The sequence below is a fragment of the Segatella copri genome (genome assembly GCF_019127135.1).
Taxonomy (GTDB): Bacteria; Bacteroidota; Bacteroidia; order Bacteroidales; family Bacteroidaceae; genus Prevotella.
Genome location: NZ_JAHOEA010000008.1, coordinates 1 through 57,671 on the forward strand (window position 1 = coordinate 1; position 57,671 = coordinate 57,671).

The 57,671-nt window shown below is 45.4% G+C and carries 50 protein-coding genes, 1 tRNA gene and 1 riboswitch (1 of these 52 running past the window's edge); of the genes, 24 read left to right on the forward strand and 27 right to left on the reverse strand.

Annotated features, from left to right (window positions below; all coding sequences use genetic code 11):
* The first annotated feature begins 131 nt into the window (after positions 1-131).
* On the forward strand, positions 132-2,246 hold the full coding sequence (locus tag KSW37_RS03490; protein WP_217313334.1) for an outer membrane beta-barrel family protein: 2,115 nt from the start codon (positions 132-134) through the stop codon (positions 2,244-2,246).
* Between the two features lie 185 nt (positions 2,247-2,431).
* Positions 2,432-3,442: an alpha/beta hydrolase gene (locus KSW37_RS03495; protein ID WP_254881132.1), complete on the forward strand. Its 1,011-nt coding sequence runs from the start codon at positions 2,432-2,434 to the stop codon at positions 3,440-3,442.
* 13 nt (positions 3,443-3,455) lie between these two features.
* Here KSW37_RS03495 and KSW37_RS03500 read toward each other — a convergent pair whose 3' ends face one another.
* Positions 3,456-5,021: an ATP-binding protein gene (locus tag KSW37_RS03500; RefSeq protein WP_217313336.1), complete on the reverse strand. Its 1,566-nt coding sequence runs from the start codon at positions 5,019-5,021 to the stop codon at positions 3,456-3,458.
* An 80-nt stretch (positions 5,022-5,101) separates the two neighbouring features.
* Entirely contained in the window at positions 5,102-6,412 is a 1,311-nt protein-coding gene (locus tag KSW37_RS03505) for an NAD(P)/FAD-dependent oxidoreductase (RefSeq protein ID WP_217313337.1), read from the reverse strand.
* A 142-nt stretch (positions 6,413-6,554) separates the two neighbouring features.
* Between KSW37_RS03505 and KSW37_RS03510 the strand changes: the two genes are divergently transcribed.
* A complete protein-coding gene (locus tag KSW37_RS03510) occupies positions 6,555-6,953 on the forward strand; it encodes an FKBP-type peptidyl-prolyl cis-trans isomerase (RefSeq protein WP_022121977.1) in 399 nt (132 codons plus the stop codon).
* 51 nt (positions 6,954-7,004) lie between these two features.
* On the opposite strand, the gene KSW37_RS03515 is transcribed toward KSW37_RS03510, so the two are convergent.
* Positions 7,005-9,197: an outer membrane beta-barrel protein gene (locus KSW37_RS03515; protein WP_217313338.1), complete on the reverse strand. Its 2,193-nt coding sequence runs from the start codon at positions 9,195-9,197 to the stop codon at positions 7,005-7,007.
* Between the two features lie 160 nt (positions 9,198-9,357).
* Between KSW37_RS03515 and KSW37_RS03520 the strand changes: the two genes are divergently transcribed.
* Both KSW37_RS03520 and KSW37_RS03525 read left to right on the forward strand, forming a co-directional pair.
* Entirely contained in the window at positions 9,358-10,776 is a 1,419-nt protein-coding gene (locus KSW37_RS03520; RefSeq protein ID WP_217313339.1) for a sensor histidine kinase, read from the forward strand.
* 34 nt (positions 10,777-10,810) lie between these two features.
* Complete coding sequence (locus KSW37_RS03525) at positions 10,811-11,497, forward strand: response regulator transcription factor (RefSeq protein WP_118201233.1); 687 nt, start codon at positions 10,811-10,813, stop codon at positions 11,495-11,497.
* Here KSW37_RS03525 and KSW37_RS03530 read toward each other — a convergent pair.
* From KSW37_RS03530 to KSW37_RS03550, 5 genes are all read right to left on the reverse strand, one after another.
* Positions 11,481-11,903, reverse strand: a complete 423-nt coding sequence (locus tag KSW37_RS03530) for a hypothetical protein (protein WP_217313340.1) — start codon at positions 11,901-11,903, stop codon at positions 11,481-11,483. The genes KSW37_RS03525 and KSW37_RS03530 overlap by 17 nt on opposite strands.
* Before the next feature lie 17 nt (positions 11,904-11,920).
* Positions 11,921-12,811, reverse strand: a complete 891-nt coding sequence (locus KSW37_RS03535; protein WP_217313341.1) for a hypothetical protein — start codon at positions 12,809-12,811, stop codon at positions 11,921-11,923.
* A 140-nt stretch (positions 12,812-12,951) separates the two neighbouring features.
* On the reverse strand, positions 12,952-13,857 hold the full coding sequence (locus tag KSW37_RS03540; RefSeq protein ID WP_217313342.1) for a Ppx/GppA phosphatase family protein: 906 nt from the start codon (positions 13,855-13,857) through the stop codon (positions 12,952-12,954).
* A 15-nt stretch (positions 13,858-13,872) separates the two neighbouring features.
* The gene (locus KSW37_RS03545; RefSeq protein ID WP_217313343.1) at positions 13,873-15,897 is read right to left on the reverse strand and encodes an RNA degradosome polyphosphate kinase; all 2,025 of its coding nucleotides are present in this window, start codon (positions 15,895-15,897) and stop codon (positions 13,873-13,875) included.
* Positions 15,898-15,919: 22 nt separating this feature from the next.
* Positions 15,920-16,657 carry a leucine-rich repeat domain-containing protein gene (locus KSW37_RS03550; protein WP_217313344.1) on the reverse strand — a complete coding sequence of 246 codons (738 nt, stop codon included), beginning with the start codon at positions 16,655-16,657 and terminating at the stop codon, positions 15,920-15,922.
* Between the two features lie 315 nt (positions 16,658-16,972).
* On the opposite strand from KSW37_RS03550, the gene KSW37_RS03555 reads away from it, so the two are divergent.
* A complete protein-coding gene (locus tag KSW37_RS03555; RefSeq protein ID WP_217313345.1) occupies positions 16,973-18,034 on the forward strand; it encodes a porin in 1,062 nt (353 codons plus the stop codon).
* Positions 18,035-18,124: 90 nt separating this feature from the next.
* Here KSW37_RS03555 and hisB read toward each other — a convergent pair whose 3' ends face one another.
* The 3 genes from hisB to KSW37_RS03570 all read right to left on the reverse strand — a co-directional run bounded on the left by hisB (position 18,125) and on the right by KSW37_RS03570 (position 20,727).
* Positions 18,125-19,201 carry a bifunctional histidinol-phosphatase/imidazoleglycerol-phosphate dehydratase HisB gene (hisB, locus tag KSW37_RS03560; protein ID WP_217313346.1) on the reverse strand — a complete coding sequence of 359 codons (1,077 nt, stop codon included), beginning with the start codon at positions 19,199-19,201 and terminating at the stop codon, positions 18,125-18,127.
* A 26-nt stretch (positions 19,202-19,227) separates the two neighbouring features.
* Positions 19,228-19,905 carry a DUF975 family protein gene (locus tag KSW37_RS03565; RefSeq protein ID WP_118201227.1) on the reverse strand — a complete coding sequence of 226 codons (678 nt, stop codon included), beginning with the start codon at positions 19,903-19,905 and terminating at the stop codon, positions 19,228-19,230.
* A gap of 72 nt (positions 19,906-19,977) precedes the next feature.
* Entirely contained in the window at positions 19,978-20,727 is a 750-nt protein-coding gene (locus KSW37_RS03570; RefSeq protein WP_118152365.1) for an RNA methyltransferase, read from the reverse strand.
* Positions 20,728-20,917: 190 nt separating this feature from the next.
* Between KSW37_RS03570 and KSW37_RS03575 the strand changes: the two genes are divergently transcribed.
* Entirely contained in the window at positions 20,918-23,032 is a 2,115-nt protein-coding gene (locus KSW37_RS03575) for a BamA/TamA family outer membrane protein (protein ID WP_254368546.1), read from the forward strand.
* Between the two features lie 189 nt (positions 23,033-23,221).
* Here the strand turns inward: KSW37_RS03575 and KSW37_RS03580 are convergent, their stop codons facing one another.
* A complete protein-coding gene (locus tag KSW37_RS03580) occupies positions 23,222-23,677 on the reverse strand; it encodes a hypothetical protein (RefSeq protein WP_217313347.1) in 456 nt (151 codons plus the stop codon).
* Positions 23,678-23,790: 113 nt separating this feature from the next.
* Here KSW37_RS03580 and KSW37_RS03585 point away from each other — a divergent pair, with 113 nt between their 5' ends.
* On the forward strand, positions 23,791-24,594 hold the full coding sequence (locus KSW37_RS03585) for an MBL fold metallo-hydrolase (RefSeq protein WP_118152359.1): 804 nt from the start codon (positions 23,791-23,793) through the stop codon (positions 24,592-24,594).
* Positions 24,595-24,883: 289 nt separating this feature from the next.
* On the opposite strand, the gene KSW37_RS03590 is transcribed toward KSW37_RS03585, so the two are convergent.
* The 3 genes from KSW37_RS03590 to KSW37_RS03595 all read right to left on the reverse strand — a co-directional run bounded on the left by KSW37_RS03590 (position 24,884) and on the right by KSW37_RS03595 (position 27,194).
* On the reverse strand, positions 24,884-25,252 hold the full coding sequence (locus KSW37_RS03590) for a DMT family protein (RefSeq protein ID WP_040553814.1): 369 nt from the start codon (positions 25,250-25,252) through the stop codon (positions 24,884-24,886).
* A 307-nt stretch (positions 25,253-25,559) separates the two neighbouring features.
* Positions 25,560-25,787, reverse strand: coding sequence for a PD-(D/E)XK nuclease domain-containing protein (locus KSW37_RS15950; protein ID WP_254368542.1), 228 nt, complete (start codon positions 25,785-25,787; stop codon positions 25,560-25,562).
* A gap of 9 nt (positions 25,788-25,796) precedes the next feature.
* Entirely contained in the window at positions 25,797-27,194 is a 1,398-nt protein-coding gene (locus KSW37_RS03595; RefSeq protein WP_254368543.1) for an ATP-binding protein, read from the reverse strand.
* Positions 27,195-27,427: 233 nt separating this feature from the next.
* Here KSW37_RS03595 and KSW37_RS03600 point away from each other — a divergent pair, with 233 nt between their 5' ends.
* From KSW37_RS03600 to KSW37_RS03615, 4 genes are all read left to right on the forward strand, one after another.
* Complete coding sequence (locus tag KSW37_RS03600) at positions 27,428-29,665, forward strand: patatin-like phospholipase family protein (RefSeq protein ID WP_217313348.1); 2,238 nt, start codon at positions 27,428-27,430, stop codon at positions 29,663-29,665.
* A 152-nt stretch (positions 29,666-29,817) separates the two neighbouring features.
* Positions 29,818-31,122, forward strand: a complete 1,305-nt coding sequence (locus tag KSW37_RS03605; RefSeq protein WP_217313349.1) for a S28 family serine protease — start codon at positions 29,818-29,820, stop codon at positions 31,120-31,122.
* A gap of 128 nt (positions 31,123-31,250) precedes the next feature.
* A tRNA-Lys gene (locus KSW37_RS03610) sits at positions 31,251-31,323 on the forward strand.
* Positions 31,324-31,497: 174 nt separating this feature from the next.
* The gene (locus tag KSW37_RS03615) at positions 31,498-32,853 is read left to right on the forward strand and encodes an MATE family efflux transporter (RefSeq protein WP_217313350.1); all 1,356 of its coding nucleotides are present in this window, start codon (positions 31,498-31,500) and stop codon (positions 32,851-32,853) included.
* Between the two features lie 11 nt (positions 32,854-32,864).
* Here the strand turns inward: KSW37_RS03615 and KSW37_RS03620 are convergent, their stop codons facing one another.
* The 3 genes from KSW37_RS03620 to KSW37_RS03635 all read right to left on the reverse strand — a co-directional run bounded on the left by KSW37_RS03620 (position 32,865) and on the right by KSW37_RS03635 (position 35,773).
* Positions 32,865-33,029 (reverse strand): helix-turn-helix domain-containing protein, encoded by a 165-nt coding sequence (locus tag KSW37_RS03620; protein WP_217313351.1) that lies wholly within the window; start codon positions 33,027-33,029, stop codon positions 32,865-32,867.
* 504 nt (positions 33,030-33,533) lie between these two features.
* Positions 33,534-34,658 carry an HNH endonuclease family protein gene (locus tag KSW37_RS03630; RefSeq protein WP_254368544.1) on the reverse strand — a complete coding sequence of 375 codons (1,125 nt, stop codon included), beginning with the start codon at positions 34,656-34,658 and terminating at the stop codon, positions 33,534-33,536.
* On the reverse strand, positions 34,655-35,773 hold the full coding sequence (locus tag KSW37_RS03635; protein ID WP_217313352.1) for an adenine-specific methyltransferase EcoRI family protein: 1,119 nt from the start codon (positions 35,771-35,773) through the stop codon (positions 34,655-34,657). Before KSW37_RS03635 ends, KSW37_RS03630 begins: the two co-directional genes overlap by 4 nt.
* 581 nt (positions 35,774-36,354) lie before the next feature.
* Between KSW37_RS03635 and KSW37_RS03640 the strand changes: the two genes are divergently transcribed.
* The 6 genes from KSW37_RS03640 to KSW37_RS03665 all read left to right on the forward strand — a co-directional run bounded on the left by KSW37_RS03640 (position 36,355) and on the right by KSW37_RS03665 (position 41,283).
* Positions 36,355-37,242: a hypothetical protein gene (locus KSW37_RS03640; protein WP_217313353.1), complete on the forward strand. Its 888-nt coding sequence runs from the start codon at positions 36,355-36,357 to the stop codon at positions 37,240-37,242.
* A gap of 484 nt (positions 37,243-37,726) precedes the next feature.
* The gene (locus tag KSW37_RS03645; RefSeq protein ID WP_217313354.1) at positions 37,727-37,879 is read left to right on the forward strand and encodes a cytochrome c-type biogenesis protein CcmH; all 153 of its coding nucleotides are present in this window, start codon (positions 37,727-37,729) and stop codon (positions 37,877-37,879) included.
* The gene (locus KSW37_RS03650) at positions 37,872-38,912 is read left to right on the forward strand and encodes an AAA family ATPase (RefSeq protein ID WP_217313355.1); all 1,041 of its coding nucleotides are present in this window, start codon (positions 37,872-37,874) and stop codon (positions 38,910-38,912) included. The genes KSW37_RS03645 and KSW37_RS03650 overlap by 8 nt, the downstream gene beginning before the upstream one ends.
* A 253-nt stretch (positions 38,913-39,165) precedes the next feature.
* Complete coding sequence (locus KSW37_RS03655) at positions 39,166-40,221, forward strand: DUF6371 domain-containing protein (RefSeq protein ID WP_217313356.1); 1,056 nt, start codon at positions 39,166-39,168, stop codon at positions 40,219-40,221.
* Between the two features lie 91 nt (positions 40,222-40,312).
* The gene (locus tag KSW37_RS03660) at positions 40,313-40,537 is read left to right on the forward strand and encodes a DUF4248 domain-containing protein (protein ID WP_234699075.1); all 225 of its coding nucleotides are present in this window, start codon (positions 40,313-40,315) and stop codon (positions 40,535-40,537) included.
* 200 nt (positions 40,538-40,737) lie between these two features.
* Complete coding sequence (locus KSW37_RS03665) at positions 40,738-41,283, forward strand: DNA-binding protein (protein WP_217313357.1); 546 nt, start codon at positions 40,738-40,740, stop codon at positions 41,281-41,283.
* 73 nt (positions 41,284-41,356) lie between these two features.
* Here the strand turns inward: KSW37_RS03665 and thiH are convergent, their stop codons facing one another.
* The 8 genes from thiH to KSW37_RS03705 form a co-directional block, all read right to left on the reverse strand.
* Entirely contained in the window at positions 41,357-42,505 is a 1,149-nt protein-coding gene (gene thiH, locus KSW37_RS03670) for a 2-iminoacetate synthase ThiH (protein ID WP_217313358.1), read from the reverse strand.
* Positions 42,506-42,509: 4 nt separating this feature from the next.
* The gene (thiC, locus tag KSW37_RS03675; protein ID WP_022121899.1) at positions 42,510-44,204 is read right to left on the reverse strand and encodes a phosphomethylpyrimidine synthase ThiC; all 1,695 of its coding nucleotides are present in this window, start codon (positions 44,202-44,204) and stop codon (positions 42,510-42,512) included.
* A 105-nt stretch (positions 44,205-44,309) separates the two neighbouring features.
* Complete coding sequence (locus KSW37_RS03680) at positions 44,310-45,083, reverse strand: thiazole synthase (protein WP_217313359.1); 774 nt, start codon at positions 45,081-45,083, stop codon at positions 44,310-44,312.
* Between the two features lie 87 nt (positions 45,084-45,170).
* Positions 45,171-45,368 (reverse strand): sulfur carrier protein ThiS, encoded by a 198-nt coding sequence (thiS, locus tag KSW37_RS03685; RefSeq protein WP_217313360.1) that lies wholly within the window; start codon positions 45,366-45,368, stop codon positions 45,171-45,173.
* Between the two features lie 124 nt (positions 45,369-45,492).
* A riboswitch (TPP riboswitch) is annotated at positions 45,493-45,587 on the reverse strand.
* Positions 45,588-45,669: 82 nt separating this feature from the next.
* A complete protein-coding gene (locus KSW37_RS03690) occupies positions 45,670-46,095 on the reverse strand; it encodes a Fur family transcriptional regulator (RefSeq protein WP_006848696.1) in 426 nt (141 codons plus the stop codon).
* A 705-nt stretch (positions 46,096-46,800) separates the two neighbouring features.
* Entirely contained in the window at positions 46,801-47,811 is a 1,011-nt protein-coding gene (locus KSW37_RS03695) for a GYF domain-containing protein (protein ID WP_217313361.1), read from the reverse strand.
* Positions 47,812-47,876: 65 nt separating this feature from the next.
* Positions 47,877-49,160, reverse strand: coding sequence for a clostripain-related cysteine peptidase (locus KSW37_RS03700; protein WP_217313362.1), 1,284 nt, complete (start codon positions 49,158-49,160; stop codon positions 47,877-47,879).
* 88 nt (positions 49,161-49,248) lie between these two features.
* Complete coding sequence (locus tag KSW37_RS03705; RefSeq protein WP_217313363.1) at positions 49,249-51,930, reverse strand: valine--tRNA ligase; 2,682 nt, start codon at positions 51,928-51,930, stop codon at positions 49,249-49,251.
* A 107-nt stretch (positions 51,931-52,037) separates the two neighbouring features.
* Here KSW37_RS03705 and KSW37_RS03710 point away from each other — a divergent pair, with 107 nt between their 5' ends.
* From KSW37_RS03710 to KSW37_RS03735, 6 genes are all read left to right on the forward strand, one after another.
* Positions 52,038-52,274, forward strand: a complete 237-nt coding sequence (locus tag KSW37_RS03710) for a hypothetical protein (RefSeq protein ID WP_217313364.1) — start codon at positions 52,038-52,040, stop codon at positions 52,272-52,274.
* A 127-nt stretch (positions 52,275-52,401) separates the two neighbouring features.
* Positions 52,402-53,334 carry a nucleoside triphosphate pyrophosphohydrolase gene (mazG, locus tag KSW37_RS03715; protein ID WP_217313365.1) on the forward strand — a complete coding sequence of 311 codons (933 nt, stop codon included), beginning with the start codon at positions 52,402-52,404 and terminating at the stop codon, positions 53,332-53,334.
* Between the two features lie 56 nt (positions 53,335-53,390).
* Positions 53,391-53,951 carry a lipocalin family protein gene (locus KSW37_RS03720; RefSeq protein ID WP_217313366.1) on the forward strand — a complete coding sequence of 187 codons (561 nt, stop codon included), beginning with the start codon at positions 53,391-53,393 and terminating at the stop codon, positions 53,949-53,951.
* A gap of 37 nt (positions 53,952-53,988) precedes the next feature.
* Complete coding sequence (locus KSW37_RS03725) at positions 53,989-54,906, forward strand: ribonuclease Z (protein WP_217313367.1); 918 nt, start codon at positions 53,989-53,991, stop codon at positions 54,904-54,906.
* Positions 54,907-54,997: 91 nt separating this feature from the next.
* Positions 54,998-55,591, forward strand: a complete 594-nt coding sequence (locus KSW37_RS03730; RefSeq protein ID WP_217313368.1) for an RNA polymerase sigma factor — start codon at positions 54,998-55,000, stop codon at positions 55,589-55,591.
* Entirely contained in the window at positions 55,584-56,942 is a 1,359-nt protein-coding gene (locus KSW37_RS03735; RefSeq protein ID WP_217313369.1) for a hypothetical protein, read from the forward strand. The genes KSW37_RS03730 and KSW37_RS03735 overlap by 8 nt, the downstream gene beginning before the upstream one ends.
* 125 nt (positions 56,943-57,067) lie before the next feature.
* Here the strand turns inward: KSW37_RS03735 and KSW37_RS03740 are convergent, their stop codons facing one another.
* A protein-coding gene (locus KSW37_RS03740) for a bifunctional dihydroorotate dehydrogenase B NAD binding subunit/NADPH-dependent glutamate synthase (protein WP_217313370.1) crosses the window boundary here: on the reverse strand, positions 57,068-57,671 show its 3' portion. Its footprint extends 1,742 nt past the window's final position; 604 of the gene's 2,346 nt are visible here — the last part of the coding sequence; its start codon lies beyond the right edge, outside the window; it ends in the stop codon at positions 57,068-57,070.

Sequence of the window (57,671 nt, forward strand, 5' to 3'; positions counted from 1 at the left end):
ATATGTATATTTATAAACAAGCAAGTTGATATTTATTCACTTGCGAAACTTCAGTTAATAAGAATATAAACAGCTCTTTGTTAAGAGTGGAATAGAGTTTTATAAAACAAAAGATATAGGAACGGATGAAAATGTTAGATTTTAAGGTAAAAAGATTTGTTGGTATTATATTTCATTTGATTTTAGCTCAAATCTGTTTGGCTCAGACTGGTATCGCTAACCAAAATTTTGGAAAGGATACTCTGCAATTAAGGGAGGTTGTTGTTAGAGCAACCCGCCCTTTGGCAAAGTTGAACAGCGAAGGCTTTGTGACAGAAGTCAAAGGTACCGTTTTGGAAGAACTTGGTTTTGCAAAAGATGTTATGGGTATGTTGCCTGGTGTACTGAATAATAATGGTTCCATTGAAGTTTTTGGCAGGGGAAAACCAGTCTTCTATATCAATGGACGTATTGTCCGCAATAATATAGAAGTTGAGCAATTGAAGGCTAACCAAATAGATAAGATAACAGTTATAACGAATCCAAGTTCACGTTATGCTTCAACCGTAGGTTCCATCATAAAGATAACAACCATTAAAAAGGTTGGGGATGGTTTCTCCTTTGATAACATTGCTACTTTTGGTTGTCGTAATTATATGTATGGCAAAGACAATTTGGACTTGAACTATAGAATTGACAATTTGGATGTTTTTGGAACGTTGGGATTTGAGAAAGGCAAGGATACGAACTCTAGCAAAAATGTTCAGAATTCATGGCTCTCGTCACATCATCAGCAGAATACGACTATGAAATCGACACAGCACTCAAACTTGATTGATGGTAAATGGGGATTTGATTTTTCCTCGTCTCCAAAACTCTCATTTGGCGCATTTTACCAAGTGTCTTATGCTCCAACAAAGACCAATTCGAGCATTATGTCATCATTATATTCTGATGATGTAATTGAAAGTGAGACTTCTGCATACAAGGATATCAAATTAAGAGATTTGGAACATTTGTTAGATGGATATTGCCATGGGGTTTGGGGAAAATGGAATTTGGAAATGACTTTTGATTTAATGTGGAAAAAAACACATGAAAATCAAAACGTTATAGAGCAGACTGGCATCAATCAGGATTTCGGAATAAAAGATGTTGGGCATGCTAGGTTAATGGCAACGGAATTATATGCGTCACACCCATTTCTTAAAGGTAATTTTAGCTTTGGAGTAGATTTCACCAATAGTAGCCGTGAGGAAAATTCAGAAAGTGAAAATAGCATTATGGCTGGCGAGAACAATAAAATACAGGAGCAGAATATGGCATATTACGTTGAGACTATGCAGCATCTAGGCAATGTAATATTCCGTATCGGTGGCAGGTATGAGCATGTGAACAGTGAATATTTTATAGGGGGCAGAAAAAATCACGAACAGTCACATGTTTATGATAAGTTTTTCCCGACTGCTTCATTGTCTCTGCCCATTGGAAAAACTATGGTGCAGCTGAGCTATTCTAAACAATGCTATCGTCCATTGTACTCTCAGTTGAGCAACACGGTTCACTATGTTAATAAATATCTCTATCAAAGTGGAAATCCGTATTTGCAACCATCCTATAGCGACAACATCTCTTTGAATTTGAGGTATCGCTGGCTGGCATTAACTGCTAATTATAAAAAGGTGCAAAACCAAATAATAACATCATATACATATTATGATGATGCGAAGACTATTGCTTTGCTCAAAAAGGAAAATTCTAGAAACAGTCTGTCTAACTTACAGATAATGGCTTCTTTTATGCCCGGATTCCTTTGGAAATGCTATTATCCTGTATTGGCATGTGGTGTTGTCTCGCAATTTTACAAGATTGATTACAGAGGAAATATAAAGCACGTGGACAATCCTTTGGTTGTAGTTAAGTTCAATAATATTTTCAAATTCCATAACAACTATATGGCGACAGTAAATTATAGTTGGCGTAGTGAGGGAAATAGTGAGAATATTAAGATGGGGAGTGTTGGACAGATAAATCTTTCTTTGGCTAAGGATTTATCTGAAAAATGGAATGTCAAGTTGTCTGCAAATGACATCTTTAATACTGCCCGCAAAAATACTTTTACCATTTTCAGCGGAATGAATGATGTCTATCTTGAAAAGGCTGCGTCTGTAAGGGCAGTGGAATGTATCGTAAGATATAAGTTTAATACAGTTAAAACAAAATATAAAGGTAAAGGGGCAGGGAAAAAGGAAATGGATAGATTGTAACTGTTTAAACTCTATCCTTTCTGGGATATGCTTATCGATTGTTTGTCGTAGTTCATATACCCTTATAAATGCAGCTTTATGCTTCAATTTAACAGGATTTTTCCCTCCGTTTCTTTGCCATTTCCATCTTTTTCCTTAATTTTGCAGCGGAAACTCTATAATAGATATTTTTAATAGCAATAAGAATGAAGATGAAACAGGAAAAGATAAGAAAGATAGGCATCGCTTCGGCTTTGGGCTTGGTGGTGCTCGTGATGCTGGGACTGTATGGCGCCAGCAACTATATGCTCAATTATTCGCTCAACTATCCGAAGGAGGAGAGAATGACAGCTGAGCATTGGAAGAATAGGATGAAGAATGAGTGTCCCTGGATGATTGGCTGGATGGACTCTGTGTATCAGCACCATTGTGTGAAGGATACCTTTGTCGTGATGCCGTCTGGCTACAAGGCCCATGCCATCTATCTCTATGCACCGAAAACTACGGAAAAGACTGCCGTGGTGGTGCATGGCTATCAGGTGCGCTCCGAGGGAATGCTGCACATCGCCTATCTCTATAATCACGATATGGGGTATAATGTGCTCCTGCCAGATCTGTATGGACATGGAGAGAGCGAGGGCAACCATATCCAGATGGGATGGAAGGATAGATGGGATGTGATCAGGTGGTCGGAAATCGCCAATGAGATTTTTAGAGTGAAGGGTGAAGGACAGAGAGTGAAGGGGGATGACCGAAGAGTGAAGAATACCCGTCAGGTGATTCACGGCATTTCGATGGGTGCGGCAACCACGATGGCAGTATCGGGAGAGAAGACTCCCGATTACGTGAAGTGCTTTGTGGAGGACTGCGGCTATACAAGCGTGTGGGATGAGTTTTCCGCTCAGCTCAAAGACCAGTTTGGCTTGCCTTCCTTCCCGCTGATGAATACCACTTCCGCCCTTTGCCAGCATCGCTACGGCTGGTCGTTTGCCGAGGCTCAGCAGATAGAGCAGGTTCGCAAGAGTACCAAACCGATGCTCTTTATCCATGGCGATAAGGATGCCTTCGTGCCCTACGCCATGCTTCATCCGCTTTATGAGGCAAAGACGAAGGGCCGTAAAGCCATCTTCATCGCCAAAGGCTCCGTTCATGCTATGGCATATCGCGACCATCACGAGGAATATACCCGCATCGTGAAAGATTTTGTTTCGAAGTGAGATATCTGTAAAGTTATGCTTTTTCGATAATCCAATCTTTGATGCTACCCGTAGTGCTGTCAAAGTTGATGCCTACCTTTGTGATAGGTTTGCCACAGAGGGCAAAGCGCTTGTGGTAGTTCTTCAGATTCATCTGGCGCATGGCAGCCTGGGCACTCTTGTTGAGCTTTAGCTCAATGAGATAGAGGTCGGTCTGGGTAAGCAGAACCATATCCACTCTTCCTCTTGGTGTATGTACTTCCACATCCAGAACAAATCCCGTGAGCAGGGTGAAGATGATGTAGAGCATCTGCTGATAATGTCCCTCGTGATTGGTTACATGGCAATACGGAATGGTTTCGAAGTAATCCTGCAGAAGCTGCAGAGCCCCATCCATATCTTGCTTGCGGATAAGGGATGCCATCTTGGCGATGGTAACGCCGCCTTGCTGGGCACTCTTGCCATCCACATAGTTGGGCAGGAGATTGTCAAACAGTCCTACTCTTATTTCCTTGTTCGGGATGTCGAGGGTATAGAGCTGTGTATCCTTGTCGTAATCCTTGATGGTGACGTATCCGCTCTGATAGAGTAGTGGGGTAATGGTCTTCATCTTTTCCGTCGGGGCATCGAAGGCTGATTCCAGTGCTTCTGTAGGAGCTATCTCGTTGGGCAGTACCTCAAACTTATTCAGCATATTGATGAGATAGGTAGGGGTACCCGAACAGAACCAATAGGAGCCGAATTCTTTTTCTGCAAAGCAATTGAGCAGACTGTAAGGATTGAAGACATCCGGTGATACCTTGGCAAAATGATAGCCATCGTAGTGTTCCTTCAGTTTGGCGATGGTTGCCTCTCTTGTCAAATCCTGTGATTTCGCAAGCATATCAATATCTTCCTGCATTTGGGTAAGCAGTTCTTCCTGGGTGATGCCGCAGATGCCTGCATAATCTTTGTCCATAGAGATGAGGGTGATATTGTTCAATTCGCTGAAGATGCTTACCTGCGAGAACTTGGTGATGCCGGTAAGGAAGACGAAACGGAGTTTTGCTTCGCAGAATTTCAGAGGACTGAAGAAGTTGCGCATGATGTTTCGCAGAGTATCCAGTTGCTCCTGTTCGTGTGCCACGTCAAGCATGGGCGCATCATATTCGTCGATGAGTACAACCACCTGTTTCCTTGTTTTCTCGTATGCCGTATAGATGAGTTCTGTCAGTCTGTTGTTGGCATCAATCTGCGGTTGGGTGATACCCCATTTTTTCTCTTCCATTTCCAGGATGAAACCGAGGTATCTCTCCAGTTGGTCCTTTTCCATGTGCTTGCCTCCGCTTAGGTCAAAATGCAGCACTGGATATTCTGTCCATTCCTTCTCCAGCTTTTCGATGGCAAGTCCTTTGAACAAGTCTCTCTTTCCCTCAAAATAGTTTTTGAAGGTGGAGACCAATAACGACTTTCCGAAACGGCGTGGTCGGCTCAAGAAGAAATATTTACCGTTGGTGTGAGCCATGCGGTAGATGTATTCCGTCTTGTCGATATACAGTTTGTCTTCTTCTCGAATTCGTTCGAAAGTCTGTATGCCTAAAGGATATAGTTTTGTTGCCATAATCTTTCTTTTTTTTAAATCTTACTGCAAAAGTACAATAATTATTTGATATGGCAAGTTTTTTGGGAGAAAAGTTTTATTTATTCTCCTATGTGTTGTCCCACCACATATCCCGTGGTCCAGGCGGCCTGCAGATTGAAGCCGCCGGTGATGGCATCGATGTCGAGCACTTCGCCGGCAAAGAAGAGGTGAGGGCACACCTTGCTCTCCAGGGTATGCAGGTCGATGTTGCTGAGGCTGATGCCGCCGCAGGTAACAAACTCTTCTTTGAAGGCTCCCTTGCCGTTTACCTGATAGAGGTCGTTGGTGAGGGTTTCTATCAGCAGGTTGCAACCCTTCTTTCCCATTTCGCTCCATTTCTTTTCGGGTGCATATCCCATCTTCTGAATCAGGAAGAGCCAGAGGCGGGATGGCAGATTGTAGGGGCGGATGCTTGCCAGCTGCTTCTGCGGGTTGGCGATGATGATGCCCTGGATGTTCTCTTCCACCAGCGAGCGGTTGCTCTCGTGTACCCAGTTTACGGAAATCTTAATCTGATAGTTGTTCTCGTGCAGATAGCGGGCTGCATGGGATGAGAGCTTCAGCACGGCAGGACCGCTCATGCCCCAATGGGTGATGAGGAGCGGACCCTCTGCCTTCAGTTTAGTGCCCGGAATGCTGGTATATACAGGCTCTACCACCGTGCCCATCAGGTTCTTGAAAGCCTTGTCGGCGATGGTGAAGGTGAAGAGCGATGGGATAGGCAGCTCTATCGCATGTCCCAAGTCTGAGAGATGCTTGAAGTTCTCTATTTTCGGATGACCGCCCGTGGTGATGGCTACCCGGTGGAAGGCAATCTGCCTGATTTCAGAAAAGGGATGAGAGGCAGAAGATGCTTTCTGAAAAGAGGCAGAAGATGCACCCGATAGATTTCCCTTTTCTTTTGAAATCTTGAAATCCAGGAGCAGGCGCTCATCCTCCAGTTCGGTGATGGCGGTGAGCTGATGATTGCATTGTATCTTCACGCCCAGTCGCTTGGCGGTATTCACCAGACAGTCGATGATGCTGTGCGAATCCTGAGATTGCGGAAACACGCACTGGTCTTCCTGCGTAACCAGTGGCACGCCGTTCTCCTCAAACCAGTTGAAGGCATGCTGGTAGTCAAATCTCTTGAAGAGTCGCTTCATCAGTTTATGTCCGCGGGGGTACGCCTGTTTCAGGTCGGAAATCTCCTCAAAGGAATTGGTAAGATTGCATCTTCCTCCTCCCGTAAATTCCACCTTGGCGAGAACCTTCGAATTCTTCTCGAAAATCGTGATGTCGGCGTGAGGGAAGTTGCGCTTGGTCTCTATCGCCGCAAAGAATCCTGCAGCACCCCCACCAATAATTGCAATATGTAGTGTCTGTGGCATATCGTATTTTGGGTTGATTAGGGTGCAAAGGTACTGCTTTTCTTTGATAAAAGAAGAAAAGTTCCCCTTTTTCTTTTGCAGATACGATAGATTTTTGTAACTTTGCGCAAAAATCATAGTATATCAAGTATCAAATAGATTTATGGCAAAAAGAGAATATGTTGAGGCCAACAAGCGTTGGCTGGAGGAAAAGGCAAAGGAGGAGGGCGTTATGGCGCTGCCTCGTGGTATATATTATAAGGTGTTGAAGCAAGGCGACCCGAAGGGAGCACAGCCTAGCCGACGCAGCATCGTGACGGCCCATTACACCGGTTGGACCATCAACGGCAAGAAGTTTGATTCCAGCCGTGGCGGTACGCCGTTCGCTATGCGATTGAGCGACCTGATAGATGGCTGGATTGTTGCCATGCAGCAGATGCACGTGGGCGACCAGTGGGAACTTTACATCCCTGCCGAGATGGGCTACGGCAAGTTCTCGCAGCCGGGCATCCCAGGCGGTTCTACCCTGATATTCGAAGTAGAACTGCTGGGAGTGGGATAACCCGGATACTTGAAATTATAAAGATCATTAAGATAAGAGAGTCTTGTCCGGCTATAGTCGGTTCAATTCATCTTCCGCACTGTTCATGCCGTTGTATCTTCCCTTGCGCTTGTTGAATTTCCAGGTTACGGTCAACTTGTAGCTCCATAGCTTGTAATCCTCAGTCTGGGAGAAGTCAACGGCATGCTCGTGGGTTCGCTCCTTGAAGAGCTGCTGATGGAAGAGGTCGTTGGCACTGAAGGCAACCTGTAATCTGCCGTCCATCCACGATTTGTTGGCACCAAGACTCCAGTTCTGAGTGGGGCTGAACTTCGTTTTGCCCACTTGTCCTCCGTTGTCAAAACTGTAGGAGAGCGACAGCTGATAGTCGTTTGGTAGCGTGAAGTAATTGTCAAACGATGCATTCCAAGTTGCTCCGTTGTAACTGATTAGCTCTCCATGATCATTTACGGAGAAGCGCTGGTAAGTGATGCTTGCATGGGCATTCGGACGCCAGCAGCCGAAGACGTGCCCCCAGTTGAGATAGGCCATGTATTTCTGCATCTTGTTGAAGTTCATGAATGTACTCACGTATCTTACGGGCTTGTCTTCCGGCACTTCATGCACGTACATGATGGAGTGGTCGATACGGGTATATCTCAGCATTCCCATGAAATCTTTCCATTGCACCGAGTAGGTCAGACGATAGGTGTTGACAGGCTGCAGCTTCGGATTACTAATCTGATACTGAAAGCGCGAGATATAGTAGATGTTCCCACTGAGCTGACTGAAAGAAGGTCGGGCGGTGGTAGTGCGGAAGCTGAGCGAGTGATGCCACGATGGTTCTTTGAGAGTGATACCGAATGATGGAAACCACTGGTCGTAATGACGCTCCATATTGTCGGGAGATTTCTCCGACAGATTGGTGTATCGGGAGGTGAGATGCTCGTATCGGATGCCTGCCCACCAGCTCCATCTGCCAGCTTCACCTTGATATTGCAGGTAAGCTGCCGTCTTGGTATCGTGGTTTTTGTATTCCGTAGTTCCAAGCATATCGGCAGAACTTTCGGTTCTACCCTTGCCTTCCATCAGGCTCCATTCGCCACCATAGTTGATGGAATGTTTGTCTGAGAAGAGTTGTTTGACTTCGAATCTTCCACTATAGATATCGTAGTTGGAATTAGAGCGGTTGAGGGTTTCCTGCATCTCGCTACCTTCTTTCTCCGTGATAGGCTGTCTGTCAGAATCCTTGTTCCTTGCATAGTCCAGATAGATCTGTGATGAGAAATGCTTCGACCATTTAGCCAGATGGAAGAGGTTGAAGTGGTGACTGCGCTGGTGTCCCCATTGCTGGCTCTCCGCATCGAAATACTTCATCTTGCCATCCGCATCAGAAAGTTTCATCTCGCTGTTTGTATCTTCTCCTGCTGGGTTAGGATAGCGATAGTACTGCTGCTGTTTCTCGCTTCTGCCACCATTCAGCCAAAGCCCTTCCCATTGTATTCCCACTTCGTGCTGCTTGCTGAGCAACCAGTCGAAGTTGAGTTCCGTAGTGTTATAATTTGCCTTGTTCTTGCCATGGCGGTCGGTTCCGAAGAGATATTCGCCATCTTTGGCTCTTACGAGCGCTTCCTGTGGCTGATGCACATTGTATCGGTTGTCTGTGTAACCGTAAAATCCTGTGAGCGAAATCTTCTTCGTTACCCAACCCAGGGTCAATTCCTCGTGGTTGGTGTTCACCTCGCTCAACTTATCATACACCTGCATCTTGCCGAATATACCCTCGTCTGTTCTTCTCGTCAGGATTCTCAGTACGGCTCCCGTCGTTGCATCATATTTTGCACCAGGAGTGGTAATGAGTTCTATTTCATCTATCAGCTTCACATCGAGATGAGAGAGTTCGGCAGAGGTAGCCTTCTTGTCGTTGAGATAGATGGTGGGTGCTCCCAGTCCGTTTACTTCCAGAGTTCCATCGGAGGTTTGTTTCATGCCGGGTATGTGCTTCAATACATCTTCCAGCGTTGGCTCCTTTGCCAAAGGAGTATTGCGGACACGGGTAACCAGGGCATCGTTTCTCATCTTGTACATCGGGCGATGACCTGTTACGGTTACGGCTTGAATCTCGGCCTCCTTATCAGCTTTGATTGAATCTTTTTCAGTCTGTACCGAGTCAGTGGAAACTCCGGATGCTGGGAATTTCGCATTTTGTGCAGTTGCACAGGTGGCGGTGGCTAGCATCGCGCATAAAACTGTTTCTTTCTTCATTTTCTTCCTTGTTTTTGTTTTCGTTTGCAAAGGAACAGCTTTTCGGGCTCAAAATCGCAAATAATCATTACTGAAACATTACGCTGGCAAAATAATCTTGCTTCACCTTTTATATATAGTGAAATCTTCGTACCTTTGCATCGAAAAAAGAAAAAATGATATGAATAGAAGAATCAAACAAGTCTGGCTGCTCGCCATCCTTTCCTCTTTCCTGCTGATAGGCTTGCAGACCTATTGGCTCTACAATAGCGTGACCTATTCGATGGGAGAGATGGGGAAGAAAAACGCCGAAAAGGCGGAACAGGCGATTATTGCCTATCTGACAAATATCGGAGCGGCGGTAAAAGAAAAATCACATATCGGTTATGTCGTCTCGGCATATTTTTCAGACTTCAAGGGTCCCTGTACTACGGTTTGCTCTCCGCTGGATACGGATACAATCATTGGTGGAGTGGTGTATCGCAAGCCGGGATTCGGTAACGTGATGGAGAAGAGAGATACTTTCGATTTGCGTGAGACGGATTCCAATAATTCTTTTGATTGCCTGAATACTTACATCACTTACCAGCTTACCCGTTTTGACAAGGCGCATTTTAATCGTTTCGTCAGTAGGAAACTGGGCAATGATTTCATCGGGGCAGAGATGAAGACGGGAAAACATCGTCTGTGGCAGACAAGAATCGTAGAGCCTCCTACCTTGTTTCATCACGAAATGCTGGTAGAAGTGCCTTTCAATCCTATCCGGTATCAGTCGATGCAGATGAGGATGCAGGTGCTGATGCTGCCCATCCTGAAGGGAATGATGTGGCAGATGATAGGAAGTCTGCTGGTTACCATCATGCTTCTCCTGAGCATAGCTTATCTCATCAAGGTGATGCTCCTGCAGAAGAAGGTGGATAAGATGCGAAGCGACTTTGTGCATACGATGATTCACGAGCTGAAGCGCCCCGTGCAGACGCTGAAGATGTGTGTATCCGTATTCTCTGCTCAAAAGACTGACGAGAAGGATGAGAATGCTCTCATCATGGAGACGGTTAGAGAGGAGAGCGATAACCTGACCGCCTATCTCGCCAAACTCCGTGAAGTAATCAGGGCAGAGGAACATATCCCGCTCCAGATAACGTCTTTCGATATCCATGCCGCCTTGCAGAATCTGGTGGCTTTTTATCGAAAGAACAGGCAGAAGGAGGTGAATGTTTTGCTCGATTACCAGCGCACTTCCGATAGGATGATGGGAGATAGAGACCAGCTTCTGAATGTGGTCAGCAATCTGATGGAGAACTCGGTGAAGTATTCCGGCGATATTGTCAATATCCATGTTGCCTGCCGAGATACCGAGAAGGAGGAAGTCATGATTTCTGTATCAGATAATGGCATCGGCATCTCGTCCGATGAACAGCAGAGAGTCTGGACGAAGTTCTATCGCAGCAATGCTTACCCGGATATGATGCAGCCAGGCATCGGCTTGGGTTTGAGTTTTGTTGATATGATTGTGAAGGCCCATGGGGGCAGGAAAATGATGCAGAGCGAAGTGGGCAAGGGAACCAGGATTTCGATTGTCATCCCGCAGCACTCCTGATGCATCCGGTTTAACGCTATAAACAACAGAAGAAATGATCAAGATATTATTTGCAGACGATGACTTGAAGTATTCTATGTTGCTGAAGAGTTTCCTGCAGCAGCATGGCTACGATGTGACTTATGCCGGCAATGGCAAGAAGGCATGGGAGCAGTTCCCGGAGGTGAAGCCCGACCTGGTATTGCTCGACATCAATATGCCGGAGATGGATGGCTATGAGGTGGCTGAGCGCATCAGAGCCATCGACCCGAAGGTGCTTATCTTCTTTCTCACCGACCGTACGGAGAAGAACGATCGACTGAAAGGTTTCTCCCTGAAGGCAAACGATTATCTTGCCAAACCCTTCTATCCGGAAGAGTTGCTGGCAAGAATAGAGGAGCGGTTCTCCATGAATGAGAGTGAGACGATAGAAGAGGAGGTGTATCATTTCGGAGAAACCACCTTCTGCTATAACAACAATGAGCTTCGTACCCGTTCCTCTCGTGTGCTCATCACCAGCCGACAAGCCGACATCCTCCGTCTGTTGGCGAAGAATATCGGCAATGTAGTAAGCAAGGAGATGATACAGGAGGCGGTGTGGGGTACCGTGAGCTATGCCAACTCCCTGGCTGTGAATGTGCAGATGACGTATCTCCGCCATGCTCTTCAGCATGATGCGACCGTTAAGATTGAGTCGCTGAAGAAAAAGGGATACGTTTTGTCTGTTATTTCTCCAGAGTAACGATGATGTAGCTTCTGCCATCCTCTTTCAGGCCTCTTTCCTGAATGGCTTTGGTGCCCTCTTTCAAGATTTCGATGGCTCTGATCTTGCTGGGAGAAATCTTGTTGAATTCCTCTTTAGTCAGCTCCTGCTCTCTGCCCTTGATCAGATAGTGAGGGGCTGGCTTGGGGGCAGGAGGTGTGGTAGTGGTGATGATATGACTCTCTATCACATCTCTTTTGGGTGCCGGCAGGACGTTGGTGTTTACCTGGTAATTCTTGATGGTTTTACCGATGAGTTCCTTGCCGGTGAAGTTTGGAATGCGCTCGCCGTCGATGCTGTAGATACGCAGGGTATCTGCCTTGGATGCCATACTGCTGGTTATGCCCAGCAGGGCAAATGCAATGGTGAAAATATACTTTTTCATAAGCGTGAAATGTTTTATCATTCGTTTAACTGTGCCAATGGAAGTAGCTGATAACTACCATCTTGTGTTTCTTTGATATTGATGGTGTAATGCTGCATGTTGCCGTCGTTGTCCAGGGTTGAGATAACGATGTTATCGCCTTGGCGGTTGATGGTAAGCTGCTCTGCAGAAGGCAGGGCGGCAGAGGCTACTTCATAAATCTGATTGAAATCTTCATGAATGCTTCTTTCTGTTTCAGAAGAGGTCTTTTCGGCATTGCCGGAAGTTTTCTCCTTATTGTCAGAAGAGGTCTCTTCTGTATTTCCTGCAGTCTTCCCTGTATGGTTCTCACTTCTTCCTGCGATATTCTTTCTTTTGGTAAGGGATATCTTGCTTGTCTTCATTTCCTGTGGAGTCACGATATCCTGGGTTGCAGCCAGGAAGAGGGAGTCGGCACGTTCCATCTTTTCGTACGCATTCAGATGCTCGTTTCCATCTTTAGAAGATGGCTGCGAGCGAACCACCTGCTCTGTAGGAATCAGGTTGGTGAAACCAGGTTGTTGTTCAGAAGAGGATGAGAAATAATCCTTGATAGGGAAGAGCAGGAAGATGAGGCCTGCCAGCATCGCCGTAGCGAGAAGTATCGCAGAGAGGCGTACCCATCTTGTTTCGTGCTTCTTTGAGACTCCAAGTGGTATCTCTTTCATGTCTGGCTGTCCATCAGCTTCTTCCACCTGATGAATATTTGGAGTATAGTTCTTCATTCCCAGCATCAGGTTTCTGATGTCGAGATCCTCATCCGTTAAATCCTTATCTTTGCAATGGCGATAGAAATCAGCCAATGCCTGTTCTTCCTCCACGCTGGTATCAGCATCGAGGTAGCGCTCTATCAGCTCGTGGCGATAGGTTATATCTTCTAGTTTCTTCATTTCTTTCCTTTTTATGTGTATGATGCAAGAAGAGGCGAAAGGTAAACAAAAAAATGCTACCTTCGCACATTTCCGTGCAAAGATAGCATAAAAATTTGAGATATAGACATATCTTTTATTTTATTTGCGGATGAAGTGGTTTATTCCTCTGTTTTTGCCATCATCTTCTCATAGAGTCCATCTACGATGGAGTCGGCGAGCGAGATGTTGGGCACCATGATGCTTTCACACTTCAGGTATTCGCATGCCTTGAGGAAAATCTCAGCGGCAGGAATGATGACGTCGGCACGGTCTTCCTTCAGAGAGAAGGAAATCTCGCGCTCCTCGATGCTCAGGGGTTGCATCATCGAGTAGAGACGCTTCAGTTCGGCAAGCGTCAGGTTTTTGGAGTCCTGCTTGCTGTGGCGTGCCAGCTTGTTCAACTTGTTGATGTTGCCACCCGAACCGATGATCTTGATGTCGCCGTATTGCTCAGCATATCTCGCCAGGTTCTCCTTGAAGAGTTTTTTGGTTTCGGCAGTCACCTTGCCGCTCAGCATTCTCAGAGTACCCATGTTGTAGGAATAGCTCTCGGCGAGAACACCATCGTGGATGATACTTACCTCCGTGGAACCACCGCCCACATCAATGTAGGCAAAGCAGCCCTCGTTGGAGTCTGTTTTCTCTACCAGGTTGTTGTAGAGGAGCTGTGCCTCCTCCTGCCCCTTGATGATTTCGAGTTTGATGCCGGTTTGCTTCTCTATTTTCTTGAGCACCTTCTTGCCGTTCTCGGCATCGCGCATGGCTGAAGTGGCACAGGCGCGAAATGCCTCTACGTCATTGAGTTTCATGAATTGCTTGAAGCCCTTCATCATGTGGAGCATCATCTTCTCACGCTCCTTGGAAACCTTTCCCAGGGTGAATACATCCTTACCCAATCGCAATGGGATGCGGATGAACATGAGTTTCTTGATGCGGTCTTCCTCTCGGATTGCCTCGGGATCGAAGCGCTTGATGAGGAGTCGGGCTCCGTTGGAGCCGATATCAATGGATGCTAAATTCATCATTATTTATATGCTTTATTATTTATATGCCTTATAAAGTTCTTCCTGACTTCGGAATGGCTCGCCTTCTACAAATTCCTTGCCGCCCTTGCCATCTACTACACGGCCGTTCATCGTATCTCTCATACCGTATGAGATGGTGCGGAGCAGGTCTGCCTGCATATCCTCATCATATACCGGGGTGAGAACCTCGATGCGGTTGATGAGGTTTCTAGGCATCCAGTCGGCAGAACCGATGAAGTATCTTGGCTTGCCTCCGTTGGCAAAGATGAGGATGCGGCTGTGCTCCAGATAGCGGTCGATGATGCCCACGCAGTGGATGTTGTCGCTGAGCTTGGCGATGCCTGGCACCAGCGAACAGTTGCCGCGGATCACGATGTCTATCTTCACGCCAGCCTTTGAAGCTTGATAGAGCTTGGTTACCATATCGGTATCGGTGATGTGGTTGATCTTCATCTTCACCCAAGCCTCCTTGCCCTCGTTGGCATTCTTGATTTCGGTGTCGAGCATGCGCAGGATGCGGCTCTTCATGGAGTTTGGAGATACGAGGAGCTCGTTGAATCGGAATGGTGAGAATGGGCGGTCGATGAAATCGAATACCTTAGCCACCTCGTTTACCAGCTTAGTACGGGCTGTCATCATCAGATAGTCGGTATAGATCTTGGCATTGCCCTCATGGAAGTTTCCGGTTCCCACGCAGGCGATGTTGCCCTTCTTAGACTCGATATAGAGCAGCTTGGAGTGAATCTTCAGTCCTTCTACACCGAAGATTACGTTCACGCCTTCTTCCTGCATGCGCTTGCTCCACTTGATGTTGCTCTCCTCGTCGAAACGTGCCAGAAGTTCTACTACGGCTGTTACTTTCTTGCCGTTGCGGGCAGCGGTGATGAGTGCCTTCACTACCTTTGAATCCTTAGCCAGACGATAGAGGGTGGTCTTGATCGCCTTTACCTCTGGCTTGGTAGCAGCCTCTCGGAGTACACGGATGTAGCCGTTGAAGCTATGGTAGGGTACATGGATAAAACGGTCTTTCTCACGAATCTGGTCGAGGATGCTCTCGTTGGAAAGGAATTCCGGTTTCATGATAGGAGCCCATTTTTCGTACTTCAGTTCCTTGTGTCCGCAATCTGGGAACGACATTAGGTCCTTGTGGTTCTGGTATCTACCGCCAGCCAATGAAGCATCCAACTCCTTGGTGTTCAATCGCTCACGCAGTTTCTTCTGAAGTTCCTTCGGCATCTCCTGATCGTAGATTACGCGCACGGCTTCACCCTTCTTACGGCTGCTTACACCCAGGGCAATCTTCTCCATGGTTCCGAAGTCGGCATCATTGTCCATCTCCATTTCGGCATCCTTGGTAAACTTGAAACTGAAGGCACGGTAGGTGCTCTCCTTGAAACCGAGGAATACCAGAGGCAGACAGTATCTGATTACATCATCGAGATACATGATGTTGTCGAAACCCTCGCTTGCCGGTACCTTCACCCAGCGTCCGTAAACTCTATCCGGTACCTTTACTACGGCATATTTCTTCTTCTTGTCATTCTCAGCCTTTTCTACGGCAAGGTAAATGCGGTTGTCCTCCAGGGTAGAGAGGTCGTCTATCTCGTTGAGCCAGATAGGGTTGACAGAGCCATTGAGCTTGTCGTAGAAGAACTGCGTGAGGAAATCCTTCTGCTCGTCGTTGAGCTGGTCTTCGGTGAGCAGGCGAACCTTGTGTACTTCAAGCTCTCGGAAAACCGTATCCACCGCCTCAGTGTATTCTTTTGAATAATATTCATTGAGTTTATTTATTGTTTTAAGTGATTTCTTAATTTGCTGTTCGGTATCCTTGTCGAGCTTCTGGTCGAGCATGCGGTTGAGTGATGCCACGCGGACACGGAAGAACTCGTCAAGGTTATTGGAATAAATTCCTAGAAAAGAGAGACGCTCCAACAATGGGACGTACTCTTTCTCTGCTTCTTGCAGAATGCGATGGTTGAAGTACATCCAACTAATATCACGTTCTACGTATGCCTTTTTGAGTAATTCTTCTTTGGTCATAATCGTTTGCTAATATATAGAGTTACTTTGTTTTTACAGGCTCTTTCTTGGCCTTGTTATCCTTCTTTGCAGAAGTTTCTTTCTTTTCTGCATTTTCTTCTACTGTCTTCTTTTCAGAAGTCTTTTCTTTCTTCTCTGCGTTAGTTTTCTTTTCAGAAACTTTCTCGTCCTTCTTGTTCTTAGAAGATTCTTTAGAGTCTTTGCCTGGTACTTCCAGAACGAGGAAATCAGTATCTCCGTTGATGAAGTGAAGCTCTTTACGGAAGAACTTGCTGCTGCCGGCAGGAACGATGATGTCGTGCAACAGGTCGCAGTCATCGAAAATATGACGGCTCAACTTGTCTGGAGTTCCAGCGAAAGTAATCTTCTTCAGTTTGTCGCATTCAGCGAAAGCATATGCTTTGATAGCTTTCACGCTGGCAGGTACATAAATGTTATCCAATTCATCACAATCATAGAATGCATCATGTTCAATCTCCTTCACCGTACTAGGGATGATGACATGAGCCAGTTGTTTCTTTCCACGGAATGCCATCTCTCCGATAATCTCTACTCCCTCAGGAATCGTAAAACTGGCATCATGGTTCATGTAGTAAACCAAGCGCTTCTTGTCGGCGGTATATACTGCCCCGCCGTCAAACTCAAAGTTATCGCTGTCAATCTTCTGTAAGGCGAGGTTGAGAACCAAGTTTTCAAACTTACCGTCTTTCTTGGACTTCTTCTTGAGAATCTCCAAAATCGCTTTTTTATTTTCCTTCATATAATCATATTATGTTAATTGTATTTCTTTTCGGTTGCAAAGGTACGGCGATATTTTTAAACTAGAGCGAAAAGATGGTTACATGTTTATGACGATGATGTTACATCGGTATTACGGGCATTACAATCATATTACACGCTTTGTAAACAGGCAATGTAACACATTTGTAACACTTATGTTTTGTGAAAGAAACATTTTATCCTTATCTTTGCAGCCGAAAAGAAATAGAATGGCATCTTGTTGAATTTCAATTCATAACGGGATTGCTTTCTTGTTGGTAACAATCAATTAAGGTATATATATAATAAGGTGAAAATGAAGAAGAAAACGTATCTGTTGATGGCACTCGCTATGGTGTCGATGGGAATGAATGCCCAAAACTCAGAAAAGAGTTCTCTTGGAAACGATGCGCCTGAATTCGTAAAGACGATGAAGATAGGTGGAACCATCCGTTCTAAGTATGAATACCAAACCGAAGAAGGGGAGGGACGATTTGAGGTGCGTACGGCCCGTATCAATGTAGCAGGAAATGTAACAAAGGAGGTTAGTTATAAGGCTGAGATTGATCTCTGTGATGAGGGTAAGATTAAGATGCTTGACGCTTATACCCGCATCAAGCCTTGGAAGACACTGCAGTTCACCATCGGTCAGGAGCGCGTGCCATTCACAATTGATGCTCACCGTTCTCCTCATCAGCAGTACTTCGCCAACCGTTCGTTCATCGCCAAGCAGGTGGGCAACGTGCGCGACGTGGGTGCTGAAATCGGATACACCTGGAATGTAGGTTTCCCAATCGTAGTGAATGCCGGTATCTTCAACGGTTCTGGCTTGACCAACCAGAAGGATTACTGGACCAAGGGCGTTAACTATTCTGCCAAGGCTCAGTTCCTCTTTCCGAATGTGAATCTGGTGTTGAGTACCCAGAAGATCAAGCCATCTGATGTTACGGTAACGATGTATGATGGCGGTATCACCTTCCACAAGGGTGGTTTCATAGCTGAGGTAGAGTATCTTTACAAACATTACAGCAAGGATGCCTTCCACGATGTGCATGCATTCGATGGTTTTGTTTGCTATGATATTCCGGTGGCTAATCCTAAGAGTCTCATCAGGAAGGTTTCTCCTTTGGCAAGATATGATTTCATGAGCGACCACAGTGATGGTACAAGATATGGCGGTTCTGATACAGAACTGGGTGTATTGAAGATTAATGATTACAAGCGCCATCGTGTTACGGGCGGTGTAACCCTGAGTCTTGCCAAGCCATTCATCTCTGATATCCGTATCAACTACGAGAAATATTTCTATCGTAAAGGTGGTATAGCTAAAGTTTCAGAAAAGGATAAGATTGTTGTGGAGTTCATGACAAAGTTTTAATTTTTTTTAGGCACGGATTACACGGACTTTTTGACTTGCGCAACTTAAAAAACTCATAGCGCAAGCCTCCGTGTAATCCGTGCCTAAAAGTTACAGCATTCCCTTAGAGCTAGGAAGCTCGAAGTGGTAGATGTCTCTCTTTACCGCCATTTTCAGCGAACGGGCAAGTGCCTTGAAGATGCCTTCTATCTTGTGATGCTCGTTTTCGCCCTCTGCCTTGACATTGAGGTTCATCTTTGCCGCATCACTCAGACTCTTGAAGAAATGCTTGAACATCTCGGTTGGCATTTCGCCCACCTTCTCTCTGTGGAACTCGGCATCCCAAATCAGCCATGGACGGCCACCGAAATCCAATGCTACCTGACAGAGACAATCATCCATTGGCAGACTGTAGCCGTATCTTTCTATTCCGCGCTTATCACCTAAAGCCTGCAGCAGGCATTCGCCCAGTGCAATACCCGTATCCTCAATGGTATGATGCTCATCCACATAGAGGTCGCCCTTGGTATGGATGGTGAGGTCCATCATGCCGTGCTTGCCTATCTGTTCCAGCATGTGGTCGAAGAAACCGAGACCGGTAGAGATGTCGCATTTGCCTGAACCATCGAGATTTACCTTGATGTAGATATCCGTCTCCTTGGTGGTGCGCTTCACTTCTGCGATACGGTCACCGGCAAAGAGAATCTCGGCTATCTTGTCCCAGTCCATGCCATCCTTTCCGAGAATCAGACTCTTGCAACCCAGGTTTTCAGCAAGCTGGGCATCGGTTTCACGGTCACCGATTACATAACTGTTTGCCATATCGTAGGCAGGGTTATCGATGTATTCGGTCAGCATGCCTGTTCCTGGCTTGCGCATCGGCGAGTTATCTTCAGGGAAGTGGCGGTCGATGTGCTGCTTGGCGAAGTGGATGCCCTCGCTCTCCAGGGTCTGGATGATGAAGTTGTGTACTGGCCAGAAGGTGTCCTCCGGGAAGGAGTCGGTACCCAGTCCGTCCTGGTTGCTCACCATCACCAGCTCGTAGTCGGTGTGCTGGGCAATGAAGGCGAGATTGCGGAACACGCCCTTGGTGAATACCAGCTTCTCGAAGCTGTCAATTTGCTCATCCTCTGGTTCCTGAATCAGAGTTCCATCGCGGTCGATGAAGAGTAATCTTGTCTGTTTCATTTCTCTTATATATTATGTTAATACGATTAATATTTTTCTATCTCTGTAGTTGCCATTTTTTGACTTTCCTTCATTCTCTGTTTCTCTTCGTCTTGCACCTTGTAAGAGCCGAATTGATAGGCAAGTGAAATGCCGAGCCAGCTCAGGGCATAGATGATGAGCAGGAAGGTGATGGTGAACACCAGAAAGAGGAGTGGGGTGAAATAACCCGGCACACCGAGCGGGTCGCCATCAAGCGCACCGAGCTGTGAATAGAACTGTGCGATGATGAGGATGATGGAAGGCAGGGCTGCGATAAAGGTAGCGATGCCTACAATAATCATGCCGAGAAAACTGGTCAGAAAGAAACCTCCGAAGTGGCGGAGAATGCGGAGGAGGGATTTGCCTATCTTGCGCTTTTCGCCCTTAGGACACAGTTGCTTTCTTGGCAGGAGATGCCAGAATGATACGATAGCCATCACGATAGTGGCTCCGTAAATGATGGTTTGCAGAATGAACGAAGCCATCGGATTCACGGCTCCCCAATCGTGAAGCGGTTTGTTGGGGAGGAGGAAATAGAGTACGATAGCCAGCAATACTGCAAATGGAACATGGGTAGTCCATGTCTGTTTTACGAGTGATCTGAAGTCACTTGTTATGGTATCGTATGATGCTCTCATGCAGGCAGTTATGCTGCGATGCTTAAATAATTCATTTACTTCCATAACTATCTTGTTTTAATTTCTAATTATCGCTTTTGTATTTTTTTACCTTTTTACCCTTTTACTTTTTTACCTTTAAAAGTTTCTTCTGAATTCAGAGCAGGTAATGGCGGTAGCGATAGCCACATTCAGACTGTCGGCGGTAGCTCTACCTTCCGGAAAGTTAGGGATGAGCAGCTTGTGGTTCACCTTCTTTGCCAGGTCTGGCGAGATGCCTTTTCCTTCGTTTCCCATCACGATAAGTCCTCGGTTTTCGAGCTTTTGCTGATAGATGTTGTCGCCATCGAGCAGGGTTCCGTAAACGGGAACATCGGCAGGAAGTGATTCTACCAGTCCCAGCAGGTCGCCATATTCTACCTTCACTCTTGCTATGCTGCCCATCGTGGCCTGCACCACCTTCGGATTGTATACGTCGGCAGTATCCTGACTGCAGTAGATATGGGTGATGCCAAACCAGTCGGCGATGCGGATGATGGTGCCCAGATTGCCCGGGTCCTGAACGCCGTCGAGCGCCAGACTCAGTTCGCTGGTATTAATAGAGTAATCTCCTGATGTTGCCTGTTTGAATACTGCAAGCACCTGCTGCGGATGTTGCAGGAAACTCACCTTCTTCAGTTCTTCATCAGTAACCTCTATCACTTCGGTTTCAGCCCCGAAGTGTTTGCCCCGGAGCCATTCGCCGGTAGCCACAATCAGGTCGGCAGGTTGCAGAGCGAGCAGATCGTCTACCACCTTGAAACCTTCTGCCACGAACTTTCCTTCTTTATTTCTGTTCTTCTTCAGTTCGAGCGAACGTATGTACTTTATTTTATTCTTGCTAATCATTTATTTTTTGTCTATATGTGTGCAAAGGTAACATAAAATATAGACATTTCAAAATAAAAAGTGCTAAATATTTTGTATTTAATTTGTTTTGCATTATCTTTGCATATCAAAAACGATAGATATTTTGAAAAAAGAAACGATTTCATTACTTGCCTTGCCGCTGCTCATAGCATCTTGTTCTTCAAGTAAAATGGTGCCGGAAGGGGAGTATATATTAAATAAGGTAGAAGTGAAGAGCGACTCGGCAGGGTATAATGCCGGGGCGCTCAAGCAGTATGTGCGCCAGAAAGAGAAGCCGAAACTCTTCTCGCTCTTCAAGAATCCTTTCAGCAAGAAGCCTGTCATCTACGATACTTTGCAGGCGCGGCTCTCCTGTCAGGATCTGCTTACCGCCATGCAGAACCAGGGCTTCATGCATGCCGGGGTGTCGCTCTATACCACCAAGAAAGGAAAGAAACTGGATGCTACCTATCTGTTGCATCCCGGAGAACCTTTTATGATAGGTAAGGTGAAATATGAGGTGGAAGATGAACATATCCAGCAACTTCTGCATCTCGATAACCCCGATAATCAGCAGATTAAGCCGGGAATGAGATTTACGGTAGAAACATTGGATAATGAACGCAGGCGTATCTCCAGCCTTCTGACCAATGATGGCTATTTCCGCTTTCATAAAGATTTTATCCAGTTTTCTGCCGATACGATTGCGGGACAGAAGGATATCGCCCTGACGCTACACCTGATGAAGTATAAGGCAAACAGTAATGCTCCTGAGGTTGATCATACCCGATATGAAATCAGGAATATCAACTATCTGAGTAATGACAGCGACCGAATCCATCTGCGCCATCAGGTTTTGCTCAATGCCACTGCCCTCAGCGAAGGCCGTCCCTATAGTGCCGCCGCCTTGCAGCGCACCTATAACAACTTTGCCCGTCTGCAGGCGGTGAAGTATACCAATATCAGTTTCTCTGAAGTTCCTGACAGCAACCAGGTTACGGAGAACGGAATGGAGAGAGACAGCATCAGCCGGCAGATGGATTGCAATATCCAGATCAGTACCAACAAGCCTTCTACCATTGCCTTCCAGCCGGAAGGAACCAATACGGCGGGCGACTTGGGAGCTGCTGCTTCGCTCACTTATACCAACCGAAATCTCTTCAGAGGTAGTGAGCAGCTGAGCATAGAACTTCGTGGAGCCTACGAGGCCATTACCGGTCTGGAGGGGTATCAGGATCAGAACTATACAGAATATTCGGTTGAAGGCAAACTGGTTTTCCCTCGTTTCTTGGCGCCTTTCCTTTCAAGAAATTTCAGAAGAAGACAGACGGCAAACAGCGAGTTGTCGGCAAGTTGGAATCTTCAGAACCGTCCGGAGTTTCATCGCCGCGTATTCTCTACTGCCTGGCGTTATCGCTGGACAGAACCGCGTCATCACCTGGCTTGGCGTTTCGACCTGCTCGATCTCAACTATGTTTATATGCCATGGATATCCGAGACATTCAAGAGAGACTATCTCGATAATGCAGAAAACAGAAATGCCATCCTCCGCTACAATTACGAAGACCTGTTTATCATGAAGATGGGTTTCGGTTTGAGTTATAGCGATGGGGTAGATGCTGTGCGAGTGAATGTAGAGAGTTCGGGCAATCTGCTGAGTGGTGTTTCCAAGGCATTCGGTTTCAAGGTGAACAGCCAGGGGCAGCGTACATTATTTAATATAGCTTATGCCCAATATGCCAAGTTTGATGTAGATTATACCCATCTGATGCAGTTTGATAAGCGCAATGCTCTGGCGCTGCATGCGGGTATCGGTGTGGCTTATCCTTACGGCAACAGTACGGTGTTGCCTTTTGAAAAGCGTTATTTCTCGGGTGGTGCCAACTCGGTAAGAGGTTGGGGCGTAAGAGAATTAGGTCCGGGCAAGTTTAAGGGAACTGACGGCAGAATAGATTTCATCAACCAGACGGGTGATGTGAAGCTCGACTTGAATGCCGAATATCGCACTTCGCTCTTCTGGAAGTTTGAGGGCGCAGCGTTTATCGATGCCGGTAATATCTGGACACTTCGCAATTATCAGGATCAGCCTGGCGGCCAGTTCAAGATAGATGAATTCTACAAACAGATAGCTGTAGCCTATGGCTTAGGTCTCAGGTTGAATTTCGATTACTTCATTCTCCGTCTGGATATGGGTATGAAGGCAATCAATCCAGCTTACGGAACGAAGGAAGAGCATTGGGCGATTATCCACCCGAAACTAGACCGCGATTTCGCCTTCCATTTCGCAGTCGGTCTGCCGTTCTAAAAAAGAGTTTTCTGAACTTTCGCATGTGGGGAAGTTAAGGGAAGTTAGGGAAGTTAGAGGGAAGTTAAGGGACAAATGTCCTAAGTTTAAGCTAGAAGACTATTGTCTCTTAACTTCCCGAACGACCATAGGGAGTGATAACTTCTTTAACTCCTTTAACTTCTGAACTGGCGAAACTCCTTACTTTTTTCAAGGCAATTTTTCCAACTTAATCTTCCAGAGCCCCTTTTCCATACACATCGGCAGTTGGAAATCGGCCTGTTCTATGAGCTGCGGATCCTGCCCGATGCTGTCCATCTGCAGAAAATTATGAACCGTAAGGGTTATGGTGGCACTTGTTTCATCGTCACCGAAATCAATATCCGTAATCTCGATGCTGGCATCCTCCGGTTTCTGGCGCAGCAGTTCCACGTCGGTCTCGTTCACATTACTTGCAGCATAGCGCAGCCAGCGCTCCGATTCCTGGGTACAATACTTCACGGCTTTCTGGAAATGCCAGTTGAAATAATAGTTGGCAAACGAATCAACATCAGCCTTCAGCTGGTCCTCGCTGCCTTCGTGAGGTTCACAGCCCGAAAGGCTGAATATACTTGTGCTCATGCATGCCACAGCTATGCATAAACCTATCATCGACTTCTTCATCATGATTCTCAAATCTTAAAAATTCTATTTTTTTGCGATATTTCGGCACAAAGATAGTAAAAAACTTTGTAATAAGAATCTTTTTTGCTAACTTTGCATGGAAAATAACAATTAAAATGCTGAAATTTATATCCTTTGGCAGTGGAAGTAGTGGCAATTGCTATTATCTTTACACTGATACGGATTCGATACTGATAGACGTAGGAGTAGGAATAAGAATATTAAAGAAGCATTTCCATAACTATGGACTTCGCTTCGAGGATGTGCATCACGTCCTCATCACACATGACCACGCCGACCATGTAAAGTCGGTGGGGAGTCTGAGTACTGACTATCATCTACCGGTATATACGACCCGTAAAGTACATCAAGGCATCGAGCGCAACTATTGTGTTCGAAAGAAGATAGAGCCTAACCATGCTCGTGTGATAGAGAAGAACGTAACTTTCACACTGGGCGAGTTTAAGATTACCCCGTTCGGCGTACCCCACGACAGTACCGACAATGTTGGCTATTTCGTGGAGTGTGGAGGTGTGAACTTCTGTCTCATCACCGATGTGGGTCATATTACCGAAGAGATGCACGACTTTATCGGCCGTGCCAACTATCTTGTGCTCGAGGCGAACCATAGTGTAGAGATGCTCCAGCAGGGTCATTATCCCCAGTATCTGAAGGAGCGCATTCTGGGAGATAACGGTCATCTGAGCAACGACGATTGTGGTGAGGCGCTTGCCAATTATGCTACACCGGAGCTTCATCACGTCTGGCTCTGTCATCTCAGCGAGGAGAACAACCATCCTGAGCTGGCACGCAAAACCGTGGAGCAGATCCTGCGCAGCAAAGGCATCATAGCCGGCAAGGACTTCCAACTGGAAGTATTGAAGCGCAAGACACCGAGCGAAATCTATAACCTGGTGTAAGGCAGGTGTTCAATTTTAAAAAAGGTAGGGGGTGTGTCATAAGCCACGCCCCATACGCCCTGAAAGGGCAGAAGCCCCTAGCCCAGGGCAGCGCCCTGGGTAATTACGGACACAAACTTGTCGCCCTGTAAGGGCAAAAGCTTTAAAATACAGGACAATATACAAAGCTTTTGCCCTTACAGGGCGTCTCATTGATTGCTATATTATACCCAGGGCGCTGCCCTGGGCTAAGAGCTTTTGGGCTTTCAGCCCGTCCTCGGCTGCCATTATTTAGGCTTAAGCCACACCCTCATTTCATGAATACGAAATAAACGGCTGCAATCAGGCAGCAGAAGGCTGCGAAATGATTCCAGTGCAATCCCTGTCCCTGGAAGAGGATATTGGCGATGATGGCGAAGACGATAAGCGATACGCATTCCTGAATCACTTTGAGCTGGACCAGATTAAATGGTCCGCCATTATCCACGAAACCGATGCGGTTGGCTGGTACCTGACAGCAATATTCGAAGAAGGCGATGGCCCAACTGAAGGCGATGACACCGATAAGAGGCCAGTTGCTGCTCACGCCCGTTTGTTGCAACTTGAGGTGTCCGTACCAAGCCAGCGTCATGAAGATGTTGCTCAGCACCAATAATAATATAGTATACAATCCGTTCATAATCTTATCTTTTTTGCGGGTGCAAAGGTAATATATTTTTTTTAACTCTCCAAATTTCAGGGAAGTTTCATTTCGTTTTTGTTTTGATATGGCTGTTCTTGGCAGATAAATCTCCGATGTTCTGATATTTATCTCCGAAAGATAAGTGTGCTGTTTGCGTATGACCAGTAGGCTGTTTGGGGCGAACAGCCGACTGGCGGATTAGAGAACAGTAGGCTGTTCCTATAAGACAGTCATCGCAGATAGGAAAACCAGATATCCCAATCCTATCAATATGATTTATGTTTAGCATTCTGCAAAAATCTCTTCACTCATCCACTTCTTTCCAATCTATCAATCCCTTGCCTGTTTCATCGAGTTCCACGGCTAGGGCGATGACCTTGCGCTTGTCTGCCTTGAATGGTTCGGTGTAACTCTTTTCCTTTATCTGGCTCTCGGCAGCAGAAATGCCGCCATTGTTCGATAGCTTCAGCTCCAGGACATAGATGAAGGATGGAACCTCCACAATCATGTCTATCCTGCCAGTGGCCAGCATTCTCTCTACTTACACCCTAAAGCCCAAGGCTCTGAATATCGTGCTCATTATCAGTCGGTAACGCTCCTCCATATCCATGCTCGCCATTTTCTTGTTGCTGTATGGAACATCGGCGATAAGAGCCTTTAATGCCTTCTTGGCTTCAGCGGTATTGCCGTCCTGCATCATTTTTCTGAGGAAGCTCTGCGCAGAAACCACTTCCGAATTCGACTTCATGGTCAAGGCAGGAACCACTACCTGGTATAATGCCTTGCGAACTTCAAAGTTAGGGAAGCCCAGGATGTAAACGCCCTCGTCGTAACCCTTAATAGTGAGATAACCCGACTGATAGAGGAAGAGCTCGGCTCCGCCATTTACCACATCCGATGTCTCCAGGGTATCGCCCTCGATGAAGCAATGGTCAAAGTATTCCATCCTCATCTCCATATTATCCACGAACTTAGGCAATAGGGAAGTGGCGCCTGATGAAGCCCAGTAATTTCTCAATTTTCTATCCGACAGGGCATTGATAAGGCTGAATGGGTTGAAAATGTCCACCATATTATCGCTGCAGAAATGATATCCATCGTAATAAGCCGTGAGCTGCTTCAGCGTCTCCTCCGGAGTCCATCCGTTTTCTTCACCCATCGCCTCAATCTCCGGCATGAAGTTTTCGGCAACTTCCTGCTTTGAAATACCGCAGATGGTAGTGTATGGTGCATCAAAGCTGATGTTGCTCAGGTTGTTGAGCACGGAGAAGAGGGAGATTTGAGTGAACTTGGTGATGCCCGTGATGAAGACGAAGCGCTCGTGCTCGTCCTCTTTTTTCAAGACGGCAAACACGGACTTGTAGATGGCTGTGCAGGCATCATGCTCTGGAGTCTTCCAAGAATGCTGCAATGGAGAATCATACTCGTCGATAAGAATAACCGTCTGTTTTCCGGTCTTCTGGAATATTGTTTCGATGATGTTCTGGAAACGGACAGCAAGGGAAACCTCCGGGCGCACCGCTACTTCATACTTCTGTTCGAGTTTATAGAAGGCGTCGTCGAGATAGGAGTTGAGTTCTTCGGGTGTTGCACCTCCGCAACTCATGTCGAGTCGAATGACGGGATAGCAGGTCCATTCTTTCTCCAACTCCATCACCTTCAATCCTTCGAAGAGTTCCTTTTCCCCCTCGAAGTAAGCCTGGAGTGTATCCACGAGAATGGACTTACCGAAGCGGCGTGGGCGGCTTAGGTAATGATAAGTCTTGTTGCTATGAGCAAGTCTCCATACCATATCAGTCTTGTCAACATATAGGTATCCTTCTCTTCTTATTTTAGCAAAAGACTGGATGCCTACCGGCAATCTTCTATCGTTCATTTCTGTCATAATCAAATCTCCTATGTTTTCAGGATAGCTTTTTGCGAGTAATCCTCTTTCCATAAATTCTTTTTGCAAAGATACGATGAATATTTTGATTTTGCAAGAAAAATGGGGGATAATATAAAAAAGGTGGCGAATCTTTTTGTTATCTCTGATTTTTGCAGTATCTGGATTGATTCGCATAATCCTTTAAATTTCAGTGTTCTCAGCCATTTTCTTTCAGATTTTCTTGCGAGTTCCAATCTTTCTTCGTATCTTTGCTGTGTCAGTTATTCATTTTTAAAAGGAGCAATATGATGGTACATCGAGATAAGATATTATGTTTTTTGGTTTTATTCTGCTGCTTCTTTGCACATACTCCTCTGCAAGCCCAGCAGCCACGCAAAAAGGTGGGGCTCGTTTTGGGTGGAGGTGGTGCCAAGGGTGCGGCTGAAGTAGGTGTTCTCAAGGTGCTGGAAGAGGCTGATATTCCTGTAGATTATATTGCCGGAACCAGTATCGGTGCCATCGTGGGCGGACTCTATGCCATCGGCTACGATGCTGCGGATATTGATAGCCTCTACCGTAACCAGAACTGGCTTTTCCTTTTGAGCGACCAGGTGAAACGTGAATCGGAGACTTTTCTTTCTAAAGAAGAAAGGGAGAAATATATCGTTCATATTCCTCTTTCCAAAGAGAGGAAGGTTTCGTTGCCTACCGGTTATGTGAAGGGGCAGAATATCTTTAACCTTTTCTCTAAACTTACCGTGGGGTATCATCAGGTGGATGATTTCTCCAACCTACCTATTCCTTACCGTTGCGTGGCGGTAGATCTGGTAGAAGGCAAGGAGGTCGTGTTTTCATCGGGCTCGTTGCCATTGGCGATGCGTGCCAGCATGTCGATACCGGGCGTGTTTGCTCCGGTAGAATGGAAAGGAAAGATGCTGGTGGATGGCGGCGCCTTGAACAATCTGCCGGTTGATGTGGCAAAGGAAATGGGAGCGGATGTGATTATCTGTGTAGATTTGAGTACCGGTTGGAAGAAGAAGGAAGAGCTGAAATCGGCTTCTTCTGTTGTAGAACAGCTCATAAGTATGATGGGGCAGAACAAATACAGGAAGAATATGGCTGAAGCCGATCTTTATATCAATCCTTCTCTGAAAGGTTATTCGGCAGCCAGTTTCCAATCTGAAGCCATTGATACGATGATACAGCGGGGAGAACAGGCTGCCCGTCAGAAATGGGATGAGCTGATGGCTCTGAGAAAGTATATCTATGCTGATGCTTGTGATTCTGTAGCCTCTGATGATACATTACAGGATAAACGCCTCAAACTGCCGAAACATTCTCAGACGGAAGCTTATCATATAGGAAGCATCCGGATAGAAGGCATCAGCGGAGAGGAGGAAAAGTGGATTAGAAAGAAAATTGCTTTACGGGAGAATTCGGAAGTCAGTCCTGAGGAGATAGATGGCACACTTGCCATGCTCAGAGGACTGAATATCTTTTCGCGTGTAGAATACAGACAGTCTAACGAGGAACCTTATGACCTGGTATTTATGCTGGAACCCAACGAATCGAGAAGAATCAGTGTAGGTGCACGTTTTGATACGCAGGATTTGGCGAGCGTCATTGCTCAGATATCCAATAACCAGCAGTTTTCTACTCGTCATCATTATGCCTTTACAGGACGCATTTCCCGTAATCCATATCTGGAAATGAAATATGCCTATGGCAACCTTTTCGGAGCGAAAATTGGCATTTCCTATCGTATGGCTCATTATGATTTCGACCTTTATGCGGACAAGCATAAGTTGGATGCCCTAGAGTTTCTTTCGCATTCTTTCGCTGGATTCTATACCCGCGATATCGGTAATTTCAGATTGAAATCGGGAGTGCAGTTTGATTATTATCATTATCATTCTGATATGTTCGAACGCGACGGAAGCATCCAGACACGTTCGTCAGACCATTTTCTGAACTACTTTGCATCTGTTGTGATGGATACTTACGACCGCCGCTATTTCCCGACCCGTGGCAGCCGCATTCAGGTTCAGGGCATTCTGCATACGGATGACGGAATACATTATGCCGATGGTAATCCTTTTGGCGAGGCTGCTTTTCAAGGAGAATGTGCCGTACGTCTCAATTCCAGATTCTATCTGCTTCCTAAACTCAAAAGTCGCTTCTTGTTTGGCAGTTCCGTACCAGCCATTTATCAGAATTATGCAGGTGGAGTAGCTGATGGTTACTATCTGCCTTGGCAGGTGGCATGGGAGAGTGCGCAGCATGTTCATCTGCTGGAGCGCAATGTGGTGACAGGTCAGCTCGGTTTCCGTTATCGGGTAAAAGGTAAGTTCTACCTTACTGCCTTGGGAGAGTATGGCAAGGAAGCCCGCAAGTTTTCCCATATTCTCATTGGTGATGATTTGTGGGGAGGAGCCTTGCGGGCATCCTATGATTTCGTATTGGGTCCGGTAAGCATTCAGGCTAATTATTCTAGCTTGGGTAAGAATGTTGGATTCTATATCAATGCAGGATTCGTATTCTGATTTCCTTAATTGCTGCCCATATAATAAATAAGGTGGGGTTTCTCTTTGCCGAACAAGAATAAATCATTACCTTTGCAGCTGTTTAGAAAACATATAGAATGTATTTTGCAATCTTGAATTTTAGAATATAATAAATAAAAAGAGAGAATAAGATGAAACTGAGATTTTTGAAATCGATGCTGCTGCTCTTCATCCTGCCTTTGCAGATGCTGGCGGCAGAACTGGGCGTGGCTGGTAAGCAACTGGCTGCATTGCCTGGAGTAAGTAACGTGGAAACGCTGAAAAGTACGCATTTCCCGGAAAAGTATGTGTTCTTTATCAAGCAACAGCTCGATGCCAAGGATGCATCCAAGGGCTATTTCGAACAGAGGGTAGTGCTCTGCCATAGAGGATTCGACCGTCCTACCGTGCTCGTGACTGAAGGATATAATGCCAACTATGCGTTGCGCGAAGGATATATCGAGGAACTTTCCAAGCTCTTCGATACGAATATCATTACCGTAGAGTACCGTTATTTCGACAAGTCGATGCCTAGTCCTTGCAACTGGGATTATCTTACCGTTGAGAATTCGCTCTATGATCTGCATCATGTAAACCAGACCCTGCATGCGATGTACAAGGGAAAATGGATTGCTACCGGCATCAGCAAGGGTGGACAGACTACGATGTTCTACCGTTCTTACTTCCCTGATGATGTAGATATTTCTGTGCCATACGTGGCTCCGCTCAACAAGGGTGTGGAGGATGGACGACATGAGAAGTTCCTGCAATATCAGGTATCAACCAAGGAAAACCGACAGAAGGTGCTCGATTTCCAGTTGCTCCTTTTCAAGCGAAAGGCTGCGTTGCTGCCAATGTTCGAGAAATATTGCAACGATAAGAAATATGTATTCAATGCTCCGCTGGCAGAGATTTTTGATTACTCTGTATTCGAATACGCCTTTGCTTTCTGGCAGTGGGGAGAAGACATCAACAAGATTCCTGCAAGAGATGCTGATGACAAGACGGTGTTTGATTACTGGATTAATATGTGTGAGCCTGACTATTTCACCAATTATAATGCCACAGCCTCGTTTGATGTGCAGGCAGCCCGGGAGTTGGGTTATTACGGCTATTATACCAAACCATTCAAGAAATATCTCAGTATCAAGACAGCTAAAGGCTATCTGAAGAAACTGATGGTACCAAAGGGAGCAGAAAACGTGAAGTTCTCGCCAGCACTCTATAATCATACGGTAGAGTTCCTGACCAAGAATGATCCGAAGATGGTTTATATTTATGGTGATATCGACCCATGGGGAGCTTCGGGCATTTACGGCTTGCCTTTCACCAAGAACAAGAAGAACCTGCATGTTTATATGTGTCATGGCGGTTCGCACAAAACTCGCATCTTGTCGTTCCCAGAGCCTACAAGACAGGAAATCATCAGTCTGATAGGTAGTTGGCTGAAGGAATAATGCTTCCATGAACCAATCATAATGGATAAAATGAAAGATTTTTTCAAAAAATATCCATAAAAATTTGGTGGTTTCAGAAAAATGTATTACCTTTGCAATCGCTTTTGAAAACAAAGCTTTTTGCAGAGGCACCCTTAGCTCAGTTGGTAGAGCAACTGACTCTTAATCAGTGGGTCTAGGGTTCGAATCCCTAAGGGTGTACAAAAAACTCCGGAGAATCAATCTTGGTTCTTCGGAGTTTTTTTGTATCTATGCCCGGCATGGAGTAACCACGGCTCCATGAACGATGGTAAGATGTCACAAATTTGCCGAATTTGAGAAAAAATAAATAAGATTGTCTTGCTTTTTCTGTTTTTTATCGTATCTTTGCAACTGATGAATAGAACAGACTTGACACAAGGTAGCATCTGGGGGAATATCACGACCTTTCTGTTACCTTATATTCTGGCTTATTTCCTACAGATTCTCTATGGTTTGGCCGATCTTTTCGTGATAGGTAGATATTGTAATGTGGATAGTACTACGGCAGTATCTAATGGTGCGCAGGTAATGTATTTTGTTACTTGCGTAGTCATTGGTCTGGCTATGGGTACCACGGTTAATACGGCTCATGCTATCGGTACAAAGGATCAGCATAGGGCTTCCCGGGTTATTGGTAATACTGCTACCATGTTCTTTACCTTGAGTATTTTGCTGGCGCTGGTGTTGCTTTGTTGCCGTGATGGTATTGTCCGATTGATGGATACGCCACCTGAGGCTGTGGAAGGTACCCGTGATTATCTCATGGTATGCTTTATCGGCATTCCGTTCATCATGGCATATAATGTGATAGCCTCAATTTTTCGTGGGTTGGGCGATTCGAAGAGTCCGATGTATTTCGTAGCTGTGGCTTGTGTGGTGAACATCCTTCTCGACTTTTTCTTTATCGGATATCTGGGGTGGGGAGCCCGAGGTGCGGCATTGGGTACTACCTTGTCGCAAATGTTCAGTGTGATGGTAGCCCTCCTTGCTATCAGGCGTCATCGTGAGGTATTTGATGTTCACAGACATGATTTCCGTCCGAACCGTCAGACGGTAAAAAGTATTCTGAAGATAGGTTTCCCGATAGCCATGCAGGATGGTTTCATCCAGTTGGGCTTTCTTGCCATTGCCGTAATTGCCAATGGACGAGGTGTGTATGATGCCGGTGCTGTGGGCATCGTAGAGAAGTTTATCGGTCTGGTTTTTATTCTTCCTTCTGCTATGCTGTCTACCGTTTCAGCCATCTGTTCCCAAAACTATGGTGCAGGCAATGTAGACCGTGTGCTTAAAACTTTGCGCTGTTCGCTTGTCATCATCTTTGGTTATGGCATTCTGATGATTGCCGTTTGGGAGATTTTCCCAGAGGTGGCAGTGGGTATCTTTACCGATGATCCTGTTGTAGTAGAAAAAGGAGCCGTTTATCTGCAGGGATATATTTATGATTGCCTTTTTGCCGGCATTCACTTCTGCTTCTCAGGCTTGTTTACAGCCTGCGGCTATTCCATCATCTCTTTTGTTTATAATTTCCTGTCGGTCATCCTGGTAAGAATTCCGTTGGCTTATCTTGCCTCAGAGATGTATCCGGATACGCTCTATCCTATGGGTATCACGACGTGGTTCGGTTCGCTGTTCTCTGTTATCATCTGTGTGGTTGTATACCGCTGGATGGTCAAGCATCATAAGTTCAGTCATTCCATCGTTGCTTCCTGATACAGGCAGGATTATTCTTTTAACAGCTGTTTTCTGAATGCACTAGGAGACATTCCCGTCTTTTGTCTGAAGAGGCGGGCGAAATGGTTGGGATAGCTGAAGCCCACTTCTTTGCAGGTGCCGTAGCTGCGGCTCTTTATGTTGCCGGTGATGGCCCATGAAACAGGATAAAACATGTATCAGAAGCAATAATTTCGCCAACTGCCACAACGAATTTGGGTCAACTGCCACAGCGGAATTGGGTCAACTGCCACAACGAAAATGCGCCAACTGCCACAACAAAAATGCGCCAACTGCCACAATAGAATAGAAAAGCAACAAAGTTTAACCATTTTATTTACTTGATATTCAATAAAATATATTATTTTTGCATCAGAAATTAAAAATGAGATTTTATGAAAGAATATAAAGCAAGAATTAAGTAAAATCGATACCGATAAGATGAAGTCCCCATCTTTCAAAATGGTGCTGACTGGTGTCGGTAAATATGCCTACCAGCGTCCGCAGGACGGCGTATATGTTGTGCCGGTAGGGTGCTTGAGAGATTAGAAATTTATTTTTTGTTTCTTTTCTCATTAATGCCACGTTATGATGTTGACTATAGATGATAGTCATTAGATAAGGATAAAAGTAACCACTCAGCCATATTTAAAAAGATGACAGAGTGGTTACGTTTGTTTTTATTTGCTTCCCTTACTGCGATTGCATTGTCGGCAAAGCATTTGGCAATTTTTGATGTCGGTTCTTCCACCTTCTCGCCAAGGCTTGATGTGGTCGCCCTCCATTAATTCAAAGTCAAACTCTTTGCCACAGATGGCACATTTATGGTTCTGTTTTTCCCATATTGCCTTCTTTACCTTATCCTTGAAAGTTCGAAGATCCAGATAACGTTCATCGCCAGTTAACACGTAAGGAATAATTCCATTCGGCTTCTGAATCTCATCATCACCGATAAGATCAGTAATTCTTGCCTCCATTGCCTTGATATCCAATGGCTGTTCATGATACTTGTCATAAAACAAAGCCCAATCCACTCCCTTCATGATGATTTTAAATTTCTTCATATTGAAAGTAGATATAGCCCAATTCAGTACGTTTTGAAAATAAGTCCAAAGAGGAATGGCATTCTTGTCATGTTGATGAACAGCCATATAACCAACGGCACTTTGTGGCTTTCCATTGCGAGTTTCATGATCAGCCATCCACTCTAAAGCCTTTTTGAAAAAGTCTTGGCGAATAGGTGAACCATTTACCAAATCCTTACCTAGCTTATAAGCTCCGCATTTGCTTTTGGAGAAATGATGTTTTGCATCACTAACGAAAGGACCTGCATAAACTGCATTGCGGATTTCCTGCTCATTCAATGGTTTGCCGGCTATATTGATGGTCTTGAACCATTCCAGCTTTTCTGACTCCTTGCCTTCGCAAACATATACAGTCAGCTTATAGTCGAGAATTTTCTTCTGAATATCAGCTGTTTGATTAAAGAAATTCTTAAAATCTAAAGCAAACAATCCAGCTACGTATTCACAAAGTGAAAGTGTGCGTTGCTGTCCGTCCATTACCTCATAAGGACATTCTGCATCATCACTTCTCTTCACCCAATACATCACATTGAGCGGATATTCATTAAGCACGGTGTTGATGACGGCACGTTGTTCGGCTTCGTTGTAGATGAACTCTCGCTGATAAGGTGGACGGATATCCAAAAGACCATCATAGCCACGTACTCCTTGTTCTTCATTGTTGATGTAACCTTTGGTTATCTCGCCAACGGTTACTTCCAGTTGTTTAATTGTCATCATAATGTTTGTGGATGTTTGTTACGGATAATGATTCTGGCATATGGCAATATGATTTTACCATTTTTCTCAATATAAAGCGAATTCATGTTTGCTGTAACATGCGCTTTATTTCCTTGTGCTCTTAGTTTGTCTATTGTTTTCTGTCCCATAGTTTTTATACCTGCTTCTCGACACCAATCCGTATCACAAGCATTACCTATGATTTCGAATTGCTCAGGATTATACTTGTCCATAAATGTAACAGGAACTCCCATTAAGCCATCATAATCTCTAGGAATGTCTCCTGTCTTGTTTATATCAATTGCATCATAATTACTATATGATGGATAGTCTTCTGACGAGTAAGAACAGACTAAATCCATAGTTTCATGACGTTTGGCAATTTCCATGTTAGTAAACCAATTGACGCCAGATACACGGATCATTTTTTCTTTATGGTTGCCCGATTTAGCAACATCGTCATATGGGGAATAAAAATGAGCAGCTGCCCCCTTAAATCCATAGCCTAACCAAACTTTATTTTCTTTAATTAGCGGAAACACCTCTTTATATTTTATAGCATTTTGATGTCCTACTATCAAGAACTTCTTGTCATATTCCATTAACTGCCCAATATACTCTCGGAACAAAGAGAATGGAGGATTTGTAACTACGATATCTGCTTCTTTCAGGAGTTCTATGCATTCGTTTGAACGGAAGTCACCAGTCTTCAATATAGACATCACGTTCTTGTCGTTCTCCAAAAGATAACGGACATCCGACAGGTCAACAGCCCCATCTCCGTTTTCATCTTTTACTTCCGTAATCTCCACCTTGTAAGCAATTTTTTTTGGTTCTTCATCACCAAAGCCTTCAAAATGGAGCATGAGTTCATTACCCGTTACAGGAGAACCATTATAACAGGTACAGATAAGTTTCTTCAAACCCAACTGGTTGAAACGAAGAGCAAAATACTTAAAGAAATTGCTTTCGTAGGGATCATCACAATTGCAGAGTACCACCTTCCCACGGAAGTGCTGCCAATAGTGCTGCAATTCTCGCTCAATATCAGAAAGTTGAGTATAGAACTCATCCTTCTTCGCCACCTTAGCGGCATTCAGATTTTTGTTTGCCATATACTTTTGATTGATAGTTATAAGACAAGACATCTGCAAACAACTATCAATCCGCTAAGACGCAAAAAAGGGGCGTGATGCCTCTTATCGCGTTTAGCACGGGGCGGCGTCGGATGGAGCCCCAGATCTACCATAAGAATGCATCACGCCTATAGCGTGTTTGCATTGCTTTACTTGGTAGATAAGGGGCTTCATACGAAACGTATATATACGAGCCACCTATCACATATTATTTCCGTGCTTGTTATTCCAAATGAGTTTCCGACGCTCTTGGCTAAACGCGAAATAATAGCGAATGCTTTTTTTATCAACGATGTCTTGGAAAAGGCTTCCGCCAAATCCGTTGGCAAAGGTACAAAGAATAATTGAGATTATTGTAAGTTTCTCTGAAAAAGTTTTCGAGAAAAGCGTTTTTCAATCTCTTCCGCATTTTATTATCTTCTCCAGGACCCATAAAAAGTCCAATAAATTCTTTAAAAGTGTAGAGTTTTGTTCTTTTCTACGACTTAAAAAATGTTATTTTCTTTTTTGTTATCAAGAAAAAGTAGTAACTTTGAAGAAAATTTAAAATAGTTTTAATTATGAGTATAAATATTGATGAATTTCGCGTTTTGCGAACATTGTCAGATGGTGAGCAACATGATAAAGCTCCAAAAGGATTAACTGATGCTCAGTTCTGTATTGCAGTACAATTGCTCAAACAGAAAAATTTGATATATGCTGCTTTTGAGGAAGGAGGAAAAGTCATTTCTTCCAAGATTAATATGGCCGGATGTGCTGTATTGGATGCTTTAACAGAACTAGAAAAGGCAATCCTTAATCATGCTCTTTATGCAAGAAACATAAGAAAATGCGACTACGAAATTCTTCTCGATTTAAAAAATAATGGTTCTAATGCTTTTTCCAAAGAAATTAAGGATGATTCCAGCTTTTTTAAAAGAATTTCTCTTTTGCGCCGAGATAAAATGGTAACTTATAGTTATGATTATTATAGTTTGGCTGATAAAGGTTACGAACTTATAAAGGCAATAGAATATGAGGTTAATGAGGCTTTATCGAAGAAAAATATTCAAGTGCCTGGTTTTATAGAGCCAGATGCAGATATACAGGATAGTTTTGCGGATTCAGCAAATCAAGTAGAGCAGAAAAGCAAAACACAATCAGATAAAACTTCTGATATATGTATTAAGGGAGGACGTTTGTCTGGTTTCATGAAAGTTATAAAAGCAATGTGTGATGCTAATTATTTTGAGAAAAAAGATGGTGGCAAAGTTAATCAGGGTGATGTAATGGATCTGATGAGTGAAGCTTTTCACTCCGACCAATTGAACGGCAAAAATTATTCTTCTCTTTTAAATAAATGCGTTAAAGCTACAGAAAATACCTATTTTAATACTTTCGTGGAGTTGGAAGATAAAGCAGAAACTTTTTATAAGGCTTGTCATGATAGAGCAAAAAATAAAGACTGAGTTTTTTAACTCTTTAAAGTAGTTGAAGAGCAGGCTGAAAGCTAAAAAAGCTGAGCCTATATACAATTAGTAATGCGTCCTATAATTATAGGGCGCATTATTATGATGTTGAAAAGATCTAGAACGCTGCCCAGGACTAGAAGTTGCTGCCAGTTCTGGGCGTATGGAAGTTATAGGAAATCTACTATTAAAGTTTAATTTATTTTAAATTTTTGGTAAGGTTTTGGTAAGGTGCTTGCAACCTTACCAAGGCCTGTTGTAATTTTGCCGGCGAGATTTAGTTCTCATCGGCTTTTTTTGTATTCAATAAACTGAAGACAGATGGAGTTGATAAAATGAAAATCTCTAGGGCTTATTGGATATCGTTCGTTGTATTCACTTAAGTCCAGCAGGCAGACAAGCATCCTGACTAGGAAGCTAGAGGACTTGGACTATCTGAATGCAAATTGCTTCATAGACGGAAGGATTAATACCAAAATATAATATGCAAAAGGTATTATCTATCGGAGAAATCCTCAATGAGTATTTACTCCACAGCAACGCCCCTCTGGCTGCGGCTTATCGCAAGCACGTGCAGGAGATGATGGCAAGTAATGAATCTGTTGATTATATCAAGAAAGGAGGACGGTATGATTAATATAGATTCTAAACAGAAATTGGATGAATTCATGGCTCAGGAAGCTCAGCAGCAGACTGAATCCCAGAAACAGGCTCAGGCTCTTGCTCCAGGGGCTGCTCAGCAGCAGGACAAGCCTAGCTTTGTCAAAGTGTCTCCTTTCAATGACTACCGGTTAGAAGGACTGAAGATGGATCCACCGAAGGAACTTTGTCCCCATATTCTGGTGGAGCATGAGACAACGATTCTCTTTAGCGGCCCGGGTGTGGGTAAAACAGTCCTCGCCATTCAGATAGCTATCGAGTTGGCTGAACAGGGAAAGCGAGTGCTTTATGTCAACTTTGAGCTTTCGCAGCTACAATTGGCTCTGAGATATCCCAACAAGGATAGTCCTGATACACTCTACCACGCTAGCATCGATTATACCAAGATGCACGATGTTACCGACCAGAGCATGATTCTTTCTGAGATTGAGCGAATGGCACTGGAACTGAATATAGAGGTGATAATCATAGATAACTTTACCAATCTCTGTATCAATTCTAAGGAGGCAGCTGAAGCTGGAAAAATCATGCAGCAACTGGTAGCTATGCGTATGACTCACAACTGTACCATGCTCATCCTTGCCCATGTGCCTAAGCGTAAGCCGGGTGATCCACTTACAATAGACGACTTGGCTGGTAGTAAGCTTCTCAGTAACCTTGCCGATAACGTAATTGGTTTCAACAAATCGAGAAAGGACAAGAACATGCGCTACCTCATTCAGCTGAAGTATCGTTCTCTCCCAATCGAACTTGATTTCAAGAACGTGCAGGAACTTACGTTGACCAGTTCTGACGGATGGCTCCATTTCGAATATGGAGGCTATGATGAAGAACGAACTCATCTGCCAAGATCACGAGATGAAAGGGCAGAACTGGAGCGTGACATCGTGAAGGAACTCAAGCAGCCTAATGGCTCTTCTTATCGGGAAATTGCTGACAAACTGGGTACCAGTTTGAGTATGGTTCAGCGTGTTGCCAAGAGCAATAACTTGAACAGAAAAGGCAAATAAGCCTTACAAGAAGTAAGTATTTGTATCAGGGATGTATCATTCCGATTTTTGATACAAAATGATACTTAATTAATTGATATAGACATAGTTAGACTGTATCATGAGTGATACAGCTGCTGTATCTGATACAAAGGGAATGTATCATCTTTGATACATAATAACCTTCTGAATATCAGTAGATTAATGATTGTTTTGTATCGATTCGGAAATGATACACTCTGATACATTTTTTTATATTTAAATTTCAGAAAAAATGAAGAATGATATAAGATTTATTTTGGAGCGCTATCATGCCGGTGGAGCCAACCGTTATGTCTGCCCTCAATGTGGACGCAAGAAGTGCTTTACACGATATGTAGACCTGAAAACGGGCGAGTATGTGGCTGACGACTGTGGTAGATGCGACCATACGGCATCCTGCGGCTATCATTATCCACCACGTCAATACTTCCATGATCATCCGGAACTTAGCTGCAGGGAAGATTACCAGACGGAATACGTAAACGGTAAACCCTTGCTGGGATTGGGAAACAGGAGACAGGACTCAGATAACACCCTGAACGTTCATAAGAACAGACTGATGATGCAACCGCAGGATAGGCGACAGACCGAGTTCTTCAGCCCCGAATGGGTACAGAAGGCTATGCTGAGGCAGAGTGCTTTCGGCATGTGGCTTGAAGGCCTGAACATCGGTGGTGATGCCCGGCAGGTGCTAGCCGATTATTGTGTGGGAGGTACTGCCCGGGACGTCGTTGTGCAGGGGGTGAACTATGGCAGGGCAGTGGTGTTCTGGCTGATAGACGAACAGCAGCGGGTGCATGATGCCAAGCTGATGGCTTATCGCAATGACGGTCATCGGGTACAGGGATGGGCCAACACCATGCGTTCCATCTGTGAACGTTCTCATGTAGGACCGCAACTTCAGAATACCGAAAAGGTGCTCTTTGGACAGCATCTGCTTCCCCGCTATCCCGATAAGACGGTATGCATCGTGGAGAGTGAGAAGACATCGCTTATCTGTGCCTGCCGCTATCCGCAGTACCTGTGGCTGGCAACGGGCGGATGTGGAAATCTGCAGACCGATAAGCTGATACCCTTGCAGCATCGGCGACTCGTGGTTTATCCCGATAGCGGAGAGTATGATAAGTGGAAGGAGCAGATGGCAAGGAGCGGATGCCGGGATTATAGGGTGGTGGACTTCATGGAGCAGTTTGAGGCGAATACCGATATTGCCGATATTCTGTTGGGTGAGGCTCAGCAGAAACCCGAATTTCTGCTGCCACCTCCTCCAGATGTCTGCCCTTTCTAAACATAAGGTTTACGCTCCGTAAGTATCATCTTTAGAGGGCGTAAGTATAAGGGTTAGAAAAATAATTAAAATGCAAAATTAAAATGTAAATATGATGACAAATTTTAAAGTAAGAGCCTATGGAAAATCAGAGCTTGCCTGGCTCTATTTTCCAACAGCCAATTCGGCTCATACGGCAGTAAACCATCTGATGGCTTGGGTGTATCGCATTCCGCAACTTGTTGACGGACTTCAGAAGCTCGGCTATCGTAAGACGGCAAAGTTTTTTACACCCCGAGAGGTAGCTCTCATCATCGATTATCTGGGTGAACCATAAGAAAATCCTTATAAAGTATGCTATCTCACGCAACGTATGGTATCGTATGAATGCCTTGAAGGAATTTTGTATCTTTGCTGTGTAAACCAAAGGGGTTTACTCGATGAAACTCTCTACCCGATGGGGTGATGGATCCTATACCTTCTGAAGGAACATGGAGATGCGGAATCGGCAGTAATTAACTCAAAATTCTGATAGTTATGATTAAGTACGTTTTGAAGCAGAACAAGAACAAGAAGAGTCTTGCTTATCTTAAGTGGTATGCTTTCCCATTGGTGGAAGAGACGATGGACCTGGCTGAACTTGCCAAGCACATGGAGGAGCACAATACCGGATTCACCGAGGCGATGTGCCTGGGCATGATGACTGCCATGGTGAAGTGTATCAAGGAGCAGCTCCTGGCTGGTAAAAATGTGAAGATAGACAACCTTGCCATCTTCAGCGTGGGTATCCGTAACAAGGAGGGAGCCAAGACCGAGGCTGAGTTTACTGCGGTAAACAATATTGCCGGTGTAAAGCTCAGAGCTCGTGCTACAGGTACATTGAGCAATGCCAACCTTAACACTTCGGCTAGTGTGAGAAGAGCCAGCAATGTAGTAGTTTTTGGTTCTGGCAGTGATGCCGGTAATGGTGCAGGCAGCATCAACCCTGGTGGCAATACAACTACTGGTGGCAACAGCCAGACTGGTGACAGCTCTACTACAGGAGGTGAAGACAACGGTGTTGGCGACGGCAACCTTGGTTAAAGCCTACTGAGGTAAAAGGCAGCCTTAAAATTTTAAAATCCTCGTCCGATATAGAAACCGGACGAGGATTTTTTTATCCAACTTTTTCTTCTTTCAGTTTTCCGAAGAAATCGAATGAGGCATCCCAATCCTTCCAGACTGGCTCTCTGCCCAATTCCTTCAATCTCGCATTGATTACCTTGGCGGTACGCTCATCGCTTACGGTGAACTGCTCCAATGCCTGAGGATAGGTATGGTAACCACCTGGATTTACCTTTGATTCTGCCGACATGGTGGTGACACCCAGTGTTGCCATGTTGTCACGGATGTAGGCTGGCTCACGGGTAGAGTAAGAGATATCTACATCGTGGTCGAAGATACGCATGGCGAAAGTTGCCTGGGCCAACTGCTTATCGGTCATGAAGCAGTTTGGCTGGAAACCTTCGTTCTGTGCTGGGCGCATACGAGGGAAGTTCACGCTGTACTTGGTCTTCCAGTAATGCTTCTGCAGGTAGCGCAGGTGATGAGCCATCATCACAACATCCGTGCGCCACTCCTTCTCCAAGCCGATGAGCACACCCATACCGATGGAATGGACACCTGCCATACCCATGCGGTCGAAACCATCGCAGCGCCACTCAAACTTGCTCTTCATGCCACGTGGGTGGTAGAGCTTGTAGTGCTCGTGGTTGTAGGTCTCCTGGAAACAGATGACACCGTTCATACCATGGTCGGCGAGGGTTTTGTAATCCTCTGTAGAGAGCGGCATCACCTCAATTTTCACGTTAGAGAAATACTTCTTGGCGATGTCGATTGCCTTGGCAAGATATGGGGTGCCAGCCTTGGCTGGGTTCTCGCCCGTAACGAGAAGGATGTTCTCGAATGGAGCCAACTGCTTGATGGCCTTATACTCGTTCTCAATCTGCTCTGGGGTGAGGATGGTACGAGCCATCGGATTCTCACGATGGAAACCGCAATACACGCAGGAGTTAGAGCATGAATTGGTGATGTAGAGAGGAATGAACATCGACATGGTCTTGCCGAAGCGCTCCTCAGTATATTTGCGGGAAAGACGCGCCATTACCTCCAGGTATGGCTCGGCTGCCGGTGAAATCAGCGCCATGAAGTCGTTCACATCGCAATGGTCCTTGGCAAGGGCACGACGCACATCGTTATCGGTCATTCGAGCAATGCGCTCCGTGGTCTCCTCCCAACTGATTTTCTTTAATTCGTCTGAAAACATTTTCTTACTTTTTAAACTTTCTCAAATCGTGTGTCAACTTGGCTGCGCAGAAGTTTGGACCACACATGGTGCAGTACTCACCGTCTGTATGACCTGCCTCCTCGAAATACTTCAAGGCAAGCTCTGGGTCGAGAGAGAGGTGGAACTGGTCTCTCCAACGGAATTCGAAACGTGCCTTGGAGAGGGCGTTGTCGCGGATGGTTGCGCCTGGATGACCCTTAGCCAAATCGGCAGCATGAGCGGCAATCTTATAGGTTACCACACCTGTGCGCACATCTTCCTTGTTAGGCAAGGCGAGGTGCTCCTTTGGTGTTACATAGCAGAGCATGGCTGTGCCGAGCCATGCTATCTGGGCACCACCGATGGCTGATGTGATGTGGTCGTAACCTGGGGCGATATCGGTAACCAATGGGCCGAGGGTGTAGAATGGTGCCTCGTGACAGTGGTCGAGCTGGCGCTCCATGTTCTCCTTGATCTTTTGCAATGGCACATGACCAGGGCCCTCAATGAAGGCCTGTACGTTCTTGTCCCAGGCACGGGTAACAAGCTCGCCCATGGTATCCAATTCGGCAAACTGGGCTGCATCGTTGGCATCGGCGATACAGCCAGGGCGCAGACCATCGCCCAAAGAAAGGGCTACGTCGTACTGTGCCACGATGTCGCAGATATCGTCGAAGTGCTCATAGAGGAAGCTTTCCTGGTCGTGGTAAAGACACCATTTGCTCATGATACTACCGCCACGGCTCACGATTCCGCAGAGACGGCTATCGGCGAGATGCACGTTGTGGCGACGGATGCCGGCATGGATGGTGAAATAGTCAACACCCTGCTCACACTGCTCGATGAGGGTATCACGGAATACCTCCCAGTTCAGATCTTCTACCTTGCCGTTCACCTTCTCCAAAGCCTGGTAGATAGGCACGGTTCCTACCGGTACAGGACAGTTGCGCACAATCCATTCACGGGTTTCGTGAATGTTGTCGCCGGTAGAGAGGTCCATCAAGGTATCGCCTCCCCACTTGCAAGACCATACAGCCTTATCCACCTCTTCCTCGATGCTGGAAGTAGTGGCAGAGTTACCGATGTTGGTATTGATCTTTACGAGGAAGTTGCGGCCGATGATCATCGGTTCGCTCTCCGGGTGGTTGATGTTGGCAGGAAGAACGGCACGTCCGCGTGCAATCTCATCACGAACATACTCAGGGGTGATATGGGTATCGATGCCCAATTCCTGGCAGTTCATGTTCTCGCGGATAGCCACGTACTCCATCTCTGGAGTGATGATGCCAGCCTTTGCGTAAGCCATCTGGGTGATGTGCTTGCCTGCCTGTGCACGGCGAGGCAACTGGATGTGCTCGAAGCGGAGGTGGTCGAGGCTATGGTCAGCAAGGCGCTGCTTGCCATACTCGCTGGTAACTTCCTTGAGCTGCTCGGTATCGTTGCGGTCGAGAATCCACTGCTCGCGCATTCTTGGCAAGCCTTTCTTCAAATCTACCTGATAGTTAGGGTCGCTGTAAGGACCGCTGGTATCGTAGATATAAACCGGAGCGTTTGGCTCAGTATGAGGAATGCCGCGCTCATCCTTCACAACAGTAGGAGTGAGGTTTACCTTGGTCATTCCAACCTTGATCTGTGGGAAGAGTTTTCCCTGCATATACGCCTTTTCTCTCTGGGCGTAAGCTTTCTTGTCGTTTGGCATAATGTTTAAAGGTAAAAAGGTAAAAAGGTAAAAGGGTAAAAAGAACATTCTGCTTCTTTGCCTTCATCCTTCATGCCTTTTATGATCATATATATTTATTTTATATTAGTCGTTGAGGAATGCGGTGAGAGGAGAACTTGCCTCAGCACAATCGCTGATGGCTCCGAGACCTGCCTCGTAAGCACGGCGACCGCAGATGACTGCCTCCTTGAATGCCTTGGCCATCTCAACAGGGTCTCCGGCTACGGCGATAGCGGTGTTAACCAGACAAGCACTGGCACCCATCTCCATAGCTTCGGCAGCATGGCTAGGCGCACCGATACCTGCATCTACTACAACAGGAACGGTAGCCTGCTCGATGATAATCTGCAGGAAGTCCTTCATTCTCAATCCCTTGTTGGTACCGATAGGTGCAGCGAGTGGCATTACGGTAGCAGCACCAGCCTCTTCGAGGTGCTTGCAGAGGGTAGGGTCTGCCTGGCAATATGGCAATACCACGAAACCGAGCTTTACCAGTTTCTCAGTAGCCTTCAGCGTCTCGATAGAGTCTGGAAGAAGATAGCGAGGGTCTGGGTGGATTTCGAGCTTGAGCCAGTTGGTTCCGAAAGCCTCGCGAGCCATCTGTGCTGCGAAGACAGCCTCTTCGGCGTTGCGCACTCCACTGGTATTAGGGAGGAGCTGGATGCTAGGACTCTGTACGATATGAGTAAGCAGGTCGTCCTGCTTGTCTTCGAGTTCGATACGTTTCATAGCAACAGTAACCATTTCTGTTTCTGATGCTTTGATGGCTTCAGCCATGAGGGCATTGTTGTTAAACTTTCCTGTGCCCAAGAAGAGGCGTGAGTTAAACTCTCTGCCTGCGATTACTAATTTTTCCATTGTTTTATTATAGAGTTGTTATTTTTGTTTCCATTTCTGTAGGAAAAGTACTTTTGGATGATTCTTTTCCGCAGTATTCTGGGACTGTTATCCTCCGCAGAACGCTTTTACGATAACGATGTCAGCTCCTTCTGTGATGAGTGTGTTTTCCCATTCATCACGAGGCACCATTTCGTTACTGATAGCTACTGCAACTCCTGTAGCTGGCAAATCGAGTTCCTGAGCTAACTCCCTGATGGTTTTAGCCTGTGTCTCGGTCTCTTTGTTGTTGATAGTTACTTTCATATTCTGTTCGTTTTATATGATGAATAATCCGTTTGTTTACGCTGTTTCTATCGCCCGAAAGCGATGATATGATAATATGTAATCAAACACGGTGAACTTCCAGATGAAAGCCTTAAGAGAAAAATAAAGCGCTATCAAATATCCCTGCGACAGCATTACCTGCATCAGGTTCAATGGGTATCATCTCAGCCGAATCTTTCAGCACCCCGTGATAATCGCTTGCAAAAGTAATGATAATATCGGAAAAACAATAGAATTTCAAAAATATTTATGCTATATTAACGCTGAAGCATCTGTCGCTTTACTGGTGTTTCTTTCTGCAATCCGGGCATTCGCCTTTGATGACAAAGGAAATAGAGTGGGGGTAAAAGCCTTCGGGCAGCTCGAAACTTGGAATATGGATATCCTCCATACAGAAGGAACGCTGGCATGATTCGCAGTAGAAATGAATGTGCCCGTCGTGATGATCGCAAGCCCCTTTTTCTTCGCAGAGTTCGTAGCAGAGTACGCCTCGCCCATCTTCGAAGGCATGAACCACATCATGTTCCAAAAAGAGGGTAAGGGTACGGAAGATGCTCGACTTGTCCATCGAAACCATCTTTCGTTCCAGATTGCTCAGACTCTGCGGGTTCTGTTCGCCCATCAGGGTCTTCATTACGAGTATGCGGTTGGCGGTTGGCCGGATGCCTTTCGATTCCAGCCTGCTGATCATATCTTGTGAATTCATCGTTTCTTCTTTTAAAATTTTTACTAACTGGTTGCAAAGATACAAAAAAAGCGTGTAAGTATGGTAACTTACACGCTTTTTCTTTATTTAAACGTAATTACTTTTTGCTTTCAATCTAGTTTAAGCCGCAGCATGAAGGGGTTTGAGCCCTTATGCGCAAGCACAACCACGGCTTCTGTTCAAAGCCTCACCATACATTTCCATTGCGGTCATGTAATTTGCAAGAATAGCCTTCAAGGCCTTCTTGATGTTTGCATACATTGTTTTCATAATCGTTATCCTTTTTTAAAAATTAATACTCGGCATTTCTGCCATTTCCTTTTTTCTTTTGTTCATGAACGGTGGTCAATTTTACTTGCCCATCTCCATGTTGTTGTTTACATTCACAGCTTTGGCAATCATTGCTGCCACAACTGTAAGAATCATTACTGTCGTCATCATAATTTGTTTCCTTTCTTTCTTTGTGGAGCCTCCATGTGAGGTCTCCTGTTTTACATTATCCTTTTACAATCTCACTGTTTTCTGGTGCAAAGGTAATGCCTTTTTCTTGAATATCTGTCACAAAGACATGACAAAATGATGAAAAAGGGGCTTTTTTTGATACACGTCAACTAAACAGCAATGGCGGCTTGATATACGTCAAGCCGCCATGCTGTCATATTGAGAAATGTGTCATATTTCTTGTGTTTCTTCGGATTTCTGATGCTAGATCAGTTCCAGAATCTTGTCGAGAATCTTTTCTACGGTTGAAGAATCGGTTGCTTCATCGAGTTTCTGGTTGATTTTCTCTTCCAGTTTCTTGCTCACCTTGTCGGCAGCCTGATCCATGGCCTGGTTTGCCTTGTCTTCCAGTTTCTTCTGAACGGAAGCGCCCAGTCCGTCTTCTTCTGAACCATCGCTGCTATTATCGCTTACAGAAGGGGTTTCATCGGTTGATGAACTGGTGGTTTCTTCTATCTGCAGATTGTCGGCACCTTCCAGCGCCTTCACCATATCATCAGCGTTCATCGTGTAAACGCTGCCAAGGATTCCGAAACTTACGGTGTGCTGTTTGCCATTAAACTCTACGGTACCCTTAGAACATACGATATAGTTGTGGTATTCGAAGAGCTGGTTCATCACTTCATCAATAGCGCTGCCCGCCATCATCTTGGCAATGGAACGGATGCTTTGGGTGAAGAAGTTGTTATCACTGGTTTCTGTAGCCTTGTCAATGGCCTTGGCTGCCTCAGTCTTTACCTTTTCTTTATGGGCATCAGGTCCTGGATTGGTTATGGCGAAAACCAGGAAGAGAAGTACGATAAGACCTAAGATGATCTTCCAGAGTGTCTTGCTCGATTTTTTCTTTTCCGGTTCCTGTCTGTAGCCCTGGTTCATGGCAGCGCCGTGCTGAAAGCCTTGCTGGTAAGCCTCCTGCTGTGCCTGCTGGAAACTTTGCTGGTTTGCAGCTTGAAAGTTTGCTGCTTCTGTCCCGTTGTTGCCGGCTGCATCTGCTGATGTTGCTTCTGCATCTTCTTTGTTGGCAGCATTAGCCTTGATTGCTTCTACAGTTTCTAGAACTGTCTTCAGTTCTGCTATTTTCCAAGCTGGAGTCCAGTCTTTCATGCCTTGTGCCCAAACAAGGGTCTCGGGTGTGATAGCCTTCTGGACGAGTTGCTCCAGGCTGAATGGACCCGCTTGCTGTCCGTTATTCTCAATGATAAAATATTCCATCATGTATTCTTTTATATAATCTTTTTCTTAAAAGCCAATAAGGAGTTTCTTTCACTCTTCATTGCTTATTAGTGTGTAGCTTTCCACCAACCGGTTTTCTCTCTGCCCTTGATAGCTACGCTGTGCTGGCTAGGGTCGGAGATAGAAAGACCGCAATAATTTTTCACTTTAAAGGTTGTACCTCTATAACTCTTTAACGCTGTATAAGCCTGTTCGGTATGAGCAGCAGCTTTGATAGTGAGTTTCATCTGTGAAGTATATTTGTCTTTCAGATAGCCACTCGGAACAAGACTGTCTATGTATACACTCATATCGTAGAAGAGGTTGGGAGAGAAACCATCCAAAGGCTGTATGGAATCGAGCGGAACGGATGATGAGAGGGTATATTTGCTATTGATTTCCTTCATCACTTGGGCTAGATTATCCATCTGTCTGCAGTCGATGGCCGCCATGTTGCAGAATGGATCGCTACTATTCTTGTAGAAATTGACTACTCCGTTGACAAATCCTGAGTAGTTGGGTGCTGAACTGTTGAGATAGCTCCATACGGTTTTGTATGGAACGCCGGCTCCCATTACTTCGCTACTTGAACTGATCATGAAATTGGTAACATCTTTCAGTTCGTATGCAGTCTCTACATTGCCCATATAGCATGCATCGAAGAGGATGTACTGCATCTTGGTGCCGCTGAGTTTGATGCCTTCGGCTAGGGTAGGAATGTCGAGAGCGTTTTCTTCTAAACTCACACTTCCGAAGAAACGGGTGACAGGGTTGTTGGGATCGGGACCATACTGTATTCCGCTGAAATTGCCGGTAGCGGTAGGGTAGCTGGTGCTTCCTTTCTGAGCAAAACCGGCATTAGGTCTTGCCATATAAGGATAGTTTACCCAATCGCTGTTGTAGGTCCATCCGCAGCCATGAGCTCCAATGATGAGCGAATAATTCAGGGCTTCAGCACGGCGTTTCACCTCATTCAGAATTTCTGCAAATCCTTCTGCTGTAGTATATGTGGCTTCATCGTATGTCTTCAAAGTGTCGCGAATGACGGTTTTCGTACTGCCGTCATATTGAAGATCTATAAGATAGCTCTTCCTGTAACTCTGGCTCATGAAGACCATTACACGCGAATTATTCAAGCCTTTCTTGGCAACAATACCTTCGCAGATACTGTCAACGTTGTTTTCCAAAAAACTTGTGAGACCGGAAGTGTTGGTTCCACCCGTCCAAGGATAGAAGACGAAGATAGTCTGCTTATTGACGCTTTCTACATCAATAGCTTCATCGCCACAACTGGTGAAAGTTGCTGCTAGAGATAGCGTACATATAAATAAGGTGAAAAGCTTCTTGATCATGTTTCTCTTGAAAATATGAAATGTTAAGTATGAAATGCTAAGTTCTTACACTTAACATTCCGCACTTAACATGATAAATATTAAACTATTATTTCTTCTTGAGCTCCTCGATGGTTGCCTTGAGGGCAGCAATCTTCTCAACAGAGTCGCTTTCCTTCTTGCGCTCCAGGGCTACTACCTTTTCAGGAGCGTGAGCTACGAAGTTCTCATTGCTGAGCTTCTTACGTACACCCATCAGGAAGCCTTCCAGGTGCTTGAGCTGAGCCTCTGCCTTCTCAATCTCGGCAGCTACGTCGATGAGGTCGCCCAATGGTACGGCAAACTCGTCGGTACCTACCATGAAGCTTGATGCATCGGCACTCTTCTCAGCGATGACCTCAATCTTATCAAGGTTCGCCATCTTCAGAGTTACGTCGTTATAAGCCTCGAAATCGTTCTTGCCTACTACCTGGAGAGACAACTGCTCCTTCTGGGCAATGTTCTTCTGGTTGCGAACGGTACGAACACCGGCGATAATCTGCTTCACTGCCTCTATGTCGGCTGCCAACTTCTGCTCCTCGGCTGTAGGTGCAGGAATCTCCAGCTTCTCGCGCATGATGCTCTCGCCATCCTTGCGGTCGTAGATGTGCTGCCACAGCTCCTCGGTGATGAATGGCATGAATGGATGCAACATCTTCAGAAGGGCATCGAAGAAACGGAGGGTAGCGTCGTAGCTCTTCTGGTCGATAGGCTGGCCGTAAGCTGGCTTCACCATCTCCAGGTACCAAGATGAGAATTCATCCCAGAACAGCTTATATACTGTCATCAATGCCTCAGAGATACGGTAGTCCTTAAACTGCTTCTGCATCTCCTCGTTCACCTCCTTGAGCTTGGCGTCAAACCACTTCACGGCGATTTCTGCACTCTTAGGCTGCTCGATATCTGCAGTCTCCCAACCCTTGACGAGGCGGAAGGCATTCCAGATCTTATTGTTGAAGTTACGTCCCTGCTCGCAAAGGCTCTCGTCGAAGAGGATGTCGTTGCCTGCAGGAGCACTGAGCATCATACCCATACGAACACCATCGGCACCAAACTTGTCAATCAGATCCAGTGGGTCTGGTGAGTTACCGAGACTCTTGCTCATCTTGCGGCCGAGCTTATCGCGGACGATACCTGTGAAATATACGTGCTTGAATGGCATCTTGCCACGATACTCGTAGCCAGCCATGATCATACGTGCTACCCAGAAGAAGATGATATCCGGACCAGTTACGAGGTCGGAAGTAGGGTAGTAGTAGTTAATCTCCTCGTTGTCTGGATGCTCGATGCCATCAAACAGAGAGATAGGCCACAACCATGAAGAGAACCAGGTGTCGAGGCAGTCGCTCTCCTGCTCAAGATCCTCAGCCTTGATGCTGGCGTTCTTCTCCTGAGCGAGTTTCAGTGCCTCCTCTGCAGTCTCTGCTACCACGAAATCCTTCTTGCCGGCATTGTCGAAGTAGTAAGCTGGGATACGGTGACCCCACCAGAGCTGACGGCTGATACACCAGTCCTTGATGTTCTCCAACCAGTGGCGATAGGTGTTCTTGTACTTCTTAGGATAGAACTCGATGTCGTCGTCCATTACTGGAGGAAGGGCGATGTCAGCAAAGTGCTGCATCTTGAGGAACCACTGTGTAGAGAGCTTTGGCTCGATAGGCACATTGGTACGCTCAGAGAAGCCCACCTTATTATTATAGTCCTCAATCTTCTCCATCAGACCGGCGTTCTGAAGGTCGATGGAAATCTGCTTGCGCACGTCCATGCGGTCCATACCAACATAGAGACCGGCTGCCTCGCTTATGGTACCGTTGTCGTTGAAGATGTCGATGGTCTCCAAACCGTGCTTCAAACCGAGGGCGTGGTCGTTGATATCGTGAGCTGGAGTTACCTTCAAGCAACCGGTACCGAACTCGATATCTACGTATGTATCCTCGATGACAGGAATCTCGCGGTTTACGAGAGGCACGATCACGTGCTTACCCTTCAGCCAGGTATTCTTCTTATCCTCAGGGTTGATACACATGGCAGAGTCGCCCATGATGGTCTCAGGACGGGTGGTAGCTACTACTGCATAGTAACCCTTTTCGTCCTTGTGTATCACGTTCTCCTCATCAACCTGCTGGCAGTCCTGCTCAACTACATAATACTTCAAGTGGTAGAGCTTAGAGTGCTCGTCCTTGTAGATAACCTCCTCGTCAGAGAGCGCAGTCTGAGCCTTAGGGTCCCAGTTAACCATGCGCACGCCACGATAGATGAGTCCCTTCTTGTAGAGGTCGCAGAATACGTGGATGACGGCACGAGAGCGGGTCTCGTCCATGGTGAATGCTGTGCGGTCCCAGTCGCAGCTGGCACCGAGTTTGCGGAGCTGCTTAAGGATGATGCCACCGTGCTCGTGAGTCCAGTCCCAAGCATGCTTGAGGAACTCCTCGCGGGTAAGGTCGGTCTTCTTGATGCCCTGCTGAGCGAGGCGGTTTACCACCTTTGCCTCGGTAGCGATACTGGCATGGTCGGTACCTGGTACCCAACATGCGTTCTTGCCCTCCATGCGTGCACGGCGAACGAGAATATCCTGAATAGTATTGTTGAGCATGTGTCCCATGTGGAGCACACCCGTTACGTTTGGTGGAGGGATAACCACTGTATAAGGTTCACGACCATCTGGCTTAGAGCTGAAAAGCTTGTTGTCGAGCCAGTACTGATACCATTTACTTTCCACTGCTTGTGGATCGTATTTACTTGCTAATTCCATTGTTTATATCTAATTTTTATTCTTTTTCTTAAAAAAACGGTGCAAAGATACGAATTTTTGGGCGAAAAATACTATCTTTGCATCAAAATTATTAATTTTTGCACAAAATGATGGTTAGTAATGCAGTAAAAGAAGTAACGGAACAAGATAGGAGAAAAATGCTAGCCAGTTTTCTCTATGATGTGGCGAAGCTGATGTTTGGCAGCGTTGCCGTGGGAGGATTGTCGCCTCTGATAATTGGAGGTGATTTCGGTTGGCTTAATATAGTGTGTTTTTTTGTTGGTTCAATATGCGGGTTCTTACTTGCCTATAGTGCCAATGATTTGTTGAGGTATAAAAAGTAATAGTTATGGAAGCATATTTGTTTTTTAATGTAATGATGTTTGTGTTTGCATTGTCTTTCGCCATTTTCCTCAATACGAAGGCAGGCAAGAAATGGAAAGACAATCTTTAAAATGAGAAGTTACAATCATGCATACGAAAGAAGAGAAAATGGCGGCATTCAGCCGCTTGCTGGATGTGCAGGACCGTTTGCGCCTGCAGTGTCCATGGGATAAAAAGCAGACATTTGAGAGCCTTCGTCCGAATACGATTGAGGAGACTTTCGAACTTTGTGATGCCTTGATGAAGCGCGATTACAAAGATGTCAAGAAGGAGTTGGGCGATGTGTTGGAGCACGTGATGTTCTATAGTATCATCGGCAGAGAAGACGGCGAGTTCGATATCTGCGATGTCTGCAATCAGGAGGCAGATAAACTGATGTTCCGCCATCCTTTCATCAACTGGAAGGAGGAAGGAAATTGGACGGTTTCGAATCCGGATATGTTCATCAATGATGAAGGACAGGTTGTCTATAGGGAGTCAGACGCAGGGAATGGAGAAGCTGGAACTGCCAGCTCGGAAGAAACCTTGGCTCTTGGCGCCAGCAAGCCGAAAACTGCTACTTCTGTTGAGAAAACCTGGGAACAGATCAAGCAGCAGGAGAAGGATGGAAATGAGCGGGTGTTGAGCGGTGTCCCAAATTCTCTTCCCTCTCTTATCAAGGCTTATCGCATTCAGGATAAGGCTAGAAATGTAGGCTTTGACTGGAAAGAAAAAGAAGATGTGTGGGAAAAGGTACAGGAGGAACTGGAAGAACTCAAGGTGGAACTGGCTAAAGGCGATAAGGAAAATTCTACCCAGGAATTGGGCGATTTCCTCTTCTCTGTCATCAATGCTGCACGTCTCTATAAACTCAATCCGGATAATGCGCTGGAGAAAACCAACCAGAAGTTTATCCGCCGTTTCAACTATGTGGAAGATCATAGCTTGAAGCAAGGTAAAAACTTAAAAGATATGAGTTTAGAAGAAATGGATAAACTATGGGATGAAGCAAAACTTCAGGAGAAAAAGGAAGATAAATAATGGTGAATCGGATTATCTTATCGACTCATCAACATAATAATAAAAACTAAAGAGTTATGAAGAAATTAGTTTATGTAACAATAGCTTTGGTGGCGCTTTTCGCTGCCAACAGTTGTAAGAACAAAAATAATGTTCCTGTTATCAGTACAACCGATTCTGTAGAGGTAGAGGATGCGATGAACGATTCTACCATCTATGGTGTATGCGGTGAGGGAACCTCTATGCATAATCTGGAGCTGATTTCTGATGGTGGTGACACCCTTTCGGTGTTTATTGACGATGAGAATCCTGATGTTGTTCAGGGAGGATTGCTGGCTGGCGACCGTATTGCTCTTATCGGTTATAAGGCTGAGGATGGAGAGATGATGGCCCAGAAGATTATCAACCTGACTTCCCTCTTGGGCAAATGGACTTCTCTGGATAAGAATTTTGACATCTTGGAAGGTGGAGAAGTGAAGAACAATGTGAAAGCAGAAACTAATCCTTGGACCAGCTGGAAGATACTCAATGGTAAACTCTTGCTGAATAAGGATACTTTCGCTATTGACAAGTTGGGTTCTGACAGTCTTATGTTGGAGAATACTCAGGGTATCTTTGTTTTCAAGCGTCAAGAGTAAGGTTATCCATGTTGAACCTGTAATTTATGATTTAGTTTTGGAACCATTTAAAGTACATATTTTGGGGTGTGGCAGTGCTTTGCCCACCCTTAAGCATAGTGCCTCGGCTCAGATTATTGAGATGCGGGGCAAATGCTTTATGATGGATTGTGGAGAGGGTGCCCAGATGCAGTTCCGTCGCACTCATGTTCACTTTGCTAAGATAAATGCTATCTTTATTTCGCACCTTCATGGTGACCATTGCTTTGGCTTGCTGGGACTTCTTTCTACCTTAGGTATGCTGGGTAGAACGGCTAAGTTAAAGGTATATGCACCAGAAAGTTACGGTGATTTGTTTAAGCGTCAGATTGATTTCTTTATGCAGGGAATGGAATATGAAATCGAATTTGTTCCTGTAGATACCGAAATGTCGCAAGTAGTTTATGAAGATCATTCTGTAACAGTAGAAACCATTCCTCTCCAGCATCGTGTGCCTTGTTGTGGGTACATCTTCAGAGAGAAACCGACACTACCTCATATCCGTCGTGATATGATAGATTATTACGAGATTCCTGTAAGCCAGATCAACAACATCAAGAATGGAGCTGACTGGACTACGAAGGAGGGTGATGTAATACCTAATGCCAGATTGGTAATGCCTGCCGTTTCTCCACGCAGTTATGCTTATTGCAGTGATACCCGGTTTGTTCCGAACTTGGCAGAAAAGGTAAAGGGGGTTACGGTGCTTTATCATGAGAGCACCTATACTTCGGAGAATGAGGACAGGGCTAAACTCTATTATCACAGTACTGCTCGACAGGCTGCAACTATAGCCAGAAATGCGGGTGTAGGCAAACTTCTTCTGGGGCATTATAGTGCACGATATAATAATGAAGAGGTATTGTTGAATGAAGCTAAAGAGGTGTTTGCGGAAAGTTATCTTACTCAGGAAGGTAAAGTGTTCTCTATAGAATAATGTAGAAATATAAAAAATGCCTTGTATCAAAAAAAAAGTTCATTTTTGATGCAAGGTTTTCTCTTTATATCGTTTAATCATTAAAAAGGATTTGAAATTGGAATCGGAAAAGGAACTCTTAGACGACATCAATAGCGGCAGTCGGGCAGCAATGCACAGATTGTATGAACGCTATGTGGGGTATGCCATGGCCGTAGCGCTGAGGTATGTCCCTGTACGCGATGATGCTGAGGATGTAGTGCAAGATAGTTTTATAAAAGTCTTTTCCGGCATTTCAAAATTTGAATATCGGGGTGAGGGCGCTCTTCAGGCTTGGCTCTTGCGGATAGTGACAAATGAAGCTGTCAACTTTGTAAGGCAGCAAAAACGCTTCACTATTGTGGACGAAGTTCCCGATGAAATTGAGGATGAAGAGCCTGAAGTAGAAAGAGTTCCGCCTGCAGAACTGACAAGAATGATAGGAGAATTGCCTGATGGGTACAGACTGGTTCTTAACATGTTTGTTTTTGAACAGAAAAGCCATAAAGAAATTGCACAGCTGTTAGGCATCAAAGAAAGTAGTTCTGCTTCACAATATTTGCGGGCGAAAAAGCTGTTGGGCAAAAAGGTGAAAGATTATCTGAGCCAGGCAGATTGTAGTAATAATAAAGAGTTGAATCATATAAACGAGAAAAGTAATGAGTAACGATTGGACAAATAAACTTCGAGATCAGTTGGCAGACTACCAAGAGCCTGTCAGCCACGACTTGTGGGCTGGGATAGAACAATCGCTTGCTCAGTCTACAAAGGTTGGTGATGAGGAAAATGATGTAAAAAAGACACCACAGGCTCGTTATGTTGTCTTGAAAAGATGGTCAGTAGCTGCAGCAATTGCTTTATTGGGAGTAGGAGGCAGTTATGTTTATCTGCATGATGATGAACCGGGACAGGCAAACTTGGCTGTTCAGAGTTCTTTCTCTACAGCATCAGGTTCTAGCAGGACTTCTTCTGCTGTCCGTGCAGAAGCACAATCGGCAGGAAGTAAAAATGCTATCTTGCTTGCTGAAAACAATGCATCTGCACATCAGGTGAATCGCCATTCATCGGGGCGCCAATTGAACCATAGTAAATCTTCTGTCTCTTTCCAGGAGAGGACTGTTGCTGCTGATAATGAAGTAATGCTTGCAGCAGAGGTAGAAATGCCAGAACAGTCTGTTAATGCAGAGGTAAATGGTCGGGATTTATCTGTTTTGCAAAAGCAAAATGAGGATTCTGAAAGACAGATGGCCGTTTCTTCTAATCATGCAACCAAGCCGTTGGAAGCAGATGGTGGGCAGAAGCTTTATGCAGGCAGGGCGCAGGATGGTCATTTTGAACGCAGTTATAAGGACAAGTATGAACAGAACTGGACCATGAACCTGTATGCAGAGAATGTAAGTCTGGGATCTGGCAGTGATGGAATGTCAAACGGCATGTATGCGTCTTCAGATCCTCTTGCTGGTGGCGGCTTTGCTGATCATGGTGTTTTCCTGGCTGCTGCTTCTCCTTTAAGATATGCAATACCGAAATATGTTGAAGCGAAACATCATGCTCCTTTGGCTATAGGTGCTCAGGTTGGTATCGGACTTGCGCCTCGTTTGTCTTTGAGTACCGGTGTCGTTTATACGCGTGTTGCTTCTGATTTCAAATCTTATGGCGTTTCAGAATTTGATACACATCAGGTTTTGCATTATGTGGGTGTTCCACTTGGTTTAAACTATGCGGTTTGGAGCACGGGAGGCTTTCATGCGTACGTAATGGCGGGTGGAGAAGCCGATTTCAATGTAAAGAATGATACAAAGGTTTCTGGTCAAAAAGAGGACGTGAAGCGTGATGGCGTTCAGTTCTCGGGTAAGGCTTCGCTTGGCGCACAGTATGATGTTACACCACAAGTAGGCTTCTATATTGAGCCAGGTGCAAAATATTATTTTGATAATGGCAGCGAAATAGAAAATACGTTTAAAGATAAGAAGTGGAATTTTAATCTCCAGTTCGGACTTCGTATTAATCTGAAATAGTGTTTGAGTCCAATTATTAATAAATATATGTACGAACTACATTTCATTTTATAACATTACATACGAGAAAAGGAAAGGGCAGTCTGCGTGATGCATGGCTGCCCTTTTATTGTTTCCCGTTTTTCTTATTTATTCAATAATTTTTCGCTCATATTGAGAGCGGCCTTTCTGCCGTCTCCCATGGCAAGAATTACTGTGGCTCCTCCTCGTACGATATCGCCGCCAGCGTAGATTTCTTCGATAGAACTCTGCATCTGGTCGTTTACGGCAATGGTGTTCTTCCGGCCGAGTTCCAAGCCTTCGATACTCTGAGGAACGAGTGGGTTAGGACTTACACCTACAGCAACAATTACCTGGTCGCACTCCAGCGTGATGGTCTCGCCTGTAGCTTCCGGACGACGACGGCCGCTGGCATCAGGTTCGCCAAGCTTCATCACATCGAGAACTACAGCCTTTACTGCGCCCTTCTCATCTGCCTCATATTCTTTAGGATTGTGCAATGTAAAGAAGTTGATTCCTTCTTCCTTGGCATGCTTCACCTCTTCGAGTCGGGCAGGCATTTCAGCCTCCGAACGGCGATATACCAAGGTTACGTCTGCTCCGAGTCGTTTTGCAGTACGGCAACTGTCCATAGCTGTGTTACCGCCGCCTACAACAACCACCTTCTTGCCTAAGTTGATAGGGGTGTCGCTATGAGGATTGGCTGCATCCATCAGGTTTACACGTGTA

Coding starts and splice junctions, on each gene's coding strand:
- KSW37_RS03565 (WP_118201227.1), bottom strand. CDS start 19,905: ATGGAAGTAAATGAATTATTTAAGCATCGCAGCATAACTGCCTGCATG.
- KSW37_RS03505 (WP_217313337.1), bottom strand. CDS start 6,412: ATGCCACAGACACTACATATTGCAATTATTGGTGGGGGTGCTGCAGGA.
- KSW37_RS03735 (WP_217313369.1), top strand. CDS start 55,584: ATGAGTAACGATTGGACAAATAAACTTCGAGATCAGTTGGCAGACTAC.
- KSW37_RS03530 (WP_217313340.1), bottom strand. CDS start 11,903: ATGAAAAAGTATATTTTCACCATTGCATTTGCCCTGCTGGGCATAACC.
- KSW37_RS03490 (WP_217313334.1), top strand. CDS start 132: ATGTTAGATTTTAAGGTAAAAAGATTTGTTGGTATTATATTTCATTTG.
- KSW37_RS03615 (WP_217313350.1), top strand. CDS start 31,498: ATGAATAGAACAGACTTGACACAAGGTAGCATCTGGGGGAATATCACG.
- KSW37_RS03575 (WP_254368546.1), top strand. CDS start 20,918: ATGGTGCCGGAAGGGGAGTATATATTAAATAAGGTAGAAGTGAAGAGC.
- KSW37_RS03605 (WP_217313349.1), top strand. CDS start 29,818: ATGAAACTGAGATTTTTGAAATCGATGCTGCTGCTCTTCATCCTGCCT.
- KSW37_RS15950 (WP_254368542.1), bottom strand. CDS start 25,787: ATGCTGGCCACTGGCAGGATAGACATGATTGTGGAGGTTCCATCCTTC.
- KSW37_RS03520 (WP_217313339.1), top strand. CDS start 9,358: ATGAATAGAAGAATCAAACAAGTCTGGCTGCTCGCCATCCTTTCCTCT.
- KSW37_RS03550 (WP_217313344.1), bottom strand. CDS start 16,657: ATGAAGGAAAATAAAAAAGCGATTTTGGAGATTCTCAAGAAGAAGTCC.
- thiC (WP_022121899.1), bottom strand. CDS start 44,204: ATGCCAAACGACAAGAAAGCTTACGCCCAGAGAGAAAAGGCGTATATG.
- KSW37_RS03645 (WP_217313354.1), top strand. CDS start 37,727: ATGCAAAAGGTATTATCTATCGGAGAAATCCTCAATGAGTATTTACTC.
- KSW37_RS03535 (WP_217313341.1), bottom strand. CDS start 12,811: ATGAAGAAACTAGAAGATATAACCTATCGCCACGAGCTGATAGAGCGC.
- KSW37_RS03635 (WP_217313352.1), bottom strand. CDS start 35,773: ATGGCAAACAAAAATCTGAATGCCGCTAAGGTGGCGAAGAAGGATGAG.
- KSW37_RS03510 (WP_022121977.1), top strand. CDS start 6,555: ATGGCAAAAAGAGAATATGTTGAGGCCAACAAGCGTTGGCTGGAGGAA.
- KSW37_RS03540 (WP_217313342.1), bottom strand. CDS start 13,857: ATGATGAATTTAGCATCCATTGATATCGGCTCCAACGGAGCCCGACTC.
- KSW37_RS03680 (WP_217313359.1), bottom strand. CDS start 45,083: ATGGAAAAATTAGTAATCGCAGGCAGAGAGTTTAACTCACGCCTCTTC.
- KSW37_RS03595 (WP_254368543.1), bottom strand. CDS start 27,194: ATGGAAAGAGGATTACTCGCAAAAAGCTATCCTGAAAACATAGGAGAT.
- KSW37_RS03515 (WP_217313338.1), bottom strand. CDS start 9,197: ATGAAGAAAGAAACAGTTTTATGCGCGATGCTAGCCACCGCCACCTGT.
- mazG (WP_217313365.1), top strand. CDS start 52,402: ATGCATACGAAAGAAGAGAAAATGGCGGCATTCAGCCGCTTGCTGGAT.
- KSW37_RS03660 (WP_234699075.1), top strand. CDS start 40,313: ATGATGACAAATTTTAAAGTAAGAGCCTATGGAAAATCAGAGCTTGCC.
- thiH (WP_217313358.1), bottom strand. CDS start 42,505: ATGTTTTCAGACGAATTAAAGAAAATCAGTTGGGAGGAGACCACGGAG.
- KSW37_RS03580 (WP_217313347.1), bottom strand. CDS start 23,677: ATGATGAAGAAGTCGATGATAGGTTTATGCATAGCTGTGGCATGCATG.
- KSW37_RS03640 (WP_217313353.1), top strand. CDS start 36,355: ATGAGTATAAATATTGATGAATTTCGCGTTTTGCGAACATTGTCAGAT.
- KSW37_RS03700 (WP_217313362.1), bottom strand. CDS start 49,160: ATGATCAAGAAGCTTTTCACCTTATTTATATGTACGCTATCTCTAGCA.
- KSW37_RS03525 (WP_118201233.1), top strand. CDS start 10,811: ATGATCAAGATATTATTTGCAGACGATGACTTGAAGTATTCTATGTTG.
- KSW37_RS03620 (WP_217313351.1), bottom strand. CDS start 33,029: ATGTTTTATCCTGTTTCATGGGCCATCACCGGCAACATAAAGAGCCGC.
- KSW37_RS03600 (WP_217313348.1), top strand. CDS start 27,428: ATGATGGTACATCGAGATAAGATATTATGTTTTTTGGTTTTATTCTGC.
- KSW37_RS03705 (WP_217313363.1), bottom strand. CDS start 51,930: ATGGAATTAGCAAGTAAATACGATCCACAAGCAGTGGAAAGTAAATGG.
- KSW37_RS03590 (WP_040553814.1), bottom strand. CDS start 25,252: ATGAACGGATTGTATACTATATTATTATTGGTGCTGAGCAACATCTTC.
- KSW37_RS03720 (WP_217313366.1), top strand. CDS start 53,391: ATGAAGAAATTAGTTTATGTAACAATAGCTTTGGTGGCGCTTTTCGCT.
- KSW37_RS03690 (WP_006848696.1), bottom strand. CDS start 46,095: ATGAATTCACAAGATATGATCAGCAGGCTGGAATCGAAAGGCATCCGG.
- KSW37_RS03655 (WP_217313356.1), top strand. CDS start 39,166: ATGAAGAATGATATAAGATTTATTTTGGAGCGCTATCATGCCGGTGGA.
- KSW37_RS03585 (WP_118152359.1), top strand. CDS start 23,791: ATGCTGAAATTTATATCCTTTGGCAGTGGAAGTAGTGGCAATTGCTAT.
- thiS (WP_217313360.1), bottom strand. CDS start 45,368: ATGAAAGTAACTATCAACAACAAAGAGACCGAGACACAGGCTAAAACC.
- KSW37_RS03695 (WP_217313361.1), bottom strand. CDS start 47,811: ATGATGGAATATTTTATCATTGAGAATAACGGACAGCAAGCGGGTCCA.
- KSW37_RS03495 (WP_254881132.1), top strand. CDS start 2,432: ATGAAGATGAAACAGGAAAAGATAAGAAAGATAGGCATCGCTTCGGCT.
- KSW37_RS03570 (WP_118152365.1), bottom strand. CDS start 20,727: ATGATTAGCAAGAATAAAATAAAGTACATACGTTCGCTCGAACTGAAG.
- KSW37_RS03665 (WP_217313357.1), top strand. CDS start 40,738: ATGATTAAGTACGTTTTGAAGCAGAACAAGAACAAGAAGAGTCTTGCT.
- KSW37_RS03545 (WP_217313343.1), bottom strand. CDS start 15,897: ATGACCAAAGAAGAATTACTCAAAAAGGCATACGTAGAACGTGATATT.
- KSW37_RS03500 (WP_217313336.1), bottom strand. CDS start 5,021: ATGGCAACAAAACTATATCCTTTAGGCATACAGACTTTCGAACGAATT.
- KSW37_RS03555 (WP_217313345.1), top strand. CDS start 16,973: ATGAAGAAGAAAACGTATCTGTTGATGGCACTCGCTATGGTGTCGATG.
- KSW37_RS03710 (WP_217313364.1), top strand. CDS start 52,038: ATGATGGTTAGTAATGCAGTAAAAGAAGTAACGGAACAAGATAGGAGA.
- KSW37_RS03650 (WP_217313355.1), top strand. CDS start 37,872: ATGATTAATATAGATTCTAAACAGAAATTGGATGAATTCATGGCTCAG.
- KSW37_RS03630 (WP_254368544.1), bottom strand. CDS start 34,658: ATGATGACAATTAAACAACTGGAAGTAACCGTTGGCGAGATAACCAAA.
- hisB (WP_217313346.1), bottom strand. CDS start 19,201: ATGAAACAGACAAGATTACTCTTCATCGACCGCGATGGAACTCTGATT.